The sequence below is a fragment of the Halomonas maura genome (assembly GCF_030409305.1).
In the GTDB taxonomy this organism is placed as follows: domain Bacteria; phylum Pseudomonadota; class Gammaproteobacteria; order Pseudomonadales; family Halomonadaceae; genus Halomonas; species Halomonas maura.
In genome coordinates this window covers 24,473-70,402 of record NZ_JAUFPQ010000004.1, presented here as the reverse complement: position 1 = coordinate 70,402, position 45,930 = coordinate 24,473, and the positions used below count along the sequence as shown (strand labels likewise).

General features: G+C 69.2%; 36 protein-coding genes. 27 read left to right on the top strand and 9 right to left on the bottom strand.

What is annotated here, in order from left to right; all coding sequences use genetic code 11:
* Nucleotides 1–680 precede the first annotated feature (680 nt).
* The 3 genes from QWY76_RS01280 to QWY76_RS01270 all read right to left on the bottom strand — a co-directional run bounded on the left by QWY76_RS01280 (nt 681) and on the right by QWY76_RS01270 (nt 2,849).
* Entirely contained in the window at nt 681–911 is a 231-nt protein-coding gene (locus tag QWY76_RS01280; protein ID WP_290309306.1) for a hypothetical protein, read from the bottom strand.
* A 410-nt stretch (nt 912–1,321) separates the two neighbouring features.
* Nucleotides 1,322–1,525, bottom strand: coding sequence for a hypothetical protein (locus QWY76_RS01275; RefSeq protein ID WP_290309305.1), 204 nt, complete (start codon nt 1,523–1,525; stop codon nt 1,322–1,324).
* A 523-nt stretch (nt 1,526–2,048) separates the two neighbouring features.
* Nucleotides 2,049–2,849: a helix-turn-helix transcriptional regulator gene (locus tag QWY76_RS01270; protein WP_290309304.1), complete on the bottom strand. Its 801-nt coding sequence runs from the start codon at nt 2,847–2,849 to the stop codon at nt 2,049–2,051.
* Nucleotides 2,850–2,971: 122 nt separating this feature from the next.
* Here QWY76_RS01270 and lhpI point away from each other — a divergent pair, with 122 nt between their 5' ends.
* The 18 genes from lhpI (at nt 2,972) to QWY76_RS01180 (ending at nt 24,830) form a co-directional block, all read left to right on the top strand.
* A complete protein-coding gene (lhpI, locus tag QWY76_RS01265) occupies nt 2,972–3,934 on the top strand; it encodes a bifunctional Delta(1)-pyrroline-2-carboxylate/Delta(1)-piperideine-2-carboxylate reductase (RefSeq protein ID WP_290309303.1) in 963 nt (320 codons plus the stop codon).
* Nucleotides 3,935–4,049: 115 nt separating this feature from the next.
* Nucleotides 4,050–5,507: a Na+/H+ antiporter NhaC gene (gene nhaC / locus QWY76_RS01260; protein ID WP_290309302.1), complete on the top strand. Its 1,458-nt coding sequence runs from the start codon at nt 4,050–4,052 to the stop codon at nt 5,505–5,507.
* The gene (locus tag QWY76_RS01255; protein ID WP_290309301.1) at nt 5,504–6,805 is read left to right on the top strand and encodes an NAD(P)/FAD-dependent oxidoreductase; all 1,302 of its coding nucleotides are present in this window, start codon (nt 5,504–5,506) and stop codon (nt 6,803–6,805) included. Before nhaC ends, QWY76_RS01255 begins: the two co-directional genes overlap by 4 nt.
* 164 nt (nt 6,806–6,969) lie before the next feature.
* Nucleotides 6,970–10,641, top strand: a complete 3,672-nt coding sequence (gene putA, locus QWY76_RS01250) for a bifunctional proline dehydrogenase/L-glutamate gamma-semialdehyde dehydrogenase PutA (protein WP_290309300.1) — start codon at nt 6,970–6,972, stop codon at nt 10,639–10,641.
* A 115-nt stretch (nt 10,642–10,756) separates the two neighbouring features.
* Entirely contained in the window at nt 10,757–11,713 is a 957-nt protein-coding gene (locus QWY76_RS01245; protein WP_290309299.1) for a sugar-binding transcriptional regulator, read from the top strand.
* A 174-nt stretch (nt 11,714–11,887) separates the two neighbouring features.
* Nucleotides 11,888–13,198, top strand: a complete 1,311-nt coding sequence (locus tag QWY76_RS01240; RefSeq protein ID WP_290309298.1) for an ABC transporter substrate-binding protein — start codon at nt 11,888–11,890, stop codon at nt 13,196–13,198.
* 63 nt (nt 13,199–13,261) lie between these two features.
* Nucleotides 13,262–14,152 carry a carbohydrate ABC transporter permease gene (locus QWY76_RS01235; protein WP_290309297.1) on the top strand — a complete coding sequence of 297 codons (891 nt, stop codon included), beginning with the start codon at nt 13,262–13,264 and terminating at the stop codon, nt 14,150–14,152.
* A 16-nt stretch (nt 14,153–14,168) separates the two neighbouring features.
* Nucleotides 14,169–15,056 (top strand): carbohydrate ABC transporter permease, encoded by an 888-nt coding sequence (locus QWY76_RS01230; RefSeq protein ID WP_290309296.1) that lies wholly within the window; start codon nt 14,169–14,171, stop codon nt 15,054–15,056.
* Nucleotides 15,057–15,248: 192 nt separating this feature from the next.
* The gene (locus QWY76_RS01225) at nt 15,249–15,440 is read left to right on the top strand and encodes a hypothetical protein (RefSeq protein ID WP_290309295.1); all 192 of its coding nucleotides are present in this window, start codon (nt 15,249–15,251) and stop codon (nt 15,438–15,440) included.
* Nucleotides 15,441–15,452: 12 nt separating this feature from the next.
* On the top strand, nt 15,453–16,598 hold the full coding sequence (locus tag QWY76_RS01220) for an ABC transporter ATP-binding protein (protein ID WP_290309294.1): 1,146 nt from the start codon (nt 15,453–15,455) through the stop codon (nt 16,596–16,598).
* A gap of 11 nt (nt 16,599–16,609) precedes the next feature.
* Complete coding sequence (locus QWY76_RS01215; protein WP_290309293.1) at nt 16,610–17,296, top strand: HAD family hydrolase; 687 nt, start codon at nt 16,610–16,612, stop codon at nt 17,294–17,296.
* Nucleotides 17,297–17,342: 46 nt separating this feature from the next.
* Nucleotides 17,343–18,119 carry an L-iditol 2-dehydrogenase gene (locus QWY76_RS01210; protein ID WP_290309292.1) on the top strand — a complete coding sequence of 259 codons (777 nt, stop codon included), beginning with the start codon at nt 17,343–17,345 and terminating at the stop codon, nt 18,117–18,119.
* A gap of 140 nt (nt 18,120–18,259) precedes the next feature.
* Complete coding sequence (locus QWY76_RS01205) at nt 18,260–18,892, top strand: nucleoside triphosphate hydrolase (protein ID WP_290309291.1); 633 nt, start codon at nt 18,260–18,262, stop codon at nt 18,890–18,892.
* A gap of 52 nt (nt 18,893–18,944) precedes the next feature.
* Nucleotides 18,945–20,432, top strand: coding sequence for a mannitol dehydrogenase family protein (locus QWY76_RS01200; protein ID WP_290309290.1), 1,488 nt, complete (start codon nt 18,945–18,947; stop codon nt 20,430–20,432).
* Entirely contained in the window at nt 20,432–21,919 is a 1,488-nt protein-coding gene (gene xylB, locus QWY76_RS01195; RefSeq protein ID WP_290309289.1) for a xylulokinase, read from the top strand. The genes QWY76_RS01200 and xylB overlap by 1 nt, the downstream gene beginning before the upstream one ends.
* Nucleotides 21,920–21,942: 23 nt before the next feature.
* A complete protein-coding gene (tal, locus tag QWY76_RS01190) occupies nt 21,943–22,899 on the top strand; it encodes a transaldolase (RefSeq protein ID WP_290309288.1) in 957 nt (318 codons plus the stop codon).
* Nucleotides 22,900–23,089: 190 nt separating this feature from the next.
* Nucleotides 23,090–24,088 carry an ectoine hydroxylase gene (gene thpD / locus QWY76_RS01185; protein ID WP_290309287.1) on the top strand — a complete coding sequence of 333 codons (999 nt, stop codon included), beginning with the start codon at nt 23,090–23,092 and terminating at the stop codon, nt 24,086–24,088.
* Between the two features lie 76 nt (nt 24,089–24,164).
* A complete protein-coding gene (locus QWY76_RS01180) occupies nt 24,165–24,830 on the top strand; it encodes a fumarylacetoacetate hydrolase family protein (RefSeq protein ID WP_290309286.1) in 666 nt (221 codons plus the stop codon).
* Nucleotides 24,831–24,906: 76 nt separating this feature from the next.
* On the opposite strand, the gene speA is transcribed toward QWY76_RS01180, so the two are convergent.
* From speA to QWY76_RS01165, 3 genes are all read right to left on the bottom strand, one after another.
* Nucleotides 24,907–26,829 (bottom strand): biosynthetic arginine decarboxylase, encoded by a 1,923-nt coding sequence (gene speA / locus QWY76_RS01175; protein ID WP_290309285.1) that lies wholly within the window; start codon nt 26,827–26,829, stop codon nt 24,907–24,909.
* Nucleotides 26,826–27,785, bottom strand: a complete 960-nt coding sequence (locus QWY76_RS01170) for a homoserine kinase (RefSeq protein ID WP_290309284.1) — start codon at nt 27,783–27,785, stop codon at nt 26,826–26,828. Before QWY76_RS01170 ends, speA begins: the two co-directional genes overlap by 4 nt.
* 112 nt (nt 27,786–27,897) lie before the next feature.
* Complete coding sequence (locus tag QWY76_RS01165; protein WP_290309283.1) at nt 27,898–28,191, bottom strand: DUF2782 domain-containing protein; 294 nt, start codon at nt 28,189–28,191, stop codon at nt 27,898–27,900.
* 163 nt (nt 28,192–28,354) lie between these two features.
* Between QWY76_RS01165 and polA the strand changes: the two genes are divergently transcribed.
* Entirely contained in the window at nt 28,355–31,123 is a 2,769-nt protein-coding gene (gene polA, locus QWY76_RS01160) for a DNA polymerase I (protein ID WP_290309282.1), read from the top strand.
* A gap of 46 nt (nt 31,124–31,169) precedes the next feature.
* Here the strand turns inward: polA and QWY76_RS01155 are convergent, their stop codons facing one another.
* Complete coding sequence (locus tag QWY76_RS01155) at nt 31,170–32,081, bottom strand: LysR family transcriptional regulator (RefSeq protein WP_290309281.1); 912 nt, start codon at nt 32,079–32,081, stop codon at nt 31,170–31,172.
* Between the two features lie 127 nt (nt 32,082–32,208).
* Between QWY76_RS01155 and QWY76_RS01150 the strand changes: the two genes are divergently transcribed.
* The 3 genes from QWY76_RS01150 to QWY76_RS01140 are packed head-to-tail and all read left to right on the top strand — an operon-like array spanning nt 32,209 to nt 35,765.
* Nucleotides 32,209–33,594: a uracil-xanthine permease family protein gene (locus QWY76_RS01150; protein WP_290309280.1), complete on the top strand. Its 1,386-nt coding sequence runs from the start codon at nt 32,209–32,211 to the stop codon at nt 33,592–33,594.
* A 4-nt stretch (nt 33,595–33,598) separates the two neighbouring features.
* Nucleotides 33,599–35,059: an amidohydrolase family protein gene (locus QWY76_RS01145; RefSeq protein WP_290309279.1), complete on the top strand. Its 1,461-nt coding sequence runs from the start codon at nt 33,599–33,601 to the stop codon at nt 35,057–35,059.
* The gene (locus QWY76_RS01140) at nt 35,052–35,765 is read left to right on the top strand and encodes a sulfite exporter TauE/SafE family protein (protein ID WP_290309278.1); all 714 of its coding nucleotides are present in this window, start codon (nt 35,052–35,054) and stop codon (nt 35,763–35,765) included. The genes QWY76_RS01145 and QWY76_RS01140 overlap by 8 nt, the downstream gene beginning before the upstream one ends.
* A 388-nt stretch (nt 35,766–36,153) precedes the next feature.
* Here the strand turns inward: QWY76_RS01140 and QWY76_RS01135 are convergent, their stop codons facing one another.
* Nucleotides 36,154–37,182, bottom strand: a complete 1,029-nt coding sequence (locus tag QWY76_RS01135) for a Fe(3+) ABC transporter substrate-binding protein (protein WP_290309277.1) — start codon at nt 37,180–37,182, stop codon at nt 36,154–36,156.
* Nucleotides 37,183–37,423: 241 nt separating this feature from the next.
* Between QWY76_RS01135 and QWY76_RS01130 the strand changes: the two genes are divergently transcribed.
* Entirely contained in the window at nt 37,424–38,617 is a 1,194-nt protein-coding gene (locus QWY76_RS01130) for an ABC transporter ATP-binding protein (RefSeq protein WP_290309276.1), read from the top strand.
* Here QWY76_RS01130 and QWY76_RS01125 read toward each other — a convergent pair.
* Nucleotides 38,504–40,216: an ABC transporter permease gene (locus tag QWY76_RS01125; protein WP_435388918.1), complete on the bottom strand. Its 1,713-nt coding sequence runs from the start codon at nt 40,214–40,216 to the stop codon at nt 38,504–38,506. The two genes, QWY76_RS01130 and QWY76_RS01125, sit on opposite strands and share 114 nt — an antisense overlap.
* Before the next feature lie 907 nt (nt 40,217–41,123).
* Here QWY76_RS01125 and QWY76_RS01120 point away from each other — a divergent pair.
* The 4 genes from QWY76_RS01120 to QWY76_RS01105 form a co-directional block, all read left to right on the top strand.
* The gene (locus QWY76_RS01120) at nt 41,124–42,200 is read left to right on the top strand and encodes a TRAP transporter substrate-binding protein (protein ID WP_290309275.1); all 1,077 of its coding nucleotides are present in this window, start codon (nt 41,124–41,126) and stop codon (nt 42,198–42,200) included.
* A gap of 119 nt (nt 42,201–42,319) precedes the next feature.
* Nucleotides 42,320–42,949, top strand: a complete 630-nt coding sequence (locus tag QWY76_RS01115; protein WP_290309274.1) for a TRAP transporter small permease subunit — start codon at nt 42,320–42,322, stop codon at nt 42,947–42,949.
* Nucleotides 42,949–44,313 carry a TRAP transporter large permease gene (locus QWY76_RS01110; RefSeq protein ID WP_290309273.1) on the top strand — a complete coding sequence of 455 codons (1,365 nt, stop codon included), beginning with the start codon at nt 42,949–42,951 and terminating at the stop codon, nt 44,311–44,313. Before QWY76_RS01115 ends, QWY76_RS01110 begins: the two co-directional genes overlap by 1 nt.
* Nucleotides 44,314–44,351: 38 nt before the next feature.
* Nucleotides 44,352–45,930: tRNA(Met) cytidine acetyltransferase TmcA domain-containing protein (locus QWY76_RS01105; RefSeq protein WP_290309272.1), on the top strand; the 1,579-nt coding region annotated here is incomplete at its 3' end.

Here is a 45,930-nt window from a genome sequence, read left to right as displayed (position 1 = left end):
GCGGTGTGCATGAAGGAGCGGTTCTCACATTGTGGTTGGACCGAATCCAGGGGGAAGGTCAAACGTACGCAATGGCCTAATTCATCGTGCATTGAGTGCTCAGTAACATGCCCGCACGCATTGCAGACAATGCGGTAGTGAGTGCCATCTATCAGGTGAAGAGCAAACGACGCCCAGGAAGGCCCATTAGGGGCCCTTGTCTCTGTGGCACCGCAGGGGCACATCATCACCCAGCGACCGCTGGGGTCTGGTATCATCGTGATATCGTCCATGGCTGAAGCCTCCTGTTTCATTAGAGGATAGGGATCAAAGCTGGGCGGGGATGTAGGCCAACGCTGACAGTCGCCGTAGGGATGGGATGACCAGCGCCGGAGACAGCGCAGTGACGACATAGTGTCTACAGGGCGATGCCACAGCTAGCCGATATGCGGGGATGAAGCGCTGTAAGCCCATGATTCTGTTGACAGTAAGCTCTAACCTGCTGAATCAGCAGAATCTTGTAATCAGCAGGTCCCGGGTTCGACTCCTGGTGCCGGCAGCATCGCGGGGTCGGGAATCAAAGCGTTGCAGAGAAGAAGAGGCCGCCTATCGAGGCGGTTTTTTGTGTCTGTATATCAGGTATCCACAGCCGGGTTCTGCAGAGTAGGTCCTGTGTATAACCACGAACGGTCACCGGGAGACTACAGCCTAAAGTGGCGCCTCAGGTGGGCGAGAACGTGCTTGTTATCCGGGTCGTCGACCTCGATCAGCAGTCGGGTGGCGAAGGGCGGCTTCTCTTTCAGCACGACATAGAGCCCGTAGCGAGGATCTCGCTGATTGCGGGGAATGACCCCGATCACGTCGAAGGCCTCGGGATCGATGCCATCGAGGTCTTCTACCGAGATATACCTCTCGGAGGCTGGATTCGGCATGGGCAGCGCTTCTTTTCTTGTAAGCTAATGAAATAATAGATGGCATCTATGTAAAAAGCGTCGCTGATTGCAGCTGTCTTGTGCGGGACACGACGGAGCAAGTGCAACGGTAACATCCGAGGCTGTGGCGGTTAACTCCTTGATCAGCTTGATAATACGACAGCATTTCTCGGGAAAATGTTCGCGAAAAGTCGGGCGTCTCGAGAATGAGTCCCTCCCGGTAGGGGCATGGTTTTTTATCAGTCTATCTGGGCCATTGCTGAGGAGTTGTCCCGAGAAAAGGCCTGATCATGAGCTAGGAAAAAGGTGGGATTGGCCGCCTATGTCGCTGGCTTACGGCAGGCTGGCGGCACCCGCCGATGGATGGCAGGCCCCTGATTTCCCCACCTTCCCCCATGAAGTTTGTGTGGCTACAGGTCCAGGCGGCGTCGCAGCTCCGAGAGGGCGAATAGGCAATCGGGATCGTCCACCTCGACCAGCAAGCGGCTGGCGTAGGGGGACTCCTCCTTCAGCACGATATAGATCCCCGCGCGAGGATCGTGCTTGTGGCGGGGGATCGCCCCGATGACATCGAAGGCGCGATGATCCAGCGCCTCGAGATCCTCAGCTGACATTCGCGTATCGACAGCCGGTCTGTGCATGAGCTATCTCTCATGTTGATTGTAACTTATAGATACAATAGTTTATTTTGTGTAACAATAACTGGGTGTTTGAGCTAATGCTAATCCTGCTTAACTTTTTTGCCGCGGACAAAAAAAGCCCACCTGGTGTTGGTGGGCAACATGCTCACCCATGGGGTGAAGTGAGCATTACTCGCCATGGATCGTGCCGAAGCGTGCACGCTTCTGGATGTCTCGCAACTTCTCGCGCTCTCTCTGCTTCCCGTTGGGAGCGAATCAACAGGACGTCCCGTCATCGAGGAATAACGTTCACGCGCCCCGCAGGGCGTGCGAAGGGGTCAACCACCCCCTGACTCGTCATGTAATGAACACCATCCAGGCTTCCTCAGCGTAGGCATAGTTCGGCGCCATTGTCAGGATTTCTTCTCATTCACCGCCATGACCCGCAACAAGCGGGCTCACCCGTGGGACCAGGCCCGGGCGTCGGAAGCAAGCAGGCGATCTCGGCAGGGCGGCGTCAGCATTCGCCGGTGACGCGGCGCTCGGCACTGGGCGCATGGCCCATGCGCCGGCGAAAGGCCCGGGAGAAGCTCGAGACTTCGGCGAAGCCCAGGTCGAGGGCGATCTCGCCCACGGGCCGCCGGGTATGACGCAGCCAGTGGCGGGCCCACTGCAGGCGTCGGTTCATCACGTATTGCTGGGGAGAGACACCGAACTGCCGCTGGCAGAGCAGGTGCAGCTGGCTCTGGCCGAGGTGCAGGGCGTCGGCGAGGGTGGCGTTGTCCGGCGGGCTGGCCAGGCGCTCGTCGATGAAGGCATCGAGGGCCGCGGCGCACAGGCGACCAGGTCTGAGCGCCTCGCCTGCGCCTTGAGCGAGCAGTTGACTGCATTGGCTGACGAACAGCACGGCCAGCTGTTGGTTGATCAGGGCGCGCTGCTCAGGCGTATGGGCCAGCTTCAGCTGGCCGGTGGCGAACTCCACCATCGGCAGCAGGGTGGGGGGCAGGCTGAGCGCCCTTGGTGCGGCGAACAGCGACTCGCGCAGGTCCAGGGAACAGCTCTTCTCCAGCGAGGCCAGGCAGGGGTCGTCGGTGTCGAGGTCGATCACCAGCACCTCGCTGTCTTCCCCGCGGCCCAGGTAGCTATGCGGTTCGCGGGTGGGGAGGATCGCCGCCTGGCCGAGCACCAGTCGTTCGCTCCCCCGGCTGAACTCGTAGTCCATGGCGCCGCGCCAGCCGAGCATCAACTGGGGGTGGTCGTGGCAATGCTCGCCTGAGCGGCGGGCGATGCGGTTGCAGCGGGCCTGGGTGAGTGACATGGCGTTCCCCTCGGGGCCGCGATGATTGCGTAGCCTGAAACAACGCTTGCGGAGACAGGGTCAAGAGCCCGTGGCGGGCCCCTCTATAGACTGGCCTTGGACACAGTTGAAAAGAGGTTGACATGTATCTCGACGCCGAACAAGTCACCGCCAGCCTGCCCTGGGGGGCCCTGGTGGATGCGTTGGACGACATCTTCACCCGCACCGTGCATTCGCCGGTGCGCCACCACCATCACCTGAGCGTACCGGGCGATCCGGACGCCACCCTGCTGCTGATGCCGGCCTGGATCGAGGGCCAGTACCTGGGGGTCAAGCAGGTCAATGTCTTTCCCGGCAACAACGACCGCGGCATGCCTGGCCTCAGCGGCCACTACCTGCTGAGCTGCGCGCGTACCGGCCACCACCTGGCCCAGTTCGAGGCCAACGAGCTGACCGCGCGTCGCACCGCCGCGGCCTCCGCCCTGGCCGGCCGCTACCTGGCCCGCGAGGACGCCCGCGAGCTGCTGATGGTCGGCGCCGGGCGCATGGGACGCCGGCTGATCCCGGCGCACCAAGCCATCCGGCCCATCGAGCGGGTGCGCATCTGGGACATTCGCGAGGCCTCGGCCCAGGCCCTGGCGAAAGAGCTTCGCGACGAGGGGATCGATGCCGAGGCGGTACCGGCGGATGGCCTGGCCGATGCCGCCGGCCGGGCCGACATCATCAGCTGCGCCACCCTGAGTCGCGAGCCGCTGATTCGGGGCGAGTGGCTGACGCCCGGCACCCACCTGGACCTGGTCGGCAGCTTCACGCCCTTCATGCGCGAGGCCGATGACGAGGTGATGCGCCGCGGGGCGATCTTCGTCGATACCCGCGAGGGGGCGTTCAGCGAGACCGGCGACCTGATCGATCCGCTGAAGACCGGGGTCATCGAGGAAGCCGATATCCTGGCCGACTTCCCCGACCTGTGCGCCAAGCGCCATGCCGGGCGCAGCGCGCTCGAGGATCCCGAACGGGCCATCACGGTGTTCAAGTCGGTGGGCGCCTCCGTTGAGGATCTCGCCGCCGCCATCCTGGCCTACGAGCGCTGTACCGCACAGCCCTGAGCCCTCGTCATCGACCAGCCCTGGGAGCAGGGCTGGCGACCCTCGCTGCGTCCCTCGACTCCTGACACAACGACAACAGGGTGGGGTCATACCCCGCCCGGGAGTGTTAAGCAAGATGAAAGACCACTCAGTCCCTGACATCCCTGTACCGAGCCTGCCGTTGGCCTTGATCCCCATCGTGCTGACCATCGGCCTGCTCGGCGTGCAGATCTTCTACTACGACGACTTCACCCCGCATATCCCGCTGGCCATCGGCTTCGGCATCACCGCCCTGGTCGGTTGGCTGCAGGGCTACCGCTGGAAGGACATCGAGGCCGGTGCCTTCAAGGTGTTGCACGTGGCGATGCCCTCCATCGGTACCCTGATCATCGTCGGCATGCTGGTGGGCACCTGGATCGCCAGCGGCACCGTGCCGATGCTGATCTACCTGGGCCTGGAATTGATCGACCCGAGCTGGTTCCTGGCGGCCGCCATGCTGATGTGCTCGATGGTATCGCTGTCCATTGGCTCCTCCTGGACCACCGTCGGCACCGTGGGCCTGGCGCTGATCGGCATCGGCGACGCCTTCGGCGTGCCCATCTACTGGACCGCCGGTGCCGTCGTCTCCGGGGCCTTCTTCGGCGACAAGATCTCGCCGCTGTCGGACACCACCAACCTGACGCCGGCGGTGACCGAGACCAACATCTTCGACCATATCCGCTACATGCTGCCCACCACCGTTCCCGCCATGCTGATCGCCCTGGCGGTCTACCTGGTGGTAGGGGGGGCCGAGGGCGCCGGCGGCGATTCCCTCGAGCGGATCGAGTTGATCAAGCAGGGACTGGCCGACAACTTCGCGATGGGCGTCTGGCAACTGCTGCCGCTGGTGGTGGTCATCGGCCTGGCCTTCTTCAAGGTGGCGCCGATCCCGGCCCTGTTCACCGGGGTGATGCTGGGGGGCGGCGTGGCCATCCTCACCCAGGGCGCGACCCTCCACGATGCCCTGACCTTTGCCCACAGCGGCTTCACCATCGAGACCGGCACCGCGACATTGGACAGCCTGCTCAACCGCGGCGGCGTCACCTCGATGACCTGGGTGGTGACCCTGATGATGTTCGCCCTGGCCTTCGGCGGTGCCCTGGAGCGCACCCGCTGCCTGGAGGCCATCGTCGATACCATCATGAAGCGCCTCAAGGGCTTCCGGGGGCTGCAGACCAGCGCCATCATGACCTCCATCGCCACCAACGTGGTGTCCGGCGACGTCTACCTGTCCATCGCCTTGCCGGGGCGCATGTACAAGCCCGCCTACGACGAGCTCGGCTACTCGCGGCTCAACCTGGCCCGAGCCATCGAGGAGGGCGGTACCCTGGTCTCGCCGCTGGTGCCCTGGAACGCGGGCGGCGCCTTCGTGATGGGCGCGCTGGGGCTGACCGTGACCGCCGGCGACTTCAGCCAGCTGCTGTATATCCCGCTGGCCTTCGCCTGCTGGCTGTCGCCGCTGATCGGCATCCTCTATGCCCAACTGGGCTGGTTCTCCCGGCGGGCCGAGCCCGAGGCACCGGTTGGTGCGGCCGTGGCGGAGGACCTGGCATGAGCCAGGCCGCTTACCCCCGCCGGATCGCGGTGGTCGGCGCCGGCGTGGTGGGCATGACCACCGCGCTGGCCCTGCAGCGCCAGGGGCATGCGGTCAGCGTGCTGGACCCCAAGAGGCCAGGGGAGGGCGCCTCCTACGGCAACGCCGGCTTCCTGGCCACCGAGCTGATCGATCCCTTGTCGACGCCGGCCACCCTGCGCAAGGCGCCACGGCTTTGGCTCGACCCCCACGGGGCCCTGGCCCTGCCCCTTCGCTACCTGCCGCAGCTGGCGCCCTGGCTGGTGCGCTTCGTCGCCGCCGCCCGTCCCTCCCGGGTAGCGAAAGGGCGCCAGGCACTGGCAGCCCTGAACGGGGCCGCGGTGGCCGCCTGGCGGCGCTGCCTGGCCGATATCGGCGCCGGGGAGGAACTGCTGCCCTCGGGCTACCTGCTGGTCTGGGAGTCCGACCGAGGCCGGGCCGCGGCCAAGGCGCAGATGGCCCACCTGCGGCGCTGGGGCATCGAGGTGGAATGGCTCGAGGCGGCGGCGCTGCGCAAGCGCGAACCGGGGCTGACGGGCGAACTGAGCCACGGACTCTACTTCCCCGGCGCCCACCAGGTGCGCGACCCCTATGCCCTGGTGCGGCGCCTGGCCGCGGCCTTCGAGGCCCGCGGCGGGGTGATCCGTCAGACGAAGGTGGAGCGCCTCGAGCCCCGTGGCGAAGGCGTGTGCCTTCACACCGACGCGGGGGAGTGGGAGGCGGACCAGGCAGTGATCGCCGCGGGGGCCTGGAGCCACCAATTGGCGGCCGGACTCGGCCTGTCGATCCCGCTGGAGACCGAGCGCGGCTATCACCTCACGCTGCCCCAGCGGGGGCAGGCACTGCGACACCCGGTGGGCTCGGCGGAGCGGCGCTTCGTGATGACGCCGATGAGTTGTGGCCTGCGGGTGGTCGGCTTCACCGAGCTCGGTGGCCTGTCGCTGGCGCCGGTCAAGCGCCGCTACGCCTCCCTGCGCCATCATGCCGAGGCGCTGCTGCGCGACCCCGCCGGCCTCGATGATGGCGCCGAGGAGTGGATGGGCTTCCGCCCGACGCTGCCCGATTCGCTGCCGGTGATCGATACCCATCCGGACTACCCGGCGGTGCACTTCGCCTTCGGCCACCAGCACCTGGGACTCACCCAGGCGGCGATCACCGCGGAGCTTCTGGCCGCGCGACTGGCGGGGCAAGCCCCGGCCCTGGACCTCGCCCCCTACCGCGTGACCCGCTTTTCGGGGCATCGGGGACGGCGTGAGCAGACCGGCCGCTGCCCGGCCTAGCGCCGCTGCCGCCAGGTCCCCGGGGGCCACCGTTTATCGCGTGAGCGAAGTGGGTGGGGGCAACCCCGGCCTGGGCGCCTACGCTAGATGAATGACTTTCGACAACGACGACGGCATCCGAGATCACATCGACGAGGCGATGCGCGTCGCTAGGGGGATCCTGCATGAACGAAGCCAACCTTCAGCCGCAAGGCGACGTGAGCGAGTCGCGGGCACGCATCCGCGCCAACTACGCGGCCGACGAGGCAGCGGTGCTGCATGGGCTCGTCGACCAGATCAAGCTGTCGGAGGATGACCGCCGCAAGGTCGCCGAGGCCGGCGCCCACTATGTGGCACGGGTGCGCAAGGAAACGTCGCCGTCGATGATGGAGGCGTTCCTGGCCGAATACGGGCTCTCGACCGCCGAGGGCGTCGGCCTGATGTGCCTGGCCGAGGCGCTGCTGCGCGTGCCCGACGCGGAAACCATCGACGATCTGATCCACGACAAGATCGAGCCGTCCGACTGGGGCGCGCATCTGGGCAAGTCCTCGTCGTCGATGGTCAACGCCTCGACCTGGGCGCTGATGCTCACCGGCAAGGTGCTGGAAGAGGACCCCAAGGGGCCGGTGCGGGCGCTGCGCGGCCTGGTGCGGCGAATGGGCGAACCGGTGGTGCGCACCGCGGTCGGCCAGTCGATGAGGATCCTCGGCCGCCAGTTCGTGCTCGGCCAGACCATCGAGGAGGGCATGAAGAATGCCCGCGCCCTCGAGAAGCAGGGCTACACCTATTCCTACGACATGCTGGGCGAGGCGGCGCGGACCGACGACGATGCGCTGCGCTATTACGAGGCCTACGCCAAGGCGATCGCCGCCATCGCCAGGCAGGCCAAGGGCGACGTGCGCGGCAGCCCCGGGATCTCGGTGAAGCTCTCGGCGCTGCATCCGCGCTATGAGACCACCCACCGCGAGACGGTGATGGCCGACCTCGTGCCCCGCGCGCTGGAGCTGGTCAAGCAGGCGGCCAAGGCCAATATCGGCTTCAACATCGACGCCGAGGAGCAGGACCGGCTGGATCTGTCGCTCGACGTGATCGAGGCGCTGCTGGCCGACCCCGCCCTCGCCGGCTGGGATGGCTTCGGGGTCGTGGTGCAGGCCTATGGGCGTCGCGCCGCCCCGGTGATCGAGGCGCTCTACGAGCTGGCCGAGCGGCTCGACCGCAAGATCATGGTGCGACTGGTGAAGGGCGCCTACTGGGACACCGAGATCAAGCTGGCCCAGGAGATGGGCGTCGAGACCTTCCCGGTGTTCACCCGCAAGGTCAACACCGACGTCAGCTACATGGCCTGCGCGCAGCTGCTGCTCGACCGGCGCGACCGCATCTATCCACAGTTCGCCACCCACAACGCCCATACCTGCGCCGCCATCGTCGCCATGGCCGGCGACGACAAGGACAGCTACGAGTTCCAGCGCCTGCACGGCATGGGCGAGTCGCTGCACCACATCGTGAAGGAGTCGGAGGGGACCCATTGCCGGATCTACGCCCCGGTCGGCGCGCACCGTGACCTGCTGGCCTACCTGGTGCGCCGCCTGCTGGAGAACGGCGCCAACTCCTCGTTCGTCAACCAGGTGGTCGACGAGTCGATCCCCCCCAGCGAGGTCTCGAAGGACCCGGTGGCCGAGATGCAGCGCCTGGGCGATGCCATCGCCAGCCCGTCGATTCGCCGGCCCGGCGAGCTCTTCGCCCCCGAACGCAAGAACTCCCGCGGCTACCGGATCAACGAACCCGCCTCGATCCTGCCGCTGCTGGCGGCGCGCGAGGCCTTCGCCGACACCACCTGGATGGCCGCGCCGATGCTGGCCGGCAGTCCGGCACCGCAGGGCCCGGCGCGCGATGCGCTGTCACCCGCCGACGGTTCGCGGGTGGTCGGCCAGGTGCATGAGGCGACGCCGGACGAGGTGGCGGCCGCCCTCGACGCCGCCGAGGACGGCTTCAAGGACTGGTCGGCGCGCCCGGTGGCCGAGCGGGCCGAGGTGCTGCGTCGGGTCGCCGACCTCTACGAGGAGCACATGGCCGAGCTGACGGTGATCGCCACCCGCGAGGCCGGCAAGATGATCCTCGATGGCATCGCCGAGGTGCGCGAGGCGGTGGACTTCCTGCGCTTCTACGCCTGCGAGGGCGAGCGGCTGGAGGCGGAAGCGCCGGGCAACGCCCGCGGCATCTTCGTCTGCATCAGCCCGTGGAACTTTCCGCTGGCCATCTTCACCGGCCAGATCGCGGCGGCGCTGGCGGCCGGCAACGCGGTGCTCGCCAAGCCCGCCGAGCAGACGCCGCTGATCGCCGCCCGGGCCGTCGAGCTGATGCGCGAGGCCGGCCTGCCCGAGGCGGCGCTGCAGTTGCTGCCCGGCGACGGCCCCACGGTGGGCGGGCCGCTGACCGGCGATCCGCGGATCGCCGGCGTCTGCTTCACCGGCTCGACCGAAGTGGCGCAGATCATCCACAAGGCGCTGGCGCAGAATGCGGGGCCGGAGGCGGTGCTGATCGCCGAGACCGGCGGGCTGAATGCCATGATCGTGGACTCGACGGCGCTGACCGAGCAGGCGGTGCGCGACATCCTGATCTCGTCCTTCCAGTCGGCCGGCCAGCGCTGCTCGGCGCTGCGCATGCTGTATGTCCAGGAAGAGGCGCGCGAGCGGCTGCTGACGATGCTCGACGGCGCCATGGATGCGCTCAGCATCGGCGATCCCTGGAACACCGATACCGACGTCTCGCCGGTGATCGACGCCGAGGCCCAGGCCGATATCGGCGCCTATGTGGCGGCCCAGGACAAGGCCGGCAAGGTGCTCAAGACGTTGCCCGCCCCGGACGCCGGCACCTTCGTCACCCCGGCCGTGGTCGAGGTGGGGGGCATCGACGATCTCGAGCGCGAGATCTTCGGTCCGGTGCTGCACGTGGCCACCTTCAAGGCGCGCGACATCGACGGCGTGGTCGACGAGATCAACGCCAAGGGCTACGGGCTGACCTTCGGCCTGCACACCCGCATCGACGACCGCGTGCAGCAGATCGTCGAGCGTATCCATGTCGGCAACATCTACGTCAACCGCAACCAGATCGGCGCCATCGTCGGCTCCCAGCCCTTCGGCGGCGAGGGCCTGTCGGGCACCGGGCCGAAGGCCGGCGGCCCACTCTACGTCAACCGCTTCCGCCGCACCGCCGCCGTCGAGCACCTCGAGGCGCCCCGGGGCGAGGTCGTGCCTCTCGCCGACCTCCAGGCAGCGCTCGACCGGCTGGATCCGCGCAACTGGGCGGCGCGGCCCGATCGGGTCGAGGTGCTGCGCAAGGCGCTCTCCGGCAAGCGCGGGGTGATCCGCAAGGCGCTCGCCGAGACCGCGGCCCTGGACATGACGCCGCAGACGCTGCCGGGGCCGACGGGGGAAAGCAACCGGCTGTCGCTGTATCCGAAGGGCCCGGTGCTGTGCCTGGGGCCGACCCTCGATATCGCGATCGCCCAGGCCGCGCAGGCGCTCGGCGCGGGCTGTGCGGCGCTGATCGTCGCTCCCGGTGCGGACGGGGACGTGCGCTCGTTGAGCGAGGCCGGGGCGCCGGTCGCCGCCTTCGACGGCACCGTCGCGGCCGAGGCGCTCACCGCCCTGAAGGGCATCGCGGCCGTGGCCGCCGCCGGTGCCGCTGCCGGCGACTGGACCCGCGAGCTGCGTCTCGCGCTCGCCGAGCGCGACGGGCCCATCGTGTCGCTGGAGACCCAGGCCATCGCGCCGGCGCGCTACGTGGTGGAGCGCCACCTGTGCATCGACACCACCGCCGCGGGGGGCAACGCCAGCCTGCTGGCGACGGCCGAATAGGCGCGGGGGCCCGATGGCGGCGCCGACGCCGGATCGCGTCGGCGCCGCCATTTGTGCATTGGCGTGCGCCTTGCGATGATCGGCCGGTGACTGGCCAACCGGAGTGGGGCGACCCGTGGACAAGTTCGAGAGAAAGCTGGACCAGGCGGCCCGGGCCGCCTGGCTGTCCTATGTGGGCGGTCACACCCAGGACGAGATCGCCAGCCAACTTGGGGTGTCGCGTCCCGGCGTGCAGCGCCTGCTGGCCCTGGCGCGCCAGGAGGGCCTGGTCAAGGTGCATATTGACCACCCCATCGCCAATTGCATGGCGCTCTCCGAGGCGATCGGCGAGCGGTACGGGCTGGAGTTCTGCGACGTGGTGCCCTCCGATCCCCAGGGCGCGCCCGACGGCAGTACCCGCTACCTGGCGGTGGCCGCGGCCGAGCGACTGTCCTGGTACCTGGACCGCAGCGAGCCGCTGACCCTGTCGCTGGGTACCGGCCGTGCCGTGCGCGGCATGGTCGAGGCGCTGAGCCGCATCGACCGCCCGCAGCATCGCGTCGTCTCGCTGGTCGGCAACGTCGCCCGGGATGGCTCCTCCAACCGCTACGACGGCGTCATGGTGCTGGCCGACAAGACCGGCGGCGAGCGCTTCCTGCTGCCGGCCCCGGTGGTGGCGGGCTCGGTGGAGGAGAGCGAGGCCCTGTGCGGGCAGCGGCTCTACCAGTCGGTGGCCGAGGTCGCCCGCGAGGCCGAGGTGGCCTTCATCGGGGTGGGGCGCATCGACCGCCAGGCGACGCTCTTCCAGGACCACTTCATCAGCGAGGCCGAGCTCGACGAGCTGCTGGAGCGCGAGGCGGTGGGCGAACTGCTCGGCTGGCCGCTGAGCCAGGACGGCGAGGTCATCGACTGCTCCATCACCCGGCGGGTGACCAGTCTGCCGCTGACCATCTTCCGTGATCGCCCCCTTGTGGCGCTGGGCGGCGGGCGTGACAAGGGACCGGCGCTGCTCGCTGCGTTGCGCGGCGGCTGGCTCAAGGGCCTGGTCACCGACGAACACGCGGCGCGCTACATCGTCGAGGCGGAGCTCTGATCCGGTCTTGACGGCACAGGCGCTGCGGCCAAAGTCTTAGCGCCTAAAGTCTAACGCTGTGGCTTTGCTTTTTTTGGGGTCGTGATCGATCATTTGTTCGTGCTCTGATTTAAATGATCAAAAAGCCGAATCAAGCGTCGACAACAACACAAGACTTCCCCAAAGGAGCCAACCATGAAGCTCTCTCGTGTGCTCCCGCTGGCCGGTATCGCGGCCGTGGGCGCCAGCGCGGCCCAGGCGGAAACGATCACCGTGGCCACCGTCAACAACAACGACATGGTGATCATGCAGGGCCTGACCGAGGCCTTCGAGCAGGCCCACCCGGACATCACCCTGGACTGGGTGGTGCTCGAGGAGAACGTGCTGCGCCAGCGCCTGACCACCGACATCGCCACCGGCGGTGGCCAGTTCGACGTCATGACCATCGGCACCTACGAGGTGCCCATCTGGGCCGAGCGCGACTGGCTGGCGCCCCTCGACAGCCTGCCCGAGGACTACCGGGTCGACGACCTGCTGCAGTCGGTCCGCGACGGCCTGAGCGAGGACGGCACCCTGCATGCGCTGCCCTTCTATGCCGAGAGCTCGATGATGTACTACCGCCGGGACCTCTTCAGTGATGCCGGCATCGAGGTGCCCGAGCAGCCCACCTGGCAGCAGGTGCGCGACTGGGCCGAGCAACTCCATGCCCCCGACGAGCAGACCTACGGCATCTGCCTGCGCGGCAAGCCGGGCTGGGGCGAGAACATGGCCCTCGTCTCGACCATGATCAACACCTTCGGTGGGCGCTGGTTCGACATGGACTGGAACCCGCAGATCGACTCGCCGGCCTGGCAGGAGGCGATCGGCTTCTACGTCGACCTGCTGGGCAACTATGGCCCGCCCGGCGCCAGCTCCAACGGCTTCAACGAGAACCTGGCGCTGTTCTCCCGGGGCAACTGCGCCATCTGGGTCGACGCCACCTCGGCGGCGGGCAAGCTCTACGACGCCGACGAGTCCCGGGTCGCCGACCGGCTGGGCTTCGCCCCGGCGCCGGTGGCCGAGACGCCGAAGGGCTCCCACTGGCTGTGGTCCTGGGCGCTGGCGATCCCCGCGACCTCCGATTCCCAGGACGCCGCCCGCGAGTTCATCACCTGGGCGACCTCCCGGGAGTACGTCGAGCTGGTCGGCGAGCAGGAGGGCTGGACCAGCGTGCCCCCGGGGACCCGCAAGTCCACCTACGAGAACCCCCACTACCAGGAGGCCGCGCCCTTCGCCGACTTCGTGCTCGAGGCCATCCAGGGCGCCGATCCCACCGACGCCACCCAGCAGCCGGCCCCCTATATCGGCGTGCAGTTCGTCGGCATCCCCGAGTTCCAGTCCATCGGCACCCAGGTCGGCCAGATGGTGGCCTCGGCGCTGACCGGCGAGACCTCCGTCGAGCAGGCCCTGCAGGCGGCTCAGCGCGCGACCCAGCGCACCATCGAGCGTGCCGGCTACCAGGAGTGACCCTGTCCGCCGGCCGGGGAGACCCGGCCGGTGCCCCCTTCGCGACCCTTCACGGTTACCGACATGAACAAGACCAGAACTTCCGGGCGTACCGTCGGGGGGCTTAGGTCCCTCTCGCTCCAGGCGCCCGCCGTCTCCCTGCTGTTGCTCTGGATGCTGATCCCGCTGGGCATGACCCTGTGGTTCTCCTTCCAGCGCTACAACCTGCTGATGCCCGGCATGACCGGTTTCGCCGGGCTCGAGAACTACGAGTACCTGTTCACCGACCCCGCCCTGTGGTCGGCCATGGGCACCACCCTGCTGATGGTCGGCTGGGTGCTGGCGATCACCGTGGTCGGGGGCACCCTGCTGGCGGTGCTCTTCCAGCAGGAGTTCATGGGCCAGGGCATCGCCCGGGTGCTGGCGATCTCGCCATTCTTCGTCATGCCCACGGTCAGCGCGCTGGTCTGGAAGAACATGATGATGCACCCGGCCAACGGCGTGCTGTCCTGGGTCGCCGAGCTGTTCGGGCTGCCGGCCGTGGACTGGTTCTCGTCGCTGCCGCTGACCTCGATCATCATCATCGTCGCCTGGCAGTGGCTGCCCTTCGCGCTGCTGATCCTGCTGACCGCCCTGCAGTCGCTCGACGAGGACCAGGTGGAGGCCGCCCGCATGGACGGCGCCGGGCCGATCGCCATCTTCTTCTTCATCACCCTGCCGCACCTCAAGCGGGCGATCAGCGTGGTGATCATGATCGAGATGATCTTCCTGCTGACGATCTTCGCCGAGATCTTCGTCACCACCTCCGGTGGCCCGGGGCTCGCCACCACCAACCTGGCCTACCTGATCTACATTCGCGCCCTGCTCGACTTCGACGTGGGCATGGCCTCCGCCGGCGGGGTGATCGCGATCATCCTCGCCAACATCGTCGCCATCTTCCTGGTCCGCATGGTGGCCAGGAACCTGGAAAGCTGACGCGGGAGCGCCTCTCATGACGACTGCAAGAACCAAACCGCTGTCCACCAGCCACTCCGCCCCCCAGGCGCAACGCGCGCCGCTGCTGGGTATCCTGCACAGCCGCCGCCTGTGGCTGGGCATGCTGGGCTGGTCCGTGGCCCTGCTGATCTTCTTCCCGATCTTCTGGATGGTGCTGACCGGCTTCAAGACCGAGGCCGAGGCCATCGCCGAGCCGTCGCTGATCTTCTCGCCGACCCTGGAGAGCTATGACGCGGTCCAGAACCGCGCCGGCTACGCCAAGTTCGCCTTGAACAGCGTGGTGGTGGCCTTCGGCTCGACGCTGCTGGCGCTGCTGATCGCGATCCCGGCGGCCTATGCCATGGCCTTCCTGCCCACCAGGCGCACCAAGGGCACCCTGCTGTGGATGCTCTCCACCAAGATGCTGCCGCCGGTCGGCGTGCTGGTGCCGATCTACCTGCTGTTCCGCGATGTCGGGCTGCTGGATACCCGTACCGGGCTGGTCATCGTCTATACGCTGATGAACCTGCCGATCGTGGTGTGGATGCTCTACACCTTCTTCAAGGACATGCCCAAGGACATCCTCGAGGCGGGACGCATGGACGGCGCCGGCACCCTGCAGGAGGTGCTCTACCTGCTGCTGCCGCTGACCCTGCCGGGGATCGCCTCCACCGGCCTGCTGTCGGTGATCCTGAGCTGGAACGAGGCCTTCTGGAGCCTCAACCTCACCTCCTCCCAGGCGGCCCCGCTGACCGCCTATATCGCCTCCTTCTCGAGCCCCGAAGGGCTCTTCTGGGCCAAGCTCTCCGCCGCCTCGACCATGGCCATCGCGCCGATTCTCGTCTTCGGATGGCTCACCCAGAAACAGATGGTGCGTGGCCTGACCTTCGGCGCCGTGAAATAGATGACGACGATGCCGAGCCGCCGATCTTCGGCTGGCGCTCTCGCACAGGCCCGGAAACAGATGGTGCGCGGCCTGACCTTCGGGGCCGTGAAATAGATGACGACGATGCCGAGCCGCCGATCTTCGGCTGGCGCTCTCGCACAGGCCCGGAAACAGATGGTGCGCGGCCTGACCTTCGGCGCGGTGAAATAGATGACGACGATGCCGAGCCGCCGATCTTCGGCTGGCGCTCTCGCACAGCCCCGGAAGCAGATGGTGCGCGGCCTGACCTTCGGCGCGGTGAAACAGATGACGACGATGCCGAGCCGCCGATCTTCGGCTGGCGCTCTCGCACAGACCCAGAAACAGATGGTGCGTGGCCTGACCTTCGGCGCCGTCAAGTAAAGGAATCCCCTTATGGCAACGCTACAACTCAAGCAGATCAGGAAGACCTTCGGCGAGACCGACGTCATCAAGGGCGTCGACCTCGAGGTCAACGACCGGGAATTCGTGGTCTTCGTCGGGCCCTCCGGCTGCGGCAAGTCGACCCTGATGCGCATGATCGCCGGGCTCGAGAGTGCCACCAGCGGTGACATCGTGATCGATGGCCAGCGCATGAACGAGGTCGGCCCCGCCGACCGCGGCCTGGCCATGGTCTTCCAGAGCTATGCGCTCTACCCGCATATGACGGTCGAGGACAACATGGGCTTCAGCATGCGCCTGGCCGGGGTGCCCAGGGCCGAGCGGCGCCGCAAGGTCCTCGAGGCGGCCAGGATCCTGCAGCTCGAACCGCTGCTGGATCGCAAGCCCAAGGCGCTCTCCGGGGGCCAGCGCCAGCGCGTGGCGATCGGTCGCGCCATCGTGCGCAACCCCAGCATCTTCCTGTTCGACGAGCCGCTCTCCAACCTGGATGCCGCCCTGCGCGTGCAGATGCGCATCGAGCTGGCGCGGCTCCACGAGGAGCTCGATGCCACCATGATCTACGTCACCCACGACCAGATCGAGGCCATGACCATGGCCGACAAGATCGTCGTGCTGCACGACGGCGAGGTCGAGCAGGTGGGCTCGCCCATGGAGCTCTACCACCACCCCCGCAACCGCTTCGTGGCCGGCTTCATCGGCTCGCCGAAGATGAACTTCCTGGCCGTCGAGGCGGTCGAGGCCGACGCCAATGGCGTCGGCGTTCGCCTGCCGGGCGGTGACGTGACCCGGGTGCCCGTGGCGGGGCAGGGCCAGGCGAGCGGCACCACCCTGGAACTGGGTATCCGCCCCGAACACCTGGTGCTGGACGACCAGGGCCCCCTGGAAGGGGAGATCCAGGTCCTCGAGCGGCTGGGCGGCCAGACCTCGCTGTACGTGCAGATGGGCGAGGCCATGGTCACCCTGATGGCCGACGGCGATGTCGCGCACCGCGTGCATGACAAGGTGCGTTTCGGTTTCGCGCCGGGCCGGGCGCATCTCTTCGATGCCCAGGGGCTGGCCCTGTCGAGTCTCGAACAGCATCCCCTGGCCGGCCTGCGCCGCCAGGACAGTCGTGCCCCCTCCGACGCCGTCGGCCAGTGATGGGAGGGCGCATGGACAGCCTGATCTTCGATTGCGACGGCGTGCTGGTGGACAGCGAGGCCATCGCCGAGGCCACCCTGCTCGAACTGCTGGGCGAGTGGCTGCCGGACCTGGCCGCCCGGGCCGAGCTGAAGGCGGCGCTGGGCATGACCACGGCCAACATCCTGCGCTACCTCGAGGCGCGCAGCGCCTATCGGCTGCCGACGGATGCCGCCGCGCGGGTCGACGACGCCATCGAGGCCCGTCTGGCCGACGAGCTGCGCCCCGTCGACGGCGTCGCCGCGGCCATCGCCGCCCTCGAGCTGCCGCTGGCGGTGGTCTCCAACAGCCGACGTCAGCGGGTGCTGGCGTCGCTTGCCACCACCAGGCTCGACGTCCGGCTGGGCGATATCCCGATCATCACCGCCGATCAGGTGGCCCACCCCAAGCCGGACCCGGCGGTCTACCGCCTGGCCGCGCAGCGCCTGGGCTGTGCGCCCGGTGACTGCCTGGTGGTGGAGGACAGCGTCTCCGGGGTGACCGCGGCCCACGGCGCCGGCATGGCGGTGGTCGGCTTCACCGGCGCCAGCCATGTGGCGGCGGGGCAGGCCCAGCGGCTCCGCGAGGCCGGCGCCTGGCGCATCCTGTCGCACATGACCGGGCTGGTCGAGACGGTGCGGCAATGGCGGGACACCCGCCGGCCGACCGTCGGTTCCTGAGCGTACTCGTCTTCTTCCCTTTTACCCCCCTTACCAGGACGACAGCATGAAACTACAAGACAAGGTGGCCGTGATCACCGGCGGTGCGCGAGGCATCGGCCTGGCCATCGCCGAACGCTATCTCGCCGAAGGCGCACGGGTCGTGGTGGCTGATATCGACACCGCCGCCATCGACGCGGCCGTGGCCCAGCTCGCCGGTGGCGAGCGCGTCCGAGGCATCCGCCTGGACGTCTGCGACCGGGCCTCCATCGATGCCCTGATCGACGCGACCCGGCGCGATTTCGGCGGCATCGACATCCTGGTCAACAACGCCGCGGTGTTCGACATGGCGCCGCTGCTCGAGGTCAGCGAGGCGAGCTACGACAGGCAGTTCGCGGTCAACGTCAAGGGCGCCTTCTTCACCCTGCAGGCGGTGGCGAAGGCCATGGTCGAGCGCGGCCAGGGCGGCAAGATCATCAACATGGCCTCCCAGGCGGGGCGCCGCGGCGAGCCGCTGGTCAGCCTGTACTGCGCCAGCAAGGCCGCGATGATCAGCCTGACCCAGTCCTGCGGCCTGGCGCTGATCGAGCACGGCATCAACGTCAACGGCATCGCCCCGGGGGTGGTCGACACCCCGATGTGGGACGAAGTCGATGCGCTGTTCGCCCGCTACGAGAACCGCCCCCTGGGCGAGAAGAAACGCCTGGTCGGCGAGGCCGTGCCCTACGGGCGCATGGGCCGGCCGGAGGACCATGCCGGGGCCGCCGTCTTCCTCGCCAGCGACGACAGCGACTATGTGGTGGCCCAGACGCTGAACGTCGATGGCGGCAACTGGATGAGCTGAAAAAATGCCTGCGCGGGCGAATCGCTGCGTTGCGCGGTGCTCGGAGTCCCTCACATATACCCCATATGCTCGGGCTCCTGCGCGCCGTGCGCCTAGCGCTTCATCCCGCTCGGCGATTTTTTGACCACGCGGGAACAACGATGAATCCGAATATCCATGACATGGCCGTACGGCTGCTCGAGGCGGCGACGGGGCGCGAGCGCTTCATCGTGGCCCTGGCGGGGCCGCCGGCGGCCGGCAAGTCGCTGCTCTCCGAGTGGCTGTGTCGCGAGATCAACGAGCGCCAGCCGGGCATCGCCGCGGTGGTGCCGATGGACGGCTACCACTTCGACAATGCCGTGCTCGAGCCCGAGGGGCTGGTGCCGGTGAAGGGCGCCCCCGAGACCTTCGATACCGACGGCCTGCTGCAGGACCTGGCGCGCATCCGCCGTGCCGATCGTACGGTTGCCGTGCCGGTCTTCGACCGGCCCCTGGACCTGGCCCGGGCCGGCGGGCGGCTGATCACCCTCGACCACCGCCTGGTGATCGTCGAGGGCAACTACCTGCTGCTGGACCACGGGCCCTGGCCGGAGCTGCGGGCGTCGTTCGACATGACGCTGTTCCTCGAGGTGCCGGACGAGGTGCTCGAGGCGCGGCTGATCCAGCGCTGGCTGAACATGGGTCAGGACCATGACGGGGCCATCGACCGCGCCCGTCACAAGGACATGCTCAATGCCCGCCTGATCAAGCGCGCGTCCGTTCCCGCCGACGTGCACTGGGCCGCCACGGTCTGAGCGACGACGCCAGCCCCGACACCGATTCGCCGCACGCGGCAGGAGATCCAAGATGACGCGACTCAACACCGACAACCTGGGGCGATTGGCCCCGGCGGTCGCCGTGCCCGCCTACGACCGCGGCGCCGTCAGCGCCGGCATCGTCCACTTCGGGGTGGGCGGCTTCCACCGTGCCCACCAGGCCATGTACCTGGATGACCTGATGAACCAGGGCCAGGCGCTGGACTGGGGCATCGTCGGCGTCGGCGTGATGCCCGGCGACCGGCGCATGCAGGAGGCCCTGGCGGCCCAGGACCACCTCTACACCCTGGTGATCAAGCATCCCGATGGCGAGGTCGTGCCCCGGGTGATCGGCTCGATCATCGACTATCGCTATGCCCCGGACGACCCCGAGGCGGTGATCGAGACCATGGCCGACCCGGCCATCCGTATCGTCTCGCTGACCGTCACCGAGGGCGGCTACAACTTCCATCCGGTGACCGGCGAGTTCGACCTCGGCAACGCCGACGTGCGCCACGACCTGGCCACTCCCGCCACCCCGAGGACCACCTTCGGCCTGATCACCGAGGCGCTGGCCCGGCGTCGGGCACGAGACATTCCGCCCTTTACGGTGATGTCCTGCGACAACATCCAGGGCAACGGCGAGGTGGCGCACCGCATGTTCACGGCCTTCGCCCGGGCCCGGGATGCCGGGCTCGCCGCCTGGATCGAGGCCGAGGTGCCGTTTCCCAACTCCATGGTCGATCGCATCACGCCGGTCACCATGGCCGCCGATATCGAGGAGCTGGCCAGCCGTTTCGCCCTCGAGGACGCCTGGCCGGTGGTCTGCGAGCCCTTCACCCAGTGGGTGCTGGAGGACCGCTTCGCCGTCGGGCGCCCGGCCTTCGAGGACGTCGGCGTGCAGGTGGTGGACGACGTCGAGCCCTACGAGCTGATGAAGCTGCGGCTGCTCAACGCCAGTCACCAGGCGCTGTGCTACTTCGGCTACCTGGCCGGCTATCGTTACGCCCACGAGGTCTGCCAGGACCCGCTGTTCGTCGACTTCCTGCTCGACTACATGGCCCGCGAGGCCACGCCGACCCTGTCCGCCGTTCCCGGCATCGACCTCGACGACTATCGGCATACCCTGATCCAGCGCTTCGCCAACCCCGAGATCAAGGACACCCTGGCGCGGCTGTGCGCCGAGAGCTCGGATCGCATCCCCAAGTGGCTGCTGCCGGTGATCCGTGTGCAGCTGGCCCGCGGCGGCAAGATGCAGAGTGCCGCCGCGGTGGTCGCCAGCTGGGCGCGCTATGCCGAGGGGCGCGACGAGCAGGGGGAGCCCATCGAGGTGGTCGATCGCCTGGGGGAGGAGCTGATGGCCCGTGCGGGCCGGCAGCGCGAGGACCTCACCGCCTTTATCGACAACCGCGAGCTGTTCGGCGACCTCGCCGATGACGAGCGCTTCCGCCAGGCCTATCTTGCGGCCCTGGCCTCGCTGCACGAGCAGGGGGCCCGTGCCACACTCAAGGCCCTGGCGACGACGCGAGGAGGCGACTGATGTACATCGGGGTGGATTGCGGCACCCAGAGCACCAAGGTGGTGGTGGTCGATATCGAGGCGGCGCGGATTCTCGGCGAGGCCAGCCGGCCCCATGCCCTGCAGCAGGGCGACAATGGCCGTCGCGAGCAGGACCCGGCCGACTGGCGGGCGGCCTTCCTCGGCGCCTTCGCCGAGGCGGTGGCCAGCGCCGGCATCGATGCCCGGGCGATCCGCGCCATCGGCGTGTCCGGCCAGCAGCATGGCCTGGTGGCCCTGGACGAGCGGGGCGAGCCGGTGCACCCGGCCAAGCTGTGGTGTGACACCGAGACGGCCGCGCACAACGCCGCCCTGGTCGAGCGCCTGGGCGGCGAGGCGGGCTGTCTCGACCGGCTGGGGCTGGTGCTGCAGACCGGCTACACCGCCTCCAAGCTGGCCTGGCTGCGCGACACCCGGCCCGACGCCTACCGGCGCATCGACAGCCTGCTGCTGCCCCACGACTACCTCAACTTCTGGCTCACCGGCGAGCGGGTCGCCGAGGCCGGCGACGCCTCGGGCACCGGCTACTTCGACACCCGCGCGCGGCGCTGGCGCGAGGACGTGTTCGCCGAGATCGCCCCGGAACTCGACCCCGGTCGGGTGCTGCCGCGCCTCGTCGCGTCCCACGAGCCGGCGGGGACGGTGCGCCTGGAGCTGGCCCGCGAGCTGGGCCTGGCCGACGGCGTGGTGGTCTCGAGCGGCGGCGGCGACAACATGCTCGGGGCCATCGGCACCGGCAACATCACCCCGGGGCTGGTGACCCTGAGCCTCGGCACCTCGGGCACGGTGTACGCCCATGCCGAGGCCCCGGTGATCGCCGACAGCGCCGAGGTCGCGAGCTTCTGTGCCAGCCACGCTGGCTGGCTGCCGTTGATCTGCACCATGAACGTGACCTCGGCCACCACCCGCATCCGCGAGCTGTTCGACCTCGACCTGGCGGCCTTCAACGAGCGGGTGGCCCGTGCGCCCATCGGCGCCGGGGGGCTGACGCTGCTGCCCTTCTTCAACGGCGAGCGGGTGCCGCCACTGCCCCAGGCCACGGCGAGCCTGGCGGGCCTCACCGGCCTGAACACCACCCCCGACAACCTGTGCCGGGCGGTGGTCGAGGGGGCCACCTTCGGGCTGCGCTATGGCCTCGAACGGATCGGCCCGCTGGCCCGGGGAGCCAGCGAGATCCGCCTGATCGGCGGCGGCGCCAAGAGCCCGGTCTGGCGCCAGATGGTCGCCGATATCACCGCCGCACCGGTCATCTGCCCCACCGTCGGCGAGGCCGCCGCCCTGGGGGCGGCGCTGCAGGCGGCCTGGTGCGAAGGCTACCCCGATATGCCCCTCGAGGCCCTCTGCAAGCGCCTGGTGCACCTCGACGAGAGCACCCGGGCCACCCCCGACGCCGACCGCGTCGCGGCCTACGAGGAGGCCTACGCTCGCTACCGCCGGGCGCTGGCCGACCGGCACGCCATCCCCGCCTGAACCCCTGACTGACGGAGTCCGCCATGCCATCCCAACTCGATGCCCTCAAGTCGCTCTCCCTGGTGGTCGCCGATACCGGCGACCTGGACGCCATCCGCCGCTACCGGCCCCACGACGCCACCACCAATCCCTCGCTGATCCTCAAGGCCTTCGACCTCGACGAGTACCAGCCGCTGATCGAGGCGGAGCTGGCGGCCGTGAAGGCCGAGACCAGCGACCCTCAGGCCCGGATCGATCATGCCGTGGACCGCCTCGCCGTGGCCAAGGGCAGCGAGATCGCCAAGCTGATCCCCGGCCGGGTGTCCACCGAGGTGGCCGCCAGGCTGTCCTTCGACACCGAGGCCAGCATCCGCAAGGCCCACGAGCTGATCGCGCTCTACGACAGGCGCGGCGTCTCGCCGGATCGCGTGCTGATCAAGCTGGCCTCGACCTGGGAGGGCATCCGCGCCGCCGAGCGACTGGAGCGGGAAGGCATCCACTGCAACCTGACCCTGCTGTTCAGCGAGGCCCAGGCCCAGGCCTGCTTCGATGCCGGGGTGTTCCTGGTCTCGCCCTTCGTCGGCCGGGTCACCGACTGGTACAAGCAGGCGACCGGCCAGGACTTTACCCCCGACAGCGACCCCGGCGTGCAGTTCGTGCGGCAGGTCTGCCGGCGGGTCGGCGAGGGCGGCTTCGACACCGTGGTGATGGGCGCCAGCTTCCGCAACACCGGGCAGGTGCTGGCGCTGGCCGGCTGCCCGCGGCTGACCATCTCGCCGGCGCTGCTCGAGGAGCTGGCCGACGCCGAGGGCGAGGTGACCCGCCAGGTGACCATCGAAGGCGGTGGTGCACGGCCGGCACCGCTCAGCGAGGCCGAGTTCCGCTGGGGTCACAACCAGGATGCCATGGCCAACGACAAGCTGGCCGAGGGCATCCGTCGCTTCGCCGAGGACCAGCAGCGCCTCGAGGCGCTCATCGCCGAGCGGCTGGCGAGCCGCTGAATGCCTGCCGCCGGCCCGCCCCACGGGGGAGCCGCGCGGCAGCGGCCTTGCCCCGCGGGAGGGGCCTTGAAACCCCGCCCGGCCGTCACCACCTCTCCGTCGCGGGTCCACGCCGGACCCCGCCGTGCGGCTGACCGCCGTCGGATCGAGATCGAATCTGAAACTGATCACGACGCAAGGAGGTGATTGGATGTCAGTGCAGACATCGTCCAACCGACCGCTGGAACAGGCGAAAGCCCATACCGTCATCGATTCCCCCGATCCCCAGAGCCGGGTGCGCAGCGCGCCGCGGCCCGGGGAGGATCCCTATCCGACCCGCCTCGCCGAGGCCCTCGACCTGCCCTGGCTCAACCGCCAGGAGCCGGTGGTCAAGGGCCGCGACCGGGAGGGGCCGCTCAGCGCCGAGCAGCTCGACACCTTCGAGCGGCGCGGTTTCCTCTTCGAGCCGGATTTCCTGGCCGGCGAGGAGCTCGACGCACTGCGCCGGGAACTGTCCGCCCTGATGGCCCGCGACGACTTCCAGGGCCGTGACTTCAGCATCACCGAGCCCCAGGGCAACGAGATCCGCTCGCTGTTCGCCGTGCACTTCCTGTCGCGACTCTTCGGCCGCCTGGCCAACGACGAGCGGCTGATGGGTCGTGCCCGGCAGATCCTCGGCGGCGAACCCTATATCCATCAGTCCCGCATCAACTACAAGCCCGGCTTCGAGGGCAAGGGCTTCAACTGGCATTCCGACTTCGAGACCTGGCACGCCGAGGACGGCATGCCGGCCATGCATGCGGTGAGCGCCTCCCTCGTGCTGACCGACAACCACGCCTTCAATGGCCCGCTGATGCTGGTGCCCGGCTCCCATCGGGTGTTCGTGCCCTGCCTCGGCGAGACGCCGGAGGACCACCACCAGCAATCGCTCAAGACCCAGGAATTCGGCGTGCCGAGCCGCGAGGCGCTGCGCCGGCTGATCGACCGGCATGGCATCGAGGCACCCACCGGCGCGGCCGGCGGCCTGCTGCTGTTCGACTGCAACACCCTGCACGGCTCCAATGCCAACATGTCGCCGGACCCGCGCAGCAACGTCTTCTTCGTCTACAACCGCCGCGACAACCGCTGCGTCGAGCCCTATGCGGCGAGCAAGCGTCGTCCCCGGTTCCTGGCCCATGCGCCCGACGAGGACTGGTCGGCGGACGCCTGACGCGGGCCGGCGGGGGGAGTAGACTGGTGGCACTGCCACCCGTCCGCGGGCATCCCCGAACAAGGAGTCGACAGGAATGCGCTTCGTCCCCCGTTTCACCGATGGTCAGGCCTTCCCGGAACCGTTGGGCAAGATCGTCTGTGTCGGCCGCAACTACGCCGAACACGCCCGGGAGCTCGACAACCCGGTGCCCAACGAGCCGCTGCTGTTCATCAAGCCGGCCACCAGCGCCGTGAACCTCGAATCGCCCATCGCCGCCCCCTCCGAGCGGGACGATGTGCACTACGAGACCGAGCTGGCGCTGCTCATCGGTCACCCGCTGACCCATGCCTCCGCCGAGGAGGCGGAGCGGGCCATCGTCGGCATCGGCCTGGCCCTGGACCTGACTCTGCGTGCCGTCCAGGCGGAACTCAAGGAGAAGGGCCAGCCCTGGGAGGTGGCCAAGGCCTTCGATGGCGCCTGCCCGTTGTCGGCCTTCCTGCCCCTCGAGGCGGCGCCCAACTGGAGCGGCCTGGAGTTCACCCTGACGGTGGACGGCGAGACCCGCCAGCATGGCCGGGGCGCGGACATGCTGTTCCCGGTGCCGGAGCTGGTCGCCGAGATGAGCCGCCACTTCACCCTGGCACCGGGGGACGTGGTGCTCACCGGCACGCCCGCCGGGGTCGGCAAGCTGCCGCGCGGCGCCGAGCTGCGCCTGGAACTGGTCGACGGCATGGTGGTGACCACCCGCGTCGTGGACTGACCGGGAGGTCCCCGACGTGACAGGGCCCCGCCGGCGATGCCGGCGGGGCCCTGTCGTGTCGGTCGCGGGCGCGGGGTCACTCCAGGTAGGTGTAGCCCTCGAGGCCGTCGGAGAGGTCGTCGAGGAAGCGTGCCTGGTCGTCGCTGGCCAGGCCGCTGGCGGCGAGCTGCTCGGCCAGCCGGCGGCGCAGCGTATCGGCATCGAAGTCCACATAGCCCAGCACGTCGGCGACCCGGTCGCCGCGGCGCACGTGGTCGAAGCGCCACTCGCCGGCGTCGTCAAGGGCGGCGTCCACCGAGTCGGTGTCGCCGAACAGGTTATGCAGGTCGCCGAGGATTTCCTGGTAGGCCCCCACCAGGAAGAAGCCCATCAGGCGCTCCTCGCCCTCCCGCCACTCGGGCAGCGGCAGGGTGGTCTCTACCCCCTGGCCATCCACGTAGCCGTCGATGCGCCCGTCGCTGTCGCAGGTGATGTCCTGGATCACCGCCCGTCGCGTGGGCTCGCGGTCCAGGCCGGCCAGCGGCAGCACCGGGAAGATCTGGTCGATGCCCCAGACGTCCGGCACCGACTGGAACAGCGAGAAGTTGACGAACAGCTTGTCGGCCAGCTTCTCGGCCAGTTCGTCGTGGATCTCGCGGTGGGCGCGGTTGCGTGGATCGAGGCGCTCGCGCAGCCGGGCGCAGGCGGCGGCATAGACCCCCTCGCCCTCGGCGCGGGTCTCGAGGCCGGCCAGGCCCATGACGAAGCGCTCCTGCAGCTCGCCGATGGCCTGCACCAGGTCGTGCCAGGCCTCGACCAGGCCACGCGGGTCGTGCATGGCCTGAAGCTCGTCGTGGACCCGCCACAGCTCGTCCACCTGGGGATCGCCCTCGACCCGGGGCGGCGGCGGCTGGGTGTCGACGCGCTCCTCGCCGATCACGTTGGTGACCAGCACGGCGTGGTGGGCGGTCAGCGCCCGGCCGGACTCGCTGATCAGGTGGGGGTGGGGCAGGCCCTCGGCCGCGCACACCTGGGCGAAGGCCGTGACCACGTTACGCGCATACTCGCGCATCGAGTAGTTGATCGAGCAGAAGCTGCGCGAGCGGGTGCCCTCGTAGTCGATGCCGAGCCCGCCGCCCACGTCCACGGTGTCCACCGGGACGCCCAGCGCCAGCAGGCTCTGGTAGAAGCGCGCGCACTCGCGCAGGCCGCGCTGGATGTCGCGGATGTTGGCGATCTGCGAGCCGAGGTGGAAATGCACCAGCTGCAGGCTGGCCAGGGCGTCGGCCTCCGCGAGACGGGCCACCACGGCCTGGATCTGCCCGGCGGTGAGGCCGAACTTGGACTTCTCGCCGCCGGTGTTCTGCCACTTGCCCTTGCCCACCGAGGCCAGCCGGGCACGCAGGCCGATCCGCGGGGTGACGCCGAGCCGGTCGGCCTCCTCGAGGATCAGCGGCAACTCGGAGAGCTTCTCCACCACCAGGTAGACGCGGTGGCCGAGCTTCTCGCCCATCAGCGCCAGGCGGATGTACTCGCGGTCCTTGTAGCCGTTGCAGACGATCAGCGAGGGGCCGTCGCCGGACAGCGCCAGCACCGCGAGCAGCTCGGGCTTGCTGCCGGCCTCGAGGCCGACCCGGCCGTGGCCGCGCTCCTGGGTGGCCAGTATCTCCTCGACCACCCGACGCTGCTGGTTGACCTTGATCGGGTAGACCGCGGTGTAGCCGCCCGTGAAGCCTTCCTCGCCCATGGCGCCGTCGAAGGCGGCACACAGCTGCTCGACCCGGTCGTGGAGGATGTCGGTGAAGCGGATCAGCACCGGCAGGCGCAGCCCGGCCTGGCGCAACCGGGCGATCAGCGGGGCCAGCGGCAGCGAGGGGCCGTCGGTCTCGCCGCCGAGCGGGCGCACCAGGGCCTGGCCGTCGTCGTCCACGTCGAAGTAGCCGCTGCCCCACTGGTCGATGTTCCAGGTGTGCCGGGCGCGGTGGGCGGGGCCCGCGGCGCTGCCCATCGCCAGGCTCATGGCCGGGCCTCGGGCAGCGGCAGGGCGCCTTCCTCGATGCGCCGCCGCAGCACGGTGCGGAACTGCTCCGGGTCGTGGGGGGTGAGGTCGTGGGCCGGCGGGTCCACGTAGACCACCAGTAGCCGGGACAGCCAGTAGCGTAGTGCCGTCAGGCGCAGCATCATCGCCCAGGCCTCCCGCTCGGCCGGCACCAGCGGGCGGCGGGCCTGGTAGGCGGTGAGGATGGCCTCGTAGCGCGCCGGGTCGAGGCGGCCATCGGGCTCGGTGGCCCAGTCGTTGATGACGATGGCCAGGTCGAACAGCAGGTCGCCGGTGCAGCCGTTGTAGAAGTCGATCAGCCCGCCCAGCCGGTCGCCGTCGAACAGGGTGTTGTCGCGGAACAGGTCGCCGTGGAGCGCCCCCTGGGGCAGCTCGGGGGACTCGTGGAAGAAGCCCTGGTAGATCTCCACCTCGTCCTTCATCAGGGTCTGGTCCTCCGGCGAGAGATAGACCAGGACCTTGTGGTGCATCGGCAGCAGCCAATGCAGGTCACGCGGGTTGGGCCGAGTGCCGGGGAAGTGCTGCGAGACCCGGTGCATGCGGCCCAGGGCATCGCCCAGGGCCCGGCACTGGGCCAGGTTCGGGTCGCGAGGGTGCTTGCCCGGCAGCCGCGGGAACAGCAGCGCCGGCTTGTCGGCCAGGCTGTGCAGGGCGACGCCGTCACGGTCGTGGAGGGGGCCCGGCACCGGCAGGCGGTGCTCGTCGAGGTAGTCGAGCAGCTCGACGAAGAACGGCAGCTCCTCGTGCTCGCCCTGCTCGAACAGGGTCAGCACCAGCTCGCGACGGTCGGTGGTGACGAAGAAGGTGCTGTTCTCGGTGCCGGCGGGCACGCCCTCGAGGGAAACCAGCGAGCCGGCATCGAAGCGACTCAGGAAATCCGCGACCTGGGAGTCGGTAAGCGGTGTGAATACGGCCATGTGTCTCTCGCCCGGGAATGCCAAGCCGCCTATTGTAGCGGCTTGTCGCCGCGATGCACGAACCGGATGGAGCGGGGCCCGCCGGTCGGCGGCAGGGCCCCTGGCGGCGGGGTCAGAAGCGCTTGATCACCCACTGGGGCACGGCGATGCGGTCCCCTTGCTGGCGCTCGAAGTTGCCGTCGCCGTCGTGGTCGACCAGGTAGTAGGAGGGGCCCGCCGAGGGCCGGATCTCGATGGCATACAGCTCGCCGTTGACCCGGTACTCGCGGATGGTGCGGTCTTCCTCCTGGCGGATGGTGATGTCGGGCTCGACGTCGCCACTGGACTGGGCCAGCACCGGTACCGCGGCGGCGCTCAGGCAGGCGCCGACCAGCAGCGCGGAGAGCAGGCGAGGGATGGGCATCATGGGTCCTCCTGGGCCACGGGATGTGTCCCCAGTGTAAGTCCTTGGCGTGACGAGGCCCACCTTCCCGGGGCAAACGCTGCCGCCTATGCGTATCATGGGTGACCAGGATCAGGCTTTCAGCCCCGACATTGACTTCCGCCCAGACCTCAAGGGATGCCGATACATGGCCGACACCCCCATCGTACTCGTCGACGGTTCCTCCTACCTCTACCGCGCCTTCCATGCCCTGCCGCCACTGACCACCTCGGACGGCCAGCCCACCGGTGCCATCAAGGGCGTGCTCAACATGCTCAAGCGGCTGATCAAGGACTACCCCGACAGCCCCATGGCGGTGGTCTTCGATGCGCCGGGCAAGACCTTCCGCGATGACCTCTATGCGCAGTACAAGGCGCAGCGGCCGCCCATGCCGGACGACCTGCGCTCCCAGGTCGCGCCGCTCCACGAGTGCGTGAAGGCGCTCGGGCTGCCGCTGCTGTGCATCGAGGGCGTGGAGGCCGATGACGTCATCGGCACCCTGGCCAGGCGGGCCACCGAGGCCGGCCGGGACGCGGTGATCTCCACCGGCGACAAGGACATGGCCCAGCTGGTCAACGAGCACATCACCCTGGTCAACACCATGAAGGACGAGACCCTGGACGTGGCCGGGGTGGAGGAGAAGTTCGGCCTGCCGCCGGAGCGGATCATCGACTTCCTGGCGCTGATGGGCGACAAGGTCGACAACATCCCCGGCGTGCAGGGGGTCGGCGAGAAGACCGCCCTGGGCCTGCTGCAGGGCATGGAGGGCGGCCTCGAGACCGTCTATGCCGACCTGGAGAAGGTCAAGACGCTGGGCTTTCGCGGCGCCAAGACGCTGCCCAGGAAGCTCGAGGAGCACCGCGACCAGGCCTTCCTGTCCTTTGAGCTCGCCACCATCAAGACCGACTGCGACCTGCCGGTGGGACTCGACGACCTGGACATCGCCCACCCCGACCGGGAGGCCCTGCTCGAGCTCTACCGCCGCCTGGAGTTCCGGGCCTGGCTCTCCGAGCTGCTCGAGGGCAGCGACGAGGGCGTCGACGACGTGGCCGGCGGCAGCGCGACCCCGGCAGGCGACAGCGGCGAGGGCGGCGAACGCGGCAGCGCCGACCGCCAGGACAGCGTGATCCTCGAGCAGGCCGAGCTGGACGACTGGCTGGCGCGGCTCGCGGACGCCGAGGCCTTCTGTTTCGACCTGGAGACCACCAGCCTCGACTACATGGAGGCCGAGATCGTCGGCGTGGGGCTGGCGCTCGAGCCGGGGGAGGCCGCCTATATCCCGCTGGCCCACGACTACCTGGACGCCCCGGCGCAGCTCGACCGCCGGGCGGTGCTCGAGGCCCTGCGCCCGCTGTGGGCCGATGCCGGCAAGGCCAAGGTCGGCCAGAACCTCAAGTACGACATCTCGGTGCTGGGCCGGCACGGCTTCGAGGTCCAAGGCGCCCTGGACGACACCATGCTCGAGTCCTACGTGCTCGATTCCACCGCCACCCGCCATGACATGGACTCGCTGGCGCTCAAGTACCTGGGCGAGAAGACGGTGAGCTTCGAGGAGATCGCCGGCAAGGGCGCCAAGCAGCTGACCTTCAACCAGGTCGCCCTGGAGCAGGCCGCGCCCTATGCCTGCGAGGACGTCGACATCACCCTGCGCCTGCACCGCGAGCTGCGCCCCCGGGTCGAGGCCGAGGGGCGCCTGGCCGAGGTCCTCGACACCCTCGAGCGGCCGCTGATCCGGGTGCTGTCGCGCATGGAGCGGGGCGGCGTGGCGCTCGACGCCGAGCGCCTGCATACCCAGAGCCGCGAGCTCGGCAAGCGCATCGGCGAACTGGAGGAGAAGGCCTATGAGCTTGCCGGGCGCGAGTTCAACCTCGGTTCGCCCAAGCAGCTCGGCCAGATCCTCTTCGAGGAACAGCAGATCCCGGTGATCAAGAAGACCCCCAAGGGCGCGCCGTCCACCGCCGAGGCGGTGCTCGAGGAGCTGGCGCTGGACTACCCGCTGCCCAAGGTGATCATGGAGCACCGTGGCCTCTCCAAGCTGCGCTCCACCTATACCGACAAGCTGCCCAGGCTGGTCAACAAGGCCACCGGACGGCTGCACACCAGCTATCACCAGGCGGTCACCGCCACCGGCCGGCTGTCGTCCTCCGACCCCAACCTGCAGAACATCCCGATCCGCACCGAGGAAGGCCGGCGCATCCGCCAGGCCTTCGTCGCCCGGCCCGGCTATCGCATCGTCGCCGCCGACTACTCGCAGATCGAGCTGCGCATCATGGCGCACCTGTCCGGCGACAAGGGGCTGCTCGCGGCCTTCGCCGAGGGCCGCGACATCCACGCCGCCACCGCCGCCGAGGTGTTCGGCGTGGCACTCGACAAGGTCTCCGGCGAACAGCGCCGCAGCGCCAAGGCCATCAACTTCGGGCTGATCTACGGCATGAGCGCCTGGGGGCTGGGACGCCAGCTGCACATCGACCGCAACCAGGCGCAGACCTATATCGACCGCTATTTCGACCGCTATCCCGGCGTGGCCCGCTACATGGAACGGATTCGTGCCCAGGCGGCCGATGACGGGTTCGTCGAGACGGTGTTCGGCCGGCGCCTCTACCTGCCCGAGATCCACTCCCAGAACCGGGCGCGCCGCCAGGGTGCCGAGCGGACCGCCATCAACGCCCCCATGCAGGGCACCGCGGCGGACATCATCAAGCGGGCGATGATCGATGTCGACGGCTGGCTGGAGCGCGAGACCATCGACGCCATGATGGTCATGCAGGTCCACGACGAGCTGGTCTTCGAGGTCAAGGACAGCGAGGTCGAGACCTTCATCGAGCAGGTGAAGGGCCATATGCAGGCCGCCGCCGAGCTCGACGTGGCGCTGATCGTCGAGGCCGAGAGCGGCGCCAACTGGGACGAGGCGCACTAGGCCGGCCCCGCCCACGACAAGGCCCGCGCCACGCCGCGGGCCTTGTTCATCCCCGGGGCGCCAGTGCCCGGATCGCCACGCTCAACTCCTCCACCAGGACCTCCACCGCCAGCGGCAGGGTGCGCCCCGCGGCGCCGCACAGCACCAGCCGCGCGCCGTCGATGCGCGGCTCCCGCAACGGCTTGAACACCAGCTCGCCATGGGCCAGCTCGCGGGCGACGTCGAGCTCGTTGAGGAAGGCCACCCCCAGCCCAGCCCGGGCCAGCGACTTGATTGCCAGGATGCGGTTGCAGCCGGCCAGCGGCGAGAGCTCGATATCGGACTGGGCCAGTACCCGCTCCAGGGTCGAGCCGCGGAACATCTCGGCATCCGGCAGGATAGCCGGATAGTCGCGGCAGTCGTCCAGGCCCACGTCCGGCCGCTCGGCCAGGGGGTGGGAGGGGGCGACGACCGCCCCGAAGCCCAGCTCCACCGATTCGATGAAGCGGATCCGAGGCGTCGGGTGCGGGTTCATGCAGATGCCGATGTCGGCCTCGCCGGTGGCGACCTCCTCGAGAATGGCCTCGGTCAAACCGGTGCGCAGCGCGAAGCGGACCCGCGGGAAGCGCTCGCCGAAGCGGCCTAGCAGCCTGGGCAGGACCTCATCGGTCAGCGACTCGACGGTGGCGATGCGCACCTCGGCGCAGCCGGTGCCGCGGATATCGCCGAGGGTCTCCAGCAGATGGCGCTCGTCGCGCTGCCACTGGCGGATCTGGGCGAGCATCAGCTCGCCCGCCGGGGAGAGCCGCAGGCCGCGTGGCAGCCGCTCGAACAGCGGCACGCCCAACTCGTCCTCCAGCTTGAGGATCTGGCGATTCACCGCCGAGGCGGCGACATGCAGCCGCTCCGCCGCCTTGCGCAGCGAGCCCTGACGGGCGACCTCCTCGAAGTAGCGCAATCCCGTGAGCAGTAGGTGCATGGCCGTCTCCCGAGGCATATATGTTGCCTTTTAGGCAACGAAATGAGCGAAACATTATTATGGACCAGTACGGTTGGGCGGCGCTAGCTTGAAACTACCTCCACAACAACAAGCGAGGCTCCCTGCCATGAGCACTCCCCACGAGCCACTCGGCTCACGCGATCCCCGTGTCGAACCGGTCGACCAGAAGCTGCCGCTACCCTCCATGCTGCTGTTCGGCGTGCAGCACGTGCTGGTGATGGCCGCCGCGCCGATCACCGCCGTCTTCCTGGTCGGCCAGGCGATGGGCTTCGGCAACGACGTCATGGTCGCCCTGATGAGCGCCACCTTCCTGGTCTGCGGCCTGGGCACCCTGCTGCAGTCCTTCGGCCCCTTCGGCATCGGCGCCCGCCTGCCCTTCGTGCAGGTCCCGGGCGGCGCGCCCCTGGTGATCTTCCTGACCATCGCCCAGGCCACCGACCTGCAGACGGCCACCGGCGCGGTGATCCTCACCGGGCTGTTCTACTTCCTGGCGTTGCCCTTCTTCACCCGGGTGCTGAAGTTCTTTCCGCCCATCGTGATCGGCACCATGCTGCTGCTGGTCGCCATCAACCTGGTGCGCATCTTCGGTGGCCTGATCACCGGGCAGGCAGGCACGCCGGAATTCGCCAACCTGCCGGCCATCGCCCTGGCACTGGGCACCATGGCGGCCATCGTGGTCTGCGCCCGGATCTTCACCGGCATGCTGCAGCGCATCGCGGTGATGCTGGGGCTGCTCACCGGCGCGGCGCTCAGCGCGGTATTCGGCCTCATGGAGTTCGACGGCGTGCTCTCCGGCCCGGTGGTGGCCTTCCCGTCGCTGTTCCCCTTCGGCATGCCCACGTTCGACCTCTTCGCCTCCCTGCCGCTGATCATCTTCAGTGTGGTGTCGATGACCGAGGCCACCGGCCAGACCATGGCCACCGCCGAGATCGTCGAGAAGAGCGGCGACTCGCGCGCCCTGGTGCCGCGCAACATCCGCGCCGACGCCCTGGGCTCGCTGATCGGCGGCTGCTTCGGGACCTCGCTGATCATCACCAGCGGCGAGAACATCGGCATCGTCCGCGCCACCGGGGTGCGGTCGCGCTACGTCACCGTCGCCGCCGGCCTGATCCTGGTGGTGCTCGGCCTGTTCGCCCCGCTCGGCCGGCTGGCGTCGCTGCTGCCCACCGCCGTGGTGGCGGGGACCGCGGTCATCGTCTTCGCCATCATCGGGGTGATGGGCATCAACATCCTGCGCCGGGTCGACCTCAACGAGCACGGCAACATGTTCACCCTGGCCTCCGCGCTGGCCATGGGCCTGCTGCCCATCCTGGTGCCCGGCTTCTACAGCACCTTCCCCGAGCACCTGCAGATCATCCTCGGCAATGGCCTGGCGATGGGCACCCTGACCGCGGTGATCGTCAACCTCCTGTTCCATCACCTCGGCCGCCGTGCGGATGCCCCCGTGCCCCGGGATGCCGAGCTCCCCAGCCAAGAGATCAAGGGAAAGTAATCGTATGACGCCTTCATCACGGAACCGCGCCGGCACGACGCCGGCCCTCACCCCGGCGGCCTTCGCCGCCGAGACGCTCCTGCTGCTGCCCGAGGAAGTTCTGCTGGAGGGGGGCTGCGCCCGCGACCAGGCGGTGCTGGTGGCGGACGGCCGCTTCGCCGAGGTCGGCGACCGCCGGGAGCTGCTCGCCCGTCATCCGCAGCTCCCCCCCCTCGAGCTCCCCGGCAAGCTGCTGATGCCGGGGTTCATCGACGCCCATCACCACCTGACCCAGTCGCTCGGCAAGTCGCTCGTGTTCGGCGAGCCCTCGGAGATCTTCAAGCGCATCTGGGTGCCGCTGGAGGGCAGCCTGGACGAGCGGCTGCTGCATCTCTCGACCAAGCTCGCCGCCCTGGAGGCGTTGCGCGGCGGCTTCACCACCGCCGTGGACGCCGGCACCCGGGCCTCGGCGGAGCTCGCCGGCATCGCCGGTGCCGCCGAGGAGACCGGCCTGCGCTGCGTGCTGGGCTTCATCTGCAACGACCTGGGCGGTGACCGCCCGGATGGCGGGGCGATCCGCCGCGCCGCCGAGCGCCACCTGGCGGACTGGGCGGGCCATGCGCTGGTCCATCCGTCGCTGGCGGTGTCGATCCCCGAAGTCGGCAGCGATGCCATGTTGCGCGACGCCGCGGCGCTGTGTGCCGAGGGCGGGGCCATCTTCCAGACCCACGTCAACGAGCACCTGCAGGCCGTCGAGCGCTCCCTGGTGGCCCGGGGACAGCGACCGCTGGAGCACCTGCATGCCGTCGGCGCCCTAGGCCCGCAGACCCTGGTCGCGCACGCCACCCTGGTGACGCCCTGGGAACTCAACCTGTTGCGCGATACCGGCACCGCGGTGGCCTTCAACCCGGTGGCCAGCAGCTGGAAGGGCAACGCCGTGGCGCCGGCCTTGCAGATGGCGGCCCAGGGCATTCGCTTCGGGCTGGGCACCGATGGCACGCGCAGCGACGCCTTCCGGCTGCTCGATGCCGCCGAGACCAGCCAGCGCCTGGCCTTCGGGCTGGCCAGCGGCGATTCCTCCTGCGGCGGCGGCTGGCTGTGGCTCGAGCACGCTACCCGCACCGGCGCCGATGCCGTGGGGCTTTCGGGCGTGACCGGGGCGATCGCCCCGGGCCTGGCCGCCGACTTCCTGCTGGTGGATCTCGACATCCCGGAGATGACGCCGTCCTGGGATCGGCCCTGGGAGCTGGTGCGCTACGCCAATCGCGACCAGATCGACGCGGTCTTCACCAACGGCCGGCTGCGCCTGTGGCAGGGCTGGCCGGTCGACTGGGATGCCCGGGCGCTGCTGCGCGAGGTGCGGGAGGCGGCCGGTGCCGCGGTGGAGCGCGCGCCGATCCAGCGGGTCCATCCGACCTCCGCGGCGCATCGCGCCCACCTCGTGGAATCCCGGCGGGCCGGGGAGGGGCGGTCGCCCCATGAGTGAGCTCGTCGTCTTCGCCACCCTGGCCGTGTCCACCGGCATCGCCGCCTTCATGCAGGGGGCAATCGGCATCGGCTTCGCGCTGATCGTCGCTCCGGTGATGGGCTTCCTGCGTCCCGACCTGCTGCCGGTCGCCCTGCTGGTGCTGATGCTGCCGCTCAACCTCTACGTGGCGCTGCGCGAGCGTGAGGCCATCGACTGGCGGGGCACGGCCTGGATCGGGGTGGGGCGCCTGCCGGGGACCTTCCTGGGACTGGGGATCCTGCTGATCATGAGCACCAATGGCCTCAACCAGCTGATCGGCGCCTCCACGGTGATCGCCGTGCTCGCCGCACTGTTCGCCCCGGTCTTCCGTCCCCGGGCCGGGGCCTGCGCCTCGGTGGGGCTGGTCACCGGGGTGACCGAGACTGCCACCGGCGTCGGTGGCCCGCCGCTGGCGCTGCTCTACCAGCACCGCCCCGGGCCGGAATTGCGCTCGACCATCGCCTGCTGTTTCCTGGTGGGGGAGCTGGTCTCACTGGCGATCCTGGCCGCGGCGGGCAGGGTCCAGCAGGATCAGTTGATGTGGTCGCTCTACCTGGTGGTGCCGCTGCTCGTCGGTAGCGTCGCCAGCCGCGCCATGCACCACCGTCTCGATGCCCGCCGACTGCGTCAGGGGGTCCTGATGTTCGCACTGGTCTCTGGCGTGGTGCTGATGATCCCGCGCTAGGGAGACACTGATTTATTGCTGCGCTCGATATCCTGGCCGCCGGCGGTACTCGCGCGCGAGCCCGGTCAACATCCTCATTTACTGCCTTGTAAATTCCGGTGTTGACTCGAAGCCTACGGCTTCTCGCCCCTGCGGGGCCGTCCTTCGGACGTTCTCTCCGCTTCGCTGCGAGTACCGTTCCGGCAGCGACCAGCCTCTCATCGCTCGCGACATAAATCAGCGCTTCCCTAGTCGGGGCCTCCCGATGTTGGCGGCGGAACACGAGAGACCCGCGGCACTGCCGCGGGCCTCTCGCTATCGGCGCATGACGGAGGTCGAGCCTGCAAGCTGGCGGAGGCGCGGGCGCTGATCCACCGCTACCAGGGTCCGGCTCCCGCCATGAGACGGCTTACCGCCAGCCGACGCGATCGAAGATCCGCACCGCCTGCGGGTTGTTCTCGCCCAGCACGCTGACGTTCAGGTCGTCGCGCTTGAAGTCGCCCCAATCGGCGAGCACCGCGTCGATCTCCACCCCGTCGACGACCGGGAACTCGTGGTTGCCGGCGGCGAAGATTTCCTGGGCCTGGTCGGAGGCCAGGAACTCCAGGAAGCGCACGGCATTGTCCGGGTGGGGCGCGCCCTTGACCATGCCGGCGCCGCCGATGTTGACGTGGACGCCGCGGCCGTCCTGGTTGGGAAACAGGATCTGCACCTTCTCGGCGGCCTCGCGGGTGGCGTCGTCGTCGGAGGTCAGCATGCGCACGTAGTAGTAGTGGTTGGCCACGGCCAGGTCGCACTCGCCGCTGGCCACGCCGAGGATCTGGTCGGTGTCGCCGCCCTCGGGCTGGCGCGCGAAGTTGTCGACCACGCCCTGGGCCCACTGCTCGGCGCCTTCCTCGCCGTGGTGGGCGATCATCGAGGCCAGCAGGGACTGGTTGTAGATGTTGTTCGAGGAGCGGATGCAGACCTCGCCCTCGAAGCGCGGGTCGGCGAGGTCCTCGTAGTCGGCGATCTCGTCGGCGCCGATCGCCTCGGGGTTGTAGAAGATGGCCCGCACGCGCTGGCTGAAACCGAACCACTTGCCCTCGGGGTGGCGCATGGCCTCGGGCAGGCGCTCGGCCAGCACCTCGGACTCGACCCCCGCGAAGATGTCCTCCTGCTCGGCGCGCCACAGGCGACCGGCATCCACGGTCATCATCACGTCGGCCGGGCTGGCCTGGCCCTCGCGCGTGATGCGCTGGATGAGCTGGTCGGAGCCGCCCTCGAGGATGTTGACCTCGATGCCGGTCTGCTCGGTGAAGGCGTCGTAGAGCGCCTGGTCCGAGTCGTAGTGGCGGGCCGAGTAGATGTTCACTTCATCGGCCGAGGCCTGGGTGACGAAGGCCGCACCGGCCAGCAGGGCGGCGAGCGGCAGGACGAGACGGCGGTGCTGGGTCATCGAGAACCTCGTGGGAGGGTGAACGGGATGTGATCTAGAATGAGAATGCGTTGCATTATGTCGAGCCATTGAAGCGCCTGGCCCGGTCGGCGTCAACTGCGGCGATGGGGGGCACTGATCTGGGTCAACGTCGGGCCTCGGGCGGGTGTGGCTCGGCAGGCGCGGAAAAGTGCAACGTCTTTACGAAGCTTTCGCGTTACCATGTACGCCCATTTCTCACTGGGCCGATCCGATGGTGCCTATGACCAGCCAACCGCCACTGTCCACCGCGGGACAGGTCGCGCCGGGCCAGGCCCCGGTGCTCGCCATGCACAATATCCGTCATGCCTACGGCCATCACCTGGCCGTGGAGGATGTCGGCCTGGAGGTGCGCCAGGGCGAGGTCGTCTGCCTGCTCGGGCCGTCGGGCTGCGGCAAGACCACGCTGCTGCGCATCGTCGCCGGCCTCGAGGTCCTGCAGCAGGGCCGGGTGGATCTCAACGGCCAGGCGATCGGCCGCCCCGGCCGCGCCCATGTGCCGCCGGAGAAGCGCAACGTGGGCCTGGCCTTCCAGGACTCGGCGCTGTTTCCTCATCTCAGCGTGCTGGAGAACGTCACCTTCGGCCTGGAGTCCCTGCCGGGCCGCCAGCGCCGCCGGCGTGCCATGGAGCTGCTCGACCAGCTGGGCATGGGGCGCTTCGTCGAGAGCTACCCGCACACCCTGTCGGGTGGCCAGCAGCAGCGCGTGGCCCTGGCCCGGGCGCTGGCCCCGGCCCCCCAGCTGATGCTGCTGGACGAGCCCTTCTCGAGCCTCGATGCCCGGCTGCGTGACCGCATCCGCGACGACACCCTGCATGTGCTGAAGCGGGTCGGGTCGGGGGCGCTGCTGGTGACCCATGATCCGGAAGAGGCGATGTTCATGGCCGATCGCATCGCCCTGATGCGCGATGGCCATATCGTCCAGATGGGCACGCCGCGGGAGCTCTACTGTGCCCCGGTGGACCCCTTCGTGGTCACCTTCTTCGGCGAGGTCAACGAGCTGGAGGGCGTGGTGCGCCAGGGCCGGGTGGACACGCCGGTGGGGGAAGTCATGGCGGCCGGGCTGCCGGAAGGGGCACGGGTGAGGGTGATGATCCGCCCCGAGGCCCTGCGGGTGGTGGCCCTCGACGAGCCCCCGGCCGATCACCACAGCCACGTGATCATGGCCAAGCTGCTGGGGCGCTGCAGCCTGCTGCACATCTGCGCCCACGCCGGGGGGGGGCTAGAATCCCACCTGCACGCCCGGGTGCCCGGCGTCTTCCTGCCCGACGAGGGGCAGCCGGTCACGCTCCGGCTGGATCCGTCACAGGTCTTCGTCTTTCCGGCCGACCCGGGCGCGGCTGCCGGGACGGGAGCCGCGCATGGCGAGGCTGAGCAGGATCACCGGGATTATGCCTACGGCCACGATGGTCAGTGAGGCGGTGGAGGCCTCGGCGAGGCGCTCGTCCGTGGCCAGGTTGTGGGCCCGCACCGCCAGGGTGTCGAAGTCGAAGGGGCGCAGGATGATGGTCGCCGGCAGCTCCTTCATGACGTCGACGAACACCAGGATGCCGGCGGCCAGCAGGCTGCCGCGCATGATCGGCGTATGCACCCGGCGCAGGGTGCCGCCGGCGGTCTGACCCAGGGTGCGGGCCGCCGCGTCCATGCTCGGCGTCACCTTGCCGAGACTCGCCTCCAGGGCATTGAAGGACACCGCCAGGAAGCGCACCACGTAGGCGTAGATCAGGATGAAGGCCGAGCCGCTGAAGATCAGCCCGGCGATCACCCCGTAGTGCTCGCGCAGCAGGCCGTTGATGGTGTCGTCCAGCCAGGCGAAGGGAATCAGGATGCCCACCGCCACCACCGAGCCGGGCACGGCATAGCCCATGGCGGCGACGCGGGTGGCGGTGCGGGTCACGGGCCCCGGGTGCAGGCGCGCCCCGTAGCTGAGCACCAGGGCCAGCCCCACGGCGACCAGCGCGGCCAGCGCCGCCAGCAGCAGGCTGTTGCCGGCGAACTCCAGGAACTGGGCACCGAACAGCGAATCCCCCCCGCGCACCGAGAGATAGCCCAGCAGGCCGCTGGGGATCAAAAAGCCCACCATCACCGGCGTCAGGCAGGCCAGGCAGGCCGCCAGGCCCCGCCAGCCGCGGAGCCGGAACTCGGGAAGCTGCTGGTAGCGGCTCGAGGTGTGGAAGTAGCGCCGCTTGCCCCGGGACCAGCGTTCCAGCAGCACGAAGACGATCACGAAGGCCAGCAGGCAGGCCGCCAACTGGGCGGCGGCGACCTGTTCGCCCATGCCGAACCAGGTGCGGTAGATGCCGGTGGTGAAGGTGTCGACGCCGAAGTACTGCACGGCGCCGAACTCGTTGAGGGTCTCCATCAGGGCCAGCGATACGCCACCGACGATCGCCGGTCGCGCCAGCGGGATCGCCACGCTGGTGAACAGCCGCCAGGGGCCGCGCCCCAGGGTGCGGCCCACGTCCAGCACGCACACCGACTGCTCCAGGAAGGCCGCCCGGGCCAGCATGTAGACGTAGGGGTAGAGCACCAGCGTGATCAGGGTCGCGGCGCCGCCCAGGGAGCGCACGTCGGGGAAGACGTAGTCGCCATGCCCCCAGTCGAAGGTCTCGCGCAGCCAGCTCTGCAGCGGGCCGGCGTACTGCAGGAAGTCGGTGTAGGCATAGGCGATCACGTAGGTGGGCACCGCCAGTGGCAGCAACAGTGCCCATTCGAACAGCTTGCGCCCGGGAAAGCGGCACATCACCACCAGCCAGGCCGTGCCGGTGCCGATCACGAAGGTGCCGATGCCCACCGCGGCCACCAGGAACAGGGTGTTGGCGAGATAGCGCGCGAGGACCGTGCTGGCCAGGTGCTGCCAGATGCCGCCGGCCGGCATGGCGATATGCGCCAGGATCACCAGCACCGGCAGGGCCACGACCAGGGCGATGCCGATGGTCAGGGCGCTCCAGGTGTTGAAGCGCAGCGACAGGCGCCGCGCGAGCGAAGACGGCCTTGGGCTGGCGGGATTGGACAAGGATTGACTCCTTCCGGTGGCGGGCGTGAGCCGGCGGAATGCGACCAGAATGCAGGCGAGAATACTATCAGCTGGTGATCCGGCCTGCAGCTTCCCCGCCGGTGGCGCCGGCCGACGCGGGATTGTCATCTCGCGGTGCTACCAAGGAGGGACGGACGCCGAGTCGAGGGTATCGCGCGTGGCGATGCCGGGAGGGGACGGAAGCGGGCGAGGCAGGCCGGCGCTTTCCGCGACATGGGTCCGTCGTCTAACCCCTTGGGGGCGCTAACCCTTGCGTTGAATCTGCGCGATTACACGGCCGTTTCAATCGCGCCTCGGCGCTCCTAGGCTGAAGCTGTCGATCCCGGTCCCGACGGGATATGCGGAGATGCTGACAATGACATTCGCCAGGCTTGGTAGAGGCCTCGCTCCGGGCGCCACCCAGGCGCTCGCCGATGGGGGGGGCCGGGTGACGGTGCCGCTCTCGGCCGGATGCTGCTCCGACGTGTCCCGCTCCGCCCTCGGGAATGCCTCTCGCCCGGTCGCCGACGCTCATCCATTGGTCGCACAGGGTGTCCGCCCGCCTTGCGACCCCGCCGCCGGCGCTGGATCTCGAGGCGATCTTTTTTCCTATTCACGCCATGCGCTTACCGTCGAGGCCGCGGCGTCCGGCCGCTGGCACGGCAGCGTCGCCTCCCGCGGCGCGGCTCTCGATTTTGGTCAGACCAATTTACCGTAGTTGAAAAGGCGTGAGCCGCGCTATAGCGTCACTTGGCGTCGTTGGTCGCTGCCGATGAAGCAGACCTACACTGGCTCAGGTAGATCGCCTGGTCCCGCCTGGGCGGCCGGATGATTCTCACCTCGTGTTGCCGATGGGTGGGACGTGCAGAAGCTGAAGCAACACAACAACAGCATGGAGACTTCACCAATGAAACTCGTCAAGACCATGGCCGGCTGCGCCGGCGCGCTCGCCCTCGTCACCGGCTCCGCTGTCGCCGACGACCTGCGCTGGCGCATGCCGACGGCCTTCTCGACCAACCTGCCGGGGCTCGGCTCGCCGGCGGCCTGGGTCGCCGACAACCTGACCACCGCCTCCGACGGCTCCATCGAGGTGCGCGTCTACGAGCCGGGCGAGCTGGTGCCGGCCTTCGACATCCTGCAGTCCGTCTCCGATGGCAAGGTCCAGGCGGGATACACCTGGATCGGCTACGACCAGGGCAAGGTACCGGCCGTGCCGCTGTTCGCCGCCGTGCCCTTCGGCCTCAAGCCCTGGGCCTTCACCGGCTGGTACTACTACGGCGGTGGCCACGAGATGCTGCAGGAGGTCTATGCCAACAAGGGCTTCGACGTGCACGCCCAGCTGTGCGGCATCATCGGGCCGGAAACCGCCGGCTGGTACTCCGAGGAGATCACCAGCCTCGATGACTACAGGGGCCTGAAGATCCGCTTCGCCGGCCTCGGCGGCAAGGTGCTCGAGCGGCTCGGTGCCTCCGTCACCATGCTGCCCGGGGGCGAGCTCTTCCAGGCGCTGGAGAAGGGCACCATCGACGCCACCGAGTTCTCCATGCCGGCCATCGACCAGATCCTCGGCTTCGACCAGGTGGTGAAGTACAACCTCTTCCCGGGCTGGCACCAGCCGTTCACCGCCCAGTACATGCTGATCAACAAGGACGAGTGGGAGCGCACCAACGCCTCCCAGAAGGCCCTGGTCGAGGCCTCCTGTACCGCCGCCGTCACCCGCGGTCTCGCCGAGGGCGAGTACAAGAACGGCGAGGTGCTGGCCGGCTTCCAGGAGGGCGGCGTCACCGCCCAGCAGATCCCCGACGAGGTGCTGCGGGAGCTGAAGGACGTCACCGACGAGGTGCTGGCCGAGGAGGCGGCCAACGACGAGGACTTCCGTCGCGTCTACGAGAGCCAGCAGGAATTCCAGGAGAGCTACTCCGTGTGGGACCAGCGTGCCTACCTGTCTCCCGAGCTGACCGCGCCGGAGAGCGGCGAGGAGTGATCGGCTCCCCCGGCCTCCGGGCCGGGGCATCGGCCAGATGGCCGGCCGGCGTGCCGGCCAACTGACATGACAATGCCGGGGCCCGTGACAAAGGGCCTCGTTCGGCCTGAGGGATATCCATGACGGAGTCTGATCGAGAACCCCCCGAGCGCCATGGGGTGGCGCCCTCCGATGTGGAGGAGCTCATCCACCACCATACCGAGCTGCCCCAGACCCGCCTCAGCCTCGGCGTCGACGGCCTGCTCACGGTGATCGGCAAGGTGGCCTCGTGGTTCTGGCTGGTCGTGGTGGCGGTGATCATCTGGGCCGTGGTCGGGCGCTATGCCTTCGGCCGGGGCTCGGTCACCCTCGAGGAATGGCAGTGGCACATCGCCGGTGCCGCCTGGCTGCTCGGCCTCGCCTATACCCTCGCCACCGATGACCACGTGCGCGTCGATGTCATCCACGAGCGCCTGAGCCTGCGGGCCCAGGGCTGGATCGAGCTGCTCGGCATCCTGCTGCTGCTGTTGCCGTTTCTCGGCATCGCCCTCTACGAGATGGCGCCCTATGCCATGAGCTCCTTCGCCCAGGGCGAGACCAGCCAGGCCCCCGCGGGCCTGCCGCATCGCTGGATCCTCAAGGCCACGGTGGCGCTCTCCTTTGCCCTGCTGATCCTCGCGGCCCTGTCGCGCCTGCTGCGCGTGACGGCCCTGCTGTTCGGCTTTCCCAAGCCCATCGCCACCGACAACGCCAAAGGGGAAGCATCCTGATGTCTCTTGAAGCGATCTTCGTCATCGGCATGTTCGCCACCTTCGGCGTGCTGCTGATGAGCGGTTTTCCCGTCGCCTGGGTGCTGGGCGGCACGGCCTTCGTCTGGACGGTGATCGGCGTGGTCGCCGTCGACAGCTTCGGCGCCGACCTCTGGTTCGACTACCGCTCCTCGATGGGGCTGATCCCCGAGCGGGTCTGGGGGCTGGTGGAAAGCGAAACCCTGGTGGCGCTACCCATGTTCATCTTCATGGGCATCATGCTGGACCAGTCCGGCATCGCCGAGCGGCTGATGAACAACATGGTCAAGCTGTTCGGCGCGGTACGCGGCGGCTATGCCGTCACCGTCATCGTCATCGGCGTGCTGCTGGCGGCCACCACCGGCATCATCGGCGCCTCGGTGGTGCTGCTCGGCATGCTCTCGCTGCCGGTGATGATGGAGAACAAGTACGACAAGGGCTTTGCCGTGGGTACCGCCTGCGCCACCGGCACCCTGGGCATCCTGATTCCGCCCTCCATCATGCTGGTGCTGATGGCCGACCGCCTGGCGGTGCCGGAGGCCTCGGTGGGCGATCTCTTCATGGGGGCCTTCTTCCCCGGCCTGATGCTGGGCGCCATGTACGTGGTCTATGCCATCGGCCGTCCGATGCTGCAGCCGCAGGTCGCCCCGGCTCCGGAGAACCTCCCGGCGATCGGCCCGCGGGTGATCTGGGACGTGATCGTCGCGGTGATCCCCACCGCCGCCCTGATCCTCGGCGTGCTCGGCTCGATCTTCGCCGGCGTGGCCACGCCGACCGAGGCGTCGGGCGTCGGCGCCCTGGGCGCCCTGCTGCTGGCCCTGCTGTCGGGACGACTGACCCTGCCGGTGATGCGCGAGTCGCTGTACCAGACCACCCGCACCTCGGCCTTCATCTTCGCCATCTTCCTGGGCGCGACCGCCTTCTCCGTGGTGCTGCGCGGCCTGGGCGGTGACCAGGTCATCGAGGATGCGCTGCTCGGCCTGCCCCTGGGCCCCAGCGGCGTGGTGCTGGTGATCCTGTTCGCGGTCTTCCTGCTGGGCTTCTTCCTCGACTGGGTCGAGATCACCCTGATCATCCTGCCGCTGGTCGCGCCGGTGGTGGATGGGCTCGGCTTCGACCTGGTGTGGTTCACCATCCTCTTCGCGATGTGCCTGCAGACGTCCTTCCTGACGCCGCCGGTGGGCTTCGCGCTGTTCTACATCAAGGGGGTGGCACCGCCGGAGATCAAGGCAACCGACATCTACCGCGGCGTGATGCCCTACATCATCATCCAGCTGCTGGCCCTGGCCCTGGTCTTCATGCTGCCGCAGATCGCTACCTGGTTGCCCAGCGTGGCCTATGGCTGAGATGCTTTGACGACATCCTGACGTCGAGGGCATGCGCCTTGGCCTCCCGACCACCTGAAGCCGTCCCCGGGGCGGCTTCAGTCCGTTCCGATTCCGACACCATCGCCCGGCTGCTGGCCGCGGCGGACGCGCTGGCGCGTCGCCGTCAGCGTGCCCTGCTGTGGGTGCCGGCCGCCGCCGGGCAGGCGCTGGCCCGGGGCCTCGCCCTGTGGCGCGCCCGGTCCTGGCGGGCGCCCCTGTGGCTGGGCCCGGCGCTGGCGACGCTGCAGGCGGACGGCATCGTCCCCCTGCCCACGGCCAAGGCGCGCACCCGGCTGGGCGGCGAGCACGACCTGGTCATCGTCGAGGCGGTGTCGCCGGAGGCGGGCTTCGATCCCGACGCCTTCGGGGCGCTGTCCGGCACCCTGCGCGGCGGGGGGCTGCTGGTGCTGCTCACCCCCGAGGACTGGGGTGCTCGCCCCGACGCCGACTACGTCCGCCTGGCCGAGCACCCCTGGCGGGCCGAGCAGCTCGAGGCCCGTTACCTCGCGCGCCTGGCCCGGCTGCTGGCCGCGGCCCCCGAGGCCATGCGCTGGCCCGCCGACGGGCCGCTCGTGCTCCCGGCCTGGCCGCCGGCGCCGGCCCTCCCGCCACCGCCGGCCGATCCCGACTGCCTGACCGGCGATCAGGCCGAGGCCGTGGCGCGGCTCGTGCGACTGCGCCGCCGCCGGCCGCTGGTGCTCACCGCCGACCGAGGGCGCGGCAAGACCGCCGCCCTGGGGATCGCCTGCGCCCGCCTGCTGGCGCGGGGCGAGCCGGAGCTGCTGGTCACGGCGCCGCGACCCGCGGCGGTGGCGGGGCTCTTCGAGCGGCTCGTCGCGCTCTGCCCGGAGGGGCGCCACGAGGGCCAGTGCTTCCGGCTCGGTGCCGCGACGCTGACCTTCCTGGCCCCCGACGCGCTCAGCGCCCGGGTCGAGCGCGGCGAGGCCGGTGGCCCGGGGACCCGCCTGCTGGTCGACGAGGCCGCGGCGATTCCCGCCGGCCTGCTCGGCCAGTGGCTCGAGGCCTTTCCGCGGATCGCCTTCGCCACCACGGTGCATGGCTACGAGGGAGCGGGGCGCGGCTTCGCACTGCGCTTCCGCGAGCGACTGGAGCGGCTGACGCCGGAATGGCGCGAGTGGCGGCTGGGCGCGCCGATCCGCTGGGCCGAGCAGGACCCCCTGGAGGCGCTGACCGCGCGGCTGTTGATGCTCGATGCCGAGCCCGTGGCCCCCGGCGACGGGGCGCCGCGCTGGCAGGAGGCGGACCGCGATGCCCTGGCCCATGACGAGGCGCGCCTGCGGGCCCTGTTCGGCCTGCTGGTGCAGGCCCACTACCGCACCACGCCGAGCGACCTGCGGCGCCTGCTGGACGCCCCCGGGACCCGCATCGCCACCCTCGAGGACGACCGTGGGCCCCGGGGCGTGGTGGTGAGCGGCGACGAGGGCGGCTTCGCGGCGGGGCTCGCCGAGCGGGTGGCCCGGGGCGAGCGACGCCCCCGGGGGCACCTGCTCGCCCAGTCGCTCGCCGCCCACGCCGGCGAGCGGGCGGCGCTGACCGCTCGGTTGCGCCGGGTGCTGCGCATCGCCGTGCACCCGG

Excerpts from the sequence above, each read along its gene's own strand:
- QWY76_RS01280 (WP_290309306.1), bottom strand. The coding sequence starts at position 911 with ATGCCGAATCCAGCCTCCGAGAGGTATATCTCGGTAGAAGACCTCGAT.
- QWY76_RS01275 (WP_290309305.1), bottom strand. The coding sequence starts at position 1,525 with ATGTCAGCTGAGGATCTCGAGGCGCTGGATCATCGCGCCTTCGATGTC.
- QWY76_RS01270 (WP_290309304.1), bottom strand. The coding sequence starts at position 2,849 with ATGTCACTCACCCAGGCCCGCTGCAACCGCATCGCCCGCCGCTCAGGC.
- lhpI (WP_290309303.1), top strand. The coding sequence starts at position 2,972 with ATGTATCTCGACGCCGAACAAGTCACCGCCAGCCTGCCCTGGGGGGCC.
- nhaC (WP_290309302.1), top strand. The coding sequence starts at position 4,050 with ATGAAAGACCACTCAGTCCCTGACATCCCTGTACCGAGCCTGCCGTTG.
- QWY76_RS01255 (WP_290309301.1), top strand. The coding sequence starts at position 5,504 with ATGAGCCAGGCCGCTTACCCCCGCCGGATCGCGGTGGTCGGCGCCGGC.
- putA (WP_290309300.1), top strand. The coding sequence starts at position 6,970 with ATGAACGAAGCCAACCTTCAGCCGCAAGGCGACGTGAGCGAGTCGCGG.
- QWY76_RS01240 (WP_290309298.1), top strand. The coding sequence starts at position 11,888 with ATGAAGCTCTCTCGTGTGCTCCCGCTGGCCGGTATCGCGGCCGTGGGC.
- QWY76_RS01235 (WP_290309297.1), top strand. The coding sequence starts at position 13,262 with ATGAACAAGACCAGAACTTCCGGGCGTACCGTCGGGGGGCTTAGGTCC.
- QWY76_RS01230 (WP_290309296.1), top strand. The coding sequence starts at position 14,169 with ATGACGACTGCAAGAACCAAACCGCTGTCCACCAGCCACTCCGCCCCC.
- QWY76_RS01225 (WP_290309295.1), top strand. The coding sequence starts at position 15,249 with ATGACGACGATGCCGAGCCGCCGATCTTCGGCTGGCGCTCTCGCACAG.
- QWY76_RS01220 (WP_290309294.1), top strand. The coding sequence starts at position 15,453 with ATGGCAACGCTACAACTCAAGCAGATCAGGAAGACCTTCGGCGAGACC.
- QWY76_RS01215 (WP_290309293.1), top strand. The coding sequence starts at position 16,610 with ATGGACAGCCTGATCTTCGATTGCGACGGCGTGCTGGTGGACAGCGAG.
- QWY76_RS01210 (WP_290309292.1), top strand. The coding sequence starts at position 17,343 with ATGAAACTACAAGACAAGGTGGCCGTGATCACCGGCGGTGCGCGAGGC.
- QWY76_RS01205 (WP_290309291.1), top strand. The coding sequence starts at position 18,260 with ATGAATCCGAATATCCATGACATGGCCGTACGGCTGCTCGAGGCGGCG.
- QWY76_RS01200 (WP_290309290.1), top strand. The coding sequence starts at position 18,945 with ATGACGCGACTCAACACCGACAACCTGGGGCGATTGGCCCCGGCGGTC.
- xylB (WP_290309289.1), top strand. The coding sequence starts at position 20,432 with ATGTACATCGGGGTGGATTGCGGCACCCAGAGCACCAAGGTGGTGGTG.
- tal (WP_290309288.1), top strand. The coding sequence starts at position 21,943 with ATGCCATCCCAACTCGATGCCCTCAAGTCGCTCTCCCTGGTGGTCGCC.
- thpD (WP_290309287.1), top strand. The coding sequence starts at position 23,090 with ATGTCAGTGCAGACATCGTCCAACCGACCGCTGGAACAGGCGAAAGCC.
- QWY76_RS01180 (WP_290309286.1), top strand. The coding sequence starts at position 24,165 with ATGCGCTTCGTCCCCCGTTTCACCGATGGTCAGGCCTTCCCGGAACCG.
- speA (WP_290309285.1), bottom strand. The coding sequence starts at position 26,829 with ATGAGCCTGGCGATGGGCAGCGCCGCGGGCCCCGCCCACCGCGCCCGG.
- QWY76_RS01170 (WP_290309284.1), bottom strand. The coding sequence starts at position 27,785 with ATGGCCGTATTCACACCGCTTACCGACTCCCAGGTCGCGGATTTCCTG.
- QWY76_RS01165 (WP_290309283.1), bottom strand. The coding sequence starts at position 28,191 with ATGATGCCCATCCCTCGCCTGCTCTCCGCGCTGCTGGTCGGCGCCTGC.
- polA (WP_290309282.1), top strand. The coding sequence starts at position 28,355 with ATGGCCGACACCCCCATCGTACTCGTCGACGGTTCCTCCTACCTCTAC.
- QWY76_RS01155 (WP_290309281.1), bottom strand. The coding sequence starts at position 32,081 with ATGCACCTACTGCTCACGGGATTGCGCTACTTCGAGGAGGTCGCCCGT.
- QWY76_RS01150 (WP_290309280.1), top strand. The coding sequence starts at position 32,209 with ATGAGCACTCCCCACGAGCCACTCGGCTCACGCGATCCCCGTGTCGAA.
- QWY76_RS01145 (WP_290309279.1), top strand. The coding sequence starts at position 33,599 with ATGACGCCTTCATCACGGAACCGCGCCGGCACGACGCCGGCCCTCACC.
- QWY76_RS01140 (WP_290309278.1), top strand. The coding sequence starts at position 35,052 with ATGAGTGAGCTCGTCGTCTTCGCCACCCTGGCCGTGTCCACCGGCATC.
- QWY76_RS01135 (WP_290309277.1), bottom strand. The coding sequence starts at position 37,182 with ATGACCCAGCACCGCCGTCTCGTCCTGCCGCTCGCCGCCCTGCTGGCC.
- QWY76_RS01130 (WP_290309276.1), top strand. The coding sequence starts at position 37,424 with ATGACCAGCCAACCGCCACTGTCCACCGCGGGACAGGTCGCGCCGGGC.
- QWY76_RS01120 (WP_290309275.1), top strand. The coding sequence starts at position 41,124 with ATGAAACTCGTCAAGACCATGGCCGGCTGCGCCGGCGCGCTCGCCCTC.
- QWY76_RS01115 (WP_290309274.1), top strand. The coding sequence starts at position 42,320 with ATGACGGAGTCTGATCGAGAACCCCCCGAGCGCCATGGGGTGGCGCCC.
- QWY76_RS01110 (WP_290309273.1), top strand. The coding sequence starts at position 42,949 with ATGTCTCTTGAAGCGATCTTCGTCATCGGCATGTTCGCCACCTTCGGC.